Below are 55997 nucleotides of genomic sequence, written 5' to 3'. Positions count from 1 at the left end.
GGCGGCGAGACCTACTTCTCGGGCGCCCTCCCCACCGGCACGCTCAACTTCCACACCGTGCAGGTCGGCGTGAACTATCACTTCGGAGGCCCGGTGGTCGCGAAGTACTAAGCTTCGCCACCGACGTCACATCGTCACGAAAGGCCGGCCTCGCGCCGGCCTTTTTGTTTTAGCGGGTAACGTTCAGCGCAGTTCCGCACACCCTGCTGCTGCCAGATGCCGCCAGCACGCCAACAATCCGTTGACGATTCGCAACTCGCACTGGAAATCCGTCGCTGTTCTTCCTACGTTCGCTGACAACCCCATCGGCGCCGATCCCGGTTCCGGGCAAAGCGCGCCTTCACCCTTGGCGCGGTTGCGCGTCTTTGGGATTCCCTAGGGACCACCGGGATGGATGAAGTGATCAAGGCGAAGCGCCAACAACAGAACGCGGGCTCCAGCCTGCGCGCAATTACGATCCGTGGCGCGCGCGAGCACAACCTCAAGAACATCGACGTCGAGATTCCCCGCGACAAGCTCGTGGTGTTCACCGGCCTCTCCGGCTCCGGAAAATCCTCGCTCGCCTTCGACACCATCTATGCCGAGGGCCAGCGCCGCTACGTCGAATCGCTGTCGGCCTATGCACGCCAGTTCCTGGAGATGATGCAGAAGCCCGACGTGGACCAGATCGACGGCCTCTCGCCGGCGATCTCGATCGAGCAGAAGACGACCTCGAAGAATCCGCGCTCCACCGTCGGCACCGTCACCGAGATCTACGACTACATGCGCCTCTTGTGGGCGCGCGTCGGCGTGCCCTATTCGCCGGCCACCGGCCTGCCGATCGAGAGCCAGACCGTCTCGCAGATGGTCGACCGCGTGCTGGCGCTGCCCGAGGGCACGCGCCTGTACCTGCTCGCCCCCGTCGTGCGTGGCCGCAAGGGCGAGTACCGCAAGGAGCTCGCCGAATGGCTCAAGAAGGGCTTTCAGCGCGTCAAGATCGACGGCACCTTCCACGAGCTCGCGGAAGCGCCGACGCTGGACAAGAAGTTTCCGCACGACATCGACGTCGTCGTCGACCGCATCGTGGTGCGCGCCGACATCGGCCAGCGTCTCGCCGAAAGCTTTGAGACCGCGCTGAAGCTCGCCGAGGGCCTTGCCGTCGTCGAATTCGCCGATGCGCCCGCGGCGGCGCCGGCCGAGGAAAAGAAGAAGACCGCAAAGATCCACGACAAGAGCGGGCCCGAGCGCATGCTGTTCTCGGAAAAGTTCGCCTGCCCGGTGTCCGGCTTCACCATCCCCGAGATCGAGCCGCGCCTGTTCTCGTTCAACAATCCCTACGGCGCGTGTCCTGCCTGCGGCGGCCTTGGCGTCGAGCAGCATGTCGACGAGGATCTCGTCATCCCCGACAAGGAGCTCGCCATCGGCAAGGGCGCGATCGCGCCCTGGGCCAAATCGTCGTCACCCTATTACGTGCAGACGCTGACGGCGCTCGGCAAGCACTACAAGTTCACGCTGACCACCAAATGGAAGGATCTGCCCAAGAAGACGAGAGACGCGATCCTCCATGGCTCGGGCGAGGACGAGATCAAGTTCTCCTATGAGGACGGGGTGCGCTCCTACGACACCAAGAAGCCGTTCGAAGGGGTCATCACCAACATCAACCGCCGCTACCGCGAGACCGAGAGCGAGTGGGCGCGCGAGGAGCTGGCGAAATATTTCCACGACGTGCCCTGCGGCGCCTGCAACGGCTTTCGGCTCAAGCCCGAGGCGCTCTGCGTCAAGGTCGGCACCAAGCATATCGGCGAGATCTCCGAGCTGTCGGTCAAGAAGGCCGGCGAATGGTTCGAGACCGTGCCGGAGGCGCTGAACAAGCAGCAGAACGAGATCGCCGGCCGCATCCTCAAGGAGATCCGCGAGCGCCTCACCTTCCTGCTCGACGTCGGCCTCAACTACCTCACCCTCTCCCGCTCCTCCGGCACGCTGTCGGGCGGTGAGAGCCAGCGCATCCGCCTGGCCTCGCAGATCGGCTCGGGGCTGACCGGCGTGCTCTACGTGCTGGACGAGCCCTCGATCGGCCTGCACCAGCGCGACAACGCGCGCCTGCTCGACACCCTCAAGCGCCTGCGCGACCTCGGCAACACCGTGGTCGTGGTCGAGCATGACGAGGACGCCATTCGCCTCGCCGACTACGTGCTCGACATCGGCCCCGGCGCCGGCATGCATGGCGGCCACATCGTCGCCGAAGGCACGCCTGCCGAGATCATGCGCAATCCGAAATCGCTGACCGGAAAGTACCTGACCGGCGAGCTCGAGGTCGAGGTGCCGGAGCGGCGTCCGCCGAACCATCGCCGCACCATCAAGGTGGTCAACGCGCGCGGCAATAACCTCAAGAACGTCACCGCCGAGATTCCGCTCGGCCTGTTCACCTGCGTCACCGGCGTGTCAGGCGGCGGCAAGTCGACGCTGCTGATCGACACGCTCTACCGCGCCATCGCCCGCAAGCTGAACAATGCCAGCGAGGGCGCCGCGCCGCACGACCGCATCGAGGGCCTCGAGCACATCGACAAGATCATCGACATCGACCAGTCGCCGATCGGCCGTACCCCGCGCTCGAACCCCGCGACCTACACCGGTGCCTTCACGCCGATCCGCGAATGGTTTGCCGGCCTGCCGGAGGCGAAGGCGCGCGGCTACGAGCCCGGCCGCTTCTCCTTCAACGTCAAGGGCGGCCGCTGCGAGGCCTGCCAGGGCGACGGCGTCATCAAGATCGAGATGCACTTCCTGCCCGACGTCTACGTCACCTGCGACGTCTGCAAGGGCAAGCGCTACAACCGCGAGACGCTCGAAGTCCTGTTCAAGGGCAAGTCTATCGCCGACGTGCTCGACATGACCGTCGAGGAAGCCGCCGACTTCTTCAAGGCGGTGCCGCGCGTGCGCGAGACGTTCCAGACCCTGCACCGCGTCGGCCTCGACTACATCCATGTCGGCCAGCAGGCCACCACGCTCTCGGGCGGCGAAGCCCAGCGCGTCAAGCTCGCCAAGGAGCTGTCCAAGCGCGCCACCGGCCGCACGCTCTACATCCTGGACGAGCCCACCACCGGCCTACACTTCCACGACGTCAAGAAGCTGCTGGAAGTGCTGCACGAGCTGGTCGCGCAGGGCAACACGGTCGTCGTCATCGAGCACAATCTCGAAGTCATCAAGACCGCGGACTGGGTCATCGACCTCGGCCCCGAAGGCGGCGACGGCGGCGGCGAAATCGTCGCCTGGGGCCCGCCGGAAGACATCGCGAAGGCGCCGCGGAGCTACACGGGCAAGTTCCTGGAGCCGGTGCTGAAGAAGGCAAGGAAGCCGAAGCGCGGGAGGACGAGCGAGGCGGCGGAGTAGGTCTGGCAACCGCCTCTCGCGGTGGCGGACCGGCGCACGATCGGGATAAAGGCAGCCCTGCTTCAATCCCTTGGAAGCGATTGACGCGGCGCAACGGTGACCGCAGCTGGACGAACAACGTGCGGCTTTGGCTTTGGCTTCGGTAGCGGCTCCGCGGTCAATTTGGCGGCTGAGCTTGTGGTCGCAGCGCGAGTGGTCTGCACCGAGTTCGAAGTGCGTTCGGATCCCGACTGAGTGCGACGCGCCTTTGGTTCGGCGCGAGGCTGCGCGGGTATCACAATTGGCGCGACGGAAGGCCGGTCCTCTTGCTTGTATTGCTCCAGGCGACGACGCGTTTCGATCCGGTCCTGGGTTGTCTCAATGCGGCCCTCACGGTCCTGGCTATAAACTGTCCCAGGGCAAGTCCCGACGATGCAGCCGACTGCGACGACCAACAATGAAATTCGCCGGAGCACAATCATCGCTAATCTCCCATGCTAAGGAAGCGGCAACGGATACTTGAAGTCGACGCTAGGGCCAATGTCCAGCTTTTCGTAGTTGCGCACGTTGAAATTGGACCTTCGCGCCAGGAAGCCGACGCTCGTCGTCAACGTAACATCGTTGCCGAAATCATATTTGAGACCGACTGAAGCCGACGGGTAGTAATCAACCGGCCGCACCCCGACAATCGGGGTCTGGAACCAGTAGATGCGAAAACGGCCTCCCCCCAGCACCGACCAAGGGCCCACAATGCTCTTCTCCAACGAAAGCTGGAGATCGATTGAATATCGCTCGGACGCAGCAATCTCCGCCCAGCGATGTCCAAGGGTGAAGCGCGGAACAACCAGCAGGCCAGCCTCCTTGAACAAATGTGGCTGCGTGATGAAGGCGCTAAGGTCGTACGCGGTGTTCGAATGGCCGGCATAGAAGCCGTCAAAGAAGAACTTCGTGTCAAAGTTCGCGCCAACAGTTAGTTCGCCGCTGGTCTTGGATAGCGTCGTGCCGGCGGTGGTCAGAGCATTGTCGGCGATCCGATCCGTATAGCTTTCTGTCGTGTTCCGCGCATAGATGGTGTAAGCCCAGCCGTCGGCCGATTTCAGCCCGTAGGTTAGCCGCAGGAACGGCACGCCGTAACCGGCGTCAATTCTGCCGGTGCCTGTCGCCAGGGCGTTATCCGTGTAGAGAGCTCCGAACGAGCCATCAAGAACAAGGCTTTGCTGAAGCCCCGACATCATCGTCATCGGGACGGCCGCACTCGGTTCGGCGCCGTGAGCGGACAATCCGCTCCACGTGACGCAAACACCTACGATCGCACAAATGCGTTGCACTGACATCGGCGCCCCCCACACCAATTTTGTCAATTCAGCACATATTCAACCTCTTGTTGCAAGATCATTCGCCGTCGCAAGAAAAATCAGCCCGCAGCAGTTGCAGAATCGCGACACTCCCTCGGAGAGGCATTCGTCACTGACGACAGCAAGCAGGTACCGCTAACTTCGCCATCTGGGTTTCAGCCGCAACTCACTGTAAATCCGCAAACTGCAATCAGGTCAGACAAGTGCCCTACTCCCTCGCCATCTTCGACCTCGACGGCACCCTCGCCGACAGCTTCCCCTGGTTCCTGCGCACCATCAACGACGTCGCCGACCGCTTCGGCTTTCGCCGTGTGGCCGATGAGGACGTCGAGGGGCTGCGGCATGCCTCGTCGCGCGAGATCCTGAACCGGCTCGAGGTGCCGCTGTGGAAGCTGCCGGCGATCGCGCGGCATGCGCGGCGGCTGAAGGCGGAGGCAGCAGCCGAGATTTCGCTGTTTGCGGGCGTCGAGGCGATGCTGCGGACGCTGGCCGAGAACGGCGTGCAGCTCGCGCTGGTGACCTCCGACAGCGAAGCCAATGCGCGCGAGAAGCTCGGCGAGACCGCCGCCCTGTTCGCGCATTTCGACTGCTCGGCGTCGCTGTTCGGCAAGGCCGCGAAATTCCGCCGGGTCGTCCGCCGCGCCGGCGTGGAGCCCGGCCGCGTCATCGCAATCGGCGACGAGGTCCGCGACATCGACGCGGCGCGCGCCGCGGGGATTGCCTGCGGTGCGGTCAGCTGGGGCTATGCGGCCCCCGCGGCGCTGCAGGCGCTTGCGCCGGATCATATGTTCGAACACATGCGCGACATTGCCGAGACATTATGCGGAAACGTAGGGTGGATTAGCGAGGCGTAATCCACCACTGTGCGTATCCGCAGAGACAAAAGAAGTGGGTTACGCTGGCGGACTGCGCTTCGCGCAGCCGCAGGCTAACCCACCCTACGAACTGTTCGGGGAGACGGTGATGACACTCACTGACACAGCTCGCCTCAAGCTCCTGGAGCCGCCGGTCGAGCGGTTGCGGGTCGTGCTCGACACCGACACCTATAACGAGATCGACGACCAGTTCGCGCTCGTGCAGATGCTGCTGTCGAAGGACCGCTTCGATGTCGAGGCGATCTACGCCGCGCCGTTCTTCAATGCGCGCGCGGACAGCCCCGGCCATGGCATGGAGCTCAGCTATCAGGAAATCCTGCGCCTGCTGGACCGCCTGAACGTCGCGCCGGAAGGCCTGGTTCACCGCGGCGTCACCGACTATGTCGGCCCCTGCAAGACGGCGCGGACGGCCCCCGCCGTGGACGACCTCATCGCTCGGGCGCGCGCGGGCTCGCCGGACAATCCGCTCTACGTCGTCGCCATCGGCGCCATCAGCAACGTCGCCTCCGCCCTGCTCAAAGCCCCTGATATCATCGACCGTATCGTCGTTGTCTGGCTCGGCGGCCATGCGCTGGAATGGCCCCATACGGTCGAGTTCAACCTGAAGCAGGACGTCGGCGGCGCGCAGGTGCTGCTCGACAGCGGCGTGCCGCTCGTCCTCGTCCCGTGCCTGGGCGTCACCTCCCGCCTTCACTCGACGGTGCCGGAGATCGAACGATACGTCGAACCCCACGGCAGCATCGGCGCGTTTCTCGCCATGCGCTTCAAGGAATATTCGTCCGACCACATGGGCTGGGCCAAGGAGATCTGGGACATGGCGCCGGTCGGCTGGCTGCTGAACCCCGTGTGGGCACCGAGCGTGATCATCCCCGCTCCCGTCCTCACGGACCAGATGACGTGGAGCGTCGATCGCCGGCGCCATCCGATCCGCTACGTGACCTACGTGGATCGCAACCCGATCCTGAGGGATTTTTTCCTGAAGCTGAAGGCGTTTGCCGAAGCGAAATAGGGCTCAGTGCCGTAGCCCGGATGAGCGCAGCGATATCCGGGACCGTCAGCGCTGAAACGAGTCCCGCATGTCGCTTCGCTCATGCGGGCTACGGCCAGCGGGCAATTCCCCTACTCCGTCCGCCGCAGGAACGCCCCGAACGCACGCGGGCCGTCGCCGGTCTTGACTTCGCCGATCACCTTCAGCTCGGCAGCATCGATGATAACAAGCGTGTTGCTCTCCCAGCAGGCGACGATGACGCGCTTGCCGTCGGCGGTTGCATTGATGCCTTCGGGGTAGTCGCCGACGGTGATGCGCTTCACCGGTTTCAGTGTCGCAACATCGAACACGCTGACGGTGCCGCCATACTGGTCCGTGACGAAGCCGCGCCCCTGCGCCAGCGCCACCGCATAGGGACGCATCCCGACCGCCACGCGGCCGATCTCGGACCCGGCGGCGATGTCGATCACGGAGACGTCGTTGGAGCCGACATTGGCGGTGTAGGCGCGCTTGCCCTCGGCATCGATGGTGACGCCGAACGGACGCGTGCCGACCTTGATGGTCGCCTTGCGCGCGCGCGTCGCCGTGTCCACCACCGAGACGCTGTCGTCGTCGCGGTCCGCCGAGAGCAGCAGCTTGCCGTCTGGCGTCACCGCCAGGCCCGACGGCGAGGCGCCGACCGCGATGCTGGCCGTGACGCCGCGCGTCGCGGCGTCGATCACCCGCACCGCCGCGGCGTACCAATCGGCGACATAAACCGTCTTGCCGTCAGGCGCCACTGCAATGCCGAGCGGGCCGCCGCCGACCTCGATCCGCCCCTCGACCTGCCGCGTCGCTGCGTCCACCACCGTCACCGCCTTGGCATCCGGGCTCGTGACATAGGCAAAGCGGCCGTCGGCGCTGACGGCGACGCCGGCCGGCTTGCCGCCAATCGGAATGGTCGCCACCGCACGTGCGGTGGCGAGGTCCACGACCATCAGATCGTCGCTGAGCTGGTTGGTGACGAACGCCTCTTCGGCGAAGGCGTTGCCGAAGCAGGCAAGGCTGGCGGCCAGCGCCGCCAGGACCAGGGCCCGCACGGTCAGCTTCCGCTCTCGACCTTCTTCTTCAGCGCCTCGAGGCCGGCCCGATAGAGCCCCTTCACCGCCTTCACCGCGGCCTCGTCGCTCAGCTCCGGCGGCGGATCGTTGTTGGGAAAGCCGCGATAGAACGCGCCGGCCCATTCCAGCGTCGAGGCCTTGCCGTCGGCGCTCGGCGTTACCGTCAGCGTCGAGGAATAGTTGGTGACCGGCAGCACCTTCACGTCGACGGTGGTGATCCGGTAGGAATAGGTCATCGCGGCCGCGTCGAACTTGTAGAGCTCCTCGTCGACGGTGGCCCCGCCGGTCAGCGTCAGCCGCCGCGTCGCGCCGATCTCGTTGCCCTTCTCGCCCTCGGTCTTGGTGACGGGCGGAAGCCAGCTCATGTCCTGGAAATTGCCGATCACCGCCCACACCTTGGCCGGGGCTGCGTTGATCTCGATGGATTCGCGCACCTTCTGCCGGGTCGGCCCGTGCGCCCAAACCGGCTCAAACGCGGCCGCCAGAGCCATCCCCGCCACCGCCAGCGCCGCCACCCCGGCGACCGCCGTTCCGCTTCTCATCCTCATACCGTTTCCTCACTCCTGGATCTGCGCGACTTGAGGCGCGCTGCGATCATCGTAACGCATTTTCGGGCCGTGGGGAGACCGGTTCGTGGCACGGCTGTGGCGGGGATCGCGACCCACATCCACGCCATCCCTTGCGTTGCCCGACGGGCAAGACACACAAGGGAGGGGTCAATCCGTCCCCATCAAAACAATTCGCTTTACGCGAATTCGGAATTATCGCATGTTCCGGTCATCCCAGCCCGGCCGAGGGGCGTATCGCGATCGTCACGACATGCGGGATGGGACGTGGTGGACGCAGGCGGCGTCGGCGCGAAGGTGGTTTGCAGGGCGGCTCACGCCGTGAGCAACTGCCTGCGCGCACACGACCGGTGCAGCCTGCGTACGGCAAAATCGTGTGGTCCTGGCATCCGGGGTCTGTGTGCCAAGTCTTGCGGTGACGTGCGCTGCCCAACCGGGCGGGCGCGTCAGCCATCCGCAAGGTGACGGGGGCAATAGTGCATCGCTCCCCGGGGAGATCACGATATAAGCCGTAAAACCACTGCGCAGGGAAGGCCGGATGTTTGGCTTCACCTGTATGCCGCTGTGCATCTGTTTCCAGCGCATTTCGCGCACAGCGGACCGCGGGTGCCAGCCGGCACCCGGCCTTCCCTGCGCCCTCGGCACCTTTGAGGGCGGTGAATGCCGCAAAGCTCGGGCACGATGGGCCGCGAGGACGCGAAGTCGTGTCCCGTGTCGTCCGTAAGCGAATCTGATGAAACTCTGGACCAAAACTCCGTCAGGCCGCGTCGGCCGGCCTCACCCGCCGAGCGATCTCCGCGCCCTTCTCCCGCTCGACGACACCAATGTCGTACTGCCCTTGCAAGTCCAACCAGAATTGAGGGCTGTTGCCGAAGTAGCGCCCGAGACGCACCGCCGTGTCTGCGGAGATACCGCGACGTCCATTCAAGATATCGGTAATCCGGCCCGAGGGGACGCCGATGTCAATTGAAAGCCTGTTGGCGCTGAGACCACGCGCCGTCATTTCGCGTTTGAGCAAACGTCCGGGGTGCACAAGAGGAGGCATACTTCAGCCCTTATGATAGTCGACGATTTCAACCTCGTAGGCGTCGCCCTTGCTGAACTCGAAGCAGATGCGCCAGCGCTCGTTGACTATCATCGCCCATTGTCCTTTGCGATCGCCCTTCAGCTTATGCAACCCGACGCTCTTCAACGGACTCAGGTCACCAAGCGATTTTGCGACGTTCAACGCGAGCAGCAAATCAACGGCCGCCTCGAAGTCGAGCCCGCGAAACTGGTTCGGACGCTCGCCATCCCAGACCTTGCGGCTTGCCGCATTCCGCCAGGATCTGATCGTGGCAGAAACATACTACGGAGTTCGGTGAACGGCAATGGATACGGCATTCACTCCGCCAGCGTCGCCTCCACGAAGCCCCGCGGGTCGTCACAAAACTCCCGCATCAACCGGTAATGGTCGGTCTCCTCCACCGTCACCGGCTCCAGCCCGTATTTCCCGAGCCGCAGCAGCCGCGCGTTGGGATAGGCCATCAGCATCGGCGAATGGGTTGCCATGATGACCTGGCAGATGCGGGAGTCGTCCATGCGTCGCAAGAGCCTCAGGAATTCGATCTGACGTGCCGGCGACAGCGCCGATTCCGGCTCGTCGAAGATGAAGATGCCCTGGCGCTGGCAGCGCTCTTCGAAGAAGCGCAGAAAACCTTCGCCATGGGAATGCGACAGGAAATCGGGACCGACCTGGCCGGCATCGCGTGCGGCCTTGTCCAGGTATCGCGCCACCGAGAAAAAACTCTCGGCGCGGAAAAACCAGCCATTGGTGATCTTCGGCAGCCAGCTCGCGCGCAACGCCTTGGAAAGCTGGCCACCCATCTTCTCGCGCGCGTCGGAATGGTCGACCGGCATGTACCCCTTGCCGCCACCGGCATCGTCGTAGCCGGCCAGCGCCGCGATCCCCTCGAGGATCGTCGACTTCCCGGTGCCATTCTCCCCGACGATGACAGTGATGGCGGCGTCGAAGTTGAGCTCGAAATCATCCGGAAAGATCGGCAGGCAAAACGGATAAGCCTCCCGATCGTGAACCTGCGATGGATCGAGCCAGACTCGCTTCAGATACGGCGCCGGCAGGTTGATCGTTCGACCGCTTCTTCGGCTCATGCCCGGCTTCCAACCTATTTCAACCCATCCCTTGATCGGAACATATCAAGAACACAATCCTCACGAAAGCTGCATTTGAGAAACATACAGAAACAAATCGACACAAACTCGATCTGCGTCACTTGGAGATGATTCAAACCTCGGATTGTAAGCAGGAACGCTCAAAAGACGCAGCTCTGAGACGATGTGCTGGCATGAGGCCGGCCCCCCACCTCGCGACCCGGCAATGATTGACGGACGTCCGGGACCGTAACGCCGCGAGGAATGCGCGATGGTCACAACGTATTTCAGTTACAACTACATTGCGCACAATCTCAAGCAGTCGCTGACGCGGGTCGAACAGCAACCGGACGTGGCGCGGGAGGCCGCCTATTACAAGGCCAACATCGGCAAGGTGAAGACCGTCGACGATCTGATGAAGGATTATCGCCTTTATCACTATGCGACGAAGGCCTATGGCCTCGAAGACATGGCCTACGCCAAGGCCTTCATGAAAAAGGTACTGGAGAGCGACCTCTCCGATCCCACCAGCTTCGTCAACAAGCTGGTCGACAAACGGTACCGGGAGTTTGCGGCGGCCTTTTCCTTCACCGGCGGTGCGAAGCCCGTTGCGCAATCGGAGAACCAGACCGATGAGATGATCGGTCTGTACACGGCGACCAAGAAGAGCCAGGTCGATGCACTTGCCGACGACTCGACATACTACAGCGCCCAGATCGGCAGCATCAGCAGTGCAGACCAGCTTCTGAACAACGATCGTCTTCGCAACTACGTCTATTCGGCATTCGGGATGGATGAAAGCAAGTGGCCGCGTGACACCATCAGCCAGGTCCTGCGCAGCGATCCATCCGATCCAAACAGCTACGTCAACACCACCTTCGCGTCTCAGTTGCCCGGCCTCAACGCCCAGCTTGCGCAAGCACAATCCGATGTCAGCGCCACCAATCAGAAAATCGCCGACTACACGGCCCAACTGTCGCAACCGGGCGCCGACGTGCCGCAGTTGAACCTCCAGATCCTGGTCGAGAAGTATCATCTGGACTCGTATTCGAAGAACGTCTCCAGCCTCAACGACCAGATCGGGACGATTGGCCGGTTCGTGGACCTGGCCGGCGCGTTCGAGTTTTCGTCCGACGGGTCGCTTCCGTCAGGTGTGTCCGCACAAACTGCTGCAAACATTACGATCACGAAACAGAAGTTCGACGCCAGCAAGGCCGCCGTGTACGACGCGGCAACCCCGTTGAGCGAAGCATTGGCTATCACGCACTTCAGAGCGGCCGTCCTCAAGGTCAACTCAGTCCAGGCGTTCGTGTCGACACCGGACGTGTACAATTTTGCGCTGGGCGCAGTCGGCCTCGACCCGGCGACAGCCTCGCAGGCCACGATCAAGGCTGTTCTCGAAAGCGACCTCAACGATCCCAAGAGCTTCGTCTATACCCTCAAGGACGATCGGTACGTCAAGCTCGCACGCGACTTCAACTTCGACGCAAAAGGCAATCTGACGACTCCCTTGGTGGCCCAGGACCCGGCTGAGGTCCTGAAGATTGCGAAGAGCTACGTCATTGCAGCGCTGAGGGACGCAAGCCCCCAGCAGCAGAAGGCAGTTCGGGAGCAAGCCCAGAAGGACGCGACGTCTTATCAGGAAGCCGTCGCAGACATCGGAAGCGTTTCCGACCTGCTCGCAAACCGGAAGGTGATCGATTTCATTCTCGTCGCCAAGGGCCTGGATCCCAAGAAGGTCAGCACCGAATTCCTCAAGAAGATCTTCAGCTCCGACCTGAGCAATCCCAAGAGCTTCGCGAACACGCAGAGCGATCCTCGCTTTGCCGAAATCGCCGGGACGTTCAACTTCAACAGCAAGGGCGACGTCGCGCGCCTCCCGATGCTGGGTCCTCAGAAGGGCGATCATTTTCGGGAAACGCAGGCGAACTATCTCCAGCAAAGCCTGGAGCAACAGCAGGGAGATACCAATCCCGGCGTGCGCCTGGCGCTCTATTTCCAGCGCAAGGCGGGGGACATCACGTCGGCATACGACATCCTGGCCGACCGGGCGCTTTCGGAAGTATTCAGGACCACATTCGACCTGCCTGATTCGATGGCTGCGATGCCGATCGATCAGCAGGCCAAGTTCGTGGACAGATTCATGAAGATCAAGGATCTGTCCGATCCCGCGAAGGTTGAAAAGCTCCTGAACCGTTTCTCCGCCATGTATGACATCAGAAACAGCGAGAGTACCGGTCAGGCTCAGTCTCCCTTGCTCAGCCTCTTTCAAGGATCGGGCTCAGGGATAAGTGACTCCACCTTCCTCGCCATCGCCAAGTTACAGTCTCGCTGATGACCGCTCGCCGATGCTAGCCTAACGCCTCGAGCACCAGCTCCATGGTCATCAACACAGGGTTGTCGCCGCGGATCAGACGGCCCTCTGCAATGCCGCCGGTGTAGTCGATCAGGGCAATGTCGAGCGCAGCTTCCAACGCGCCGGAATCACCTGGCGCTATGCTTCCCGCCGTTATCGCGAGTTCCGTCGCAAACGGCTCGATCACGCCGCCATGGGTGAAGCGCGCACCGATGGTCGAGCCGACACCGCCATGGATTTTCGCGCGCGAAATGCCTCGCTCGCGGCAGAATGCTTCGAGACAGAACGAAAAATCCTGATTGGGCCGCAGGCGGAGCGCGAAGGCGCGGCTGGTCGTCCGCGTGCCGGTGCTCGCAGCTGCGACCGGCCCGAACAGCTTGAAATTCGTCTCCGGATCAGGTTCGGCGGTGAACATCGCACCATCAACGCCGAAGGCTTCGACCTCGAACGGCTCGGCGACGACAGTCTCGTCCGGCAGCATATGGCCGCCGCTTGGCTTGCCGTCCGCCTCGGTCCAAAGCCCGTGGCAATGAAAGAACGGCGCGCCGTCGCGTATGCCGAGCGTCATGCTGCCGAGCTTCGTGCGCGTCACGCCCTTGGGCCGGAACGTCTCGCTGTAGAACGCAGCATTCTCGCCGGTCTCGGACAGCGCCGGCATCACATAGGCGAACGGTCCGAGCGTGCCACGGCCAAAATTCAGCACGCCGCTCGCAAAACCTTCCGCCGCAAAGCCGCGGCGCGCGGCCTCCAGCAGCGGCAGGCCTGCCTGAAGCGTGAACGTGAAGGCGCGTCCCCTCGCCTCCACCCATTGGATCCGTTCTGCGCTGGCTGCGCCCGGCTGCCTGATGCTGCGCATGACCTTCGCTCAGCCTGTTTTCGTCTTGTCGAGGTCGAGCAATCCCCGCGCCTCGAGTTCGTCGCGCACCATCCGCTTCGGCACCTTGCCATAGCCGGACTTCGGCAGCGCTTCCCAGAAGAAGAACCGTTTTGGCATCTTGTAGCGCGGCACCTTCGGGCCGAGGAACGCCGCCATCTCCGCTTCGCTCACCGGCTTCGCTCCCTCGCGCGCAACACACACGGCCACGCCGACCTCGCCCCACGTCGCATCGGGCACGCCGAGCACGGCGACCTCGCCGACCGCAGGATGCGTCAGGATCTTCTCCTCGATCTCGCGCGGATAGATGTTGGAGCCGCCCGAGATGTACATGTCGGAGGCGCGGCCAGTAATGTAGACGAACCCCTCCTCGTCCATGTGGCCGAGATCGCCGGTGCGGAACCAGCCGTTGCGGAACGCCTTCGCATTGGCCTCGGGGTTGTCGTAATAGCCGGCGAGCACCGCAGGACCGATCACGCAGATCTCGCCGCTCTGGTTCGCCCCGAGCTCGCGGCCCTCGTCGTCCTGGATCGAGACCTGCATACCGGTGCGCTCGAAGCCGCAAGTGCCGATCTTCGCATGCGGGCCGTCCTCGGGGTCGTGCAGCGCCGCCGGCAGCACGGTGATGTTGCCGGTGACCTCGCCCAATCCAAAATACTGAACGATGACCTTGCCGAGCTTCTTCAGCGCGGCCTTCTGGTCCTCGCGATACATCGGCGCGCCGGCATAGATCACGTGACGCAGCGAGGAGTGATCGTATTTATCGGCGGCGGGATGCTCGACCATCATCTTCAGGATCGTCGGCACGGTGAAGAGATTGCTGACCCGATGCTTTTCGATCAGTCCGAACGCCTCGTCGATGTCGAACTTCTCGGTCGGCAGCAGCACGGTGCGTACACCACGCGCGGTCTGCACCAATTGATGCACACCGGCGCCATGCGAGAGCGGCGCCACCACCAGCGAGGCATCCTCCTCGGTGACGCCAGGTGTCAGATCTGCGAGATGGTTGGTGACGACAAAGCCCATCTGGCCGTGGGTCAGCACCGCGGCCTTGGAGCGGCCCGTGGTGCCGGAGGTGAAGAAGAACCAGCAGGGATCGTCGTGCTCGACAGCGACGTTCTCGACCACGCGCCCCGCCTGCGACGCAATGGCATCTGCAACCGACGTCTCGCCGAACGCGCCCCTGCCGTCAATGCTCCAGGTGAACGCGAGCGCGCCGCCCTTCACGGCCGCCGCATGCTCGGGAAAATCGACATGGCACAGAAACGCCTTCGCACCGGAGGCCTGCGCGAGATAGGAGACCTCGTCCGGCATCAGGCGGAAATTGGTGGGCACCCAGACCGCACCGAGCCGGAATGCCGCGAACATCGAGAAGAACATCTCGTCGCCATTCTTGGAATGGACCAGGATGCGGTCGCCCTTGGCGATGTCGCGCGCGGCGAGCGCCGCCGCCAGCGCCGAGACCTGCGCGTCGATCTCGCGCCAGGTCCAGGACTTGTCCCCCCAGACGAAGCCGGGACGCGATCCATGCCGCCGCGCATTCTGGGTCAGCATGTGAGCGAGATTCATGACGCGGCGGGACATGCGCAGGGGCTGCATGGGGCTTCCTCTTCGACGGCGGACAGCGCGCAAGCCGCCCGCTCCTTGCAGCCCATTTATCGCCAACGCCCGCACCGCCGCAAGGCCGCCGGCCGCACCCCTGCTCTACGGCTGCTTGAACGCGAACGGCGTCGCCGTGATCGCCTTCTCCTTGACGCAGGCCTGCGCGCCAAAACCGCCGCAATAGCTGCCATGCAGATCGAATCGGACGGTGCGCGCGGCGCCGCGCTTGATCGGCGGGGCCACGATCTTGTAGCTGCGGATATAGCCGTCGAACACAGGGCGCACGCTGCCGTCCGGCAGCGTCACCAGGATGTTCATGACGCAGCCGCCGGTTCCGCAATAGGTGGTCTCGCGGTCCCCGCATTTGGTGTCACGGAAATCGACGATGTAGTCGTCGCGGCCGTCACCTGTCAGGTCGATCCTGCGCACCGTGTCCGGCGCAAAGGTTACCGCGCCGCCGTCCTGGCTGTCGCATTCCTCATTGGCGTAGTGCAGCGCCTTCTGCACACCGGCTGGATAGTCGGCCGGGTTGAACGGTCTTGCGTCGTCGGCGCGCGCAGCGGTGACGAGCAGAGCGAGCAGGAGGATGAAACAGCGCATGCGCATTTGTCGCCGACGCAGCCGCAACCGTTCAGGGAATTTTAAACATGATCGGCGCAACCTCAGCCAGTTCTCGCGTACAGAGTGCCGCATCATGGTCAAAGCGCCCGCCTTCCTCCTGCTATCGCTGGCGCTTGCCGGATGTGCCGTGGCGCCGCAGGCGCATCTCGCTTCCGATCCCGCCTTCAAGCCTGCGCGCTATGCCTGGGATGGTGCCGGCGAGGATCCCAACCAGCCGCGATCCGCCCCGGGACCATCGCGCGCAACACGATCCGCCACAGCATCCGAACACCACAGATCGCAAGCAGGCCTTCAGCCCTATTCGAAGGAATGGTGGCAGGCGCAGGACGGCATCGAGGCCGAACAGGACGCCAGGGTCAACCGTTCCCTCGTCATCTGCCAGGGCTGCCTCCGCCAGCAGCCGCAGCCCGAGGACGCGCGGCTGGCCAAAGCGACCGATTGAACCGAACGGCCGCTCCATCAGTCTACAGCGATACGCGCCGACGCCGGCCGCTCAGGCCCGTCGCCGCGCGCCATCACCTCAGGGACATTTCATGCTCACCCGCCGGACCTTCGTCGTCGCCTCTCTGCTTGCCGGTACCTCTCCGGCATTTGCCGTCATGCCCGCTCCCAGCGATCCCGTCGCCATCCTGACCGCGATCTACACGCGCGCGGCCAAGGGCAAGGGCGATGGCGGTGGTGCCTTCGTCATCGAGAACAAGGCTGCCAAGGCGAAATATCTCTCGAAGGCGCTGGTTGCGCTGTGGGCCAAGGCGGATGCGCATACGCCCAAGGGCGACGTCGGACCGGTCGATTTCGATCCCGTCATCAATTCGCAGGAACCGGACGTGAAGTCGTTCAAGGTTGACGCCGAGAAGATGGAGGCCGACAAGGCGACACTTGCGGTGACCATCGCCGGCCACCGCAACGACCGCAAACCCGCCGACCTGATCGTGCGTTACGACTTCGTGCGCGAGGCGGGTAGCTGGCGGATCGACGACATCAAGGGCTCCTCCGGCGGCGAAGCCTGGTCGATCCGCAAGATGCTGACGGACTCGCTGAAGAGCTGACCGGAGACGACATGAGCGACGTCATCAACAACAAGGCCCATCACCGCTATGAACTGGAAGTGGAGGGCCATCTTGCGACCGAACATTACAAGCTCGACGGTAACGTCATCACGTTCGAGCACACGGATGTGCCGAAAGAGCTCGGCGGCAAGGGCATCGGCTCGAAGCTGGTGCAAGGCGCGCTCGACCAGGTCCGAGCAGCCGGCCTGAAGCTGATCCCGCAATGCCCGTTCGTCAAAGCGTGGATCGAGAAGCACCCGGACTATCAGGACCTCGTGAAAGGATGAGCAATCGCTGGCCCGCCGATCGCGCGGCGGGCCTGCCGAAATCCGCAGCCTATTGTCCGTGCTTCAGCATATCCTGGTCACTCATATCCCAGTCCTGCCACAGCTGGAGCACGCCGAGGAGCACCGCTGCCGCTCCGAGACCCGTGTGGTAGACCCGGAGAAAACCTTCGCCGGAATAGCCGAGCACGTAGGGCGAGACGATCAGCCACAGCCCCACCAGGATCGTCGCCACCTCCTGCCAGCGCTGCAAGGCGACATATTCGAGCTGGCTGAGGCCGAATACGACGAGGCCGATTGCCACCGTGTTCAGGACCATCGTCTCGTGTCCGGTGGTGATCCCCGCGCGGTCCTGGATGGGGAACCACGGCGACGCAGCAATCAACGCGCCGAGCAGCATCCCGCACCAGTCTTCCCATGTTCGATGAGTATTCAAGAAACCAAAGTCCGACATCGTAACCTCCTGCAAAAGAGGCATACGTCTGCGGCTGGCTATCACGACACTCCGAATGTCTGGCGACCGTGCCGGCCGCATTCGGGCGTATGTCCTTCTCAAGGACGTGGGAACCGCCGCGGAACTTGCAAGAGCAGGGTCAGGAAATATTAGGGTCCGGCAACTCCCTTGAACCTCCCCTTGGCCGCGCTTGCCAAGTGCGGGGTCGGGCTCCTAGATCGGCAAGCAATACGCACTTCGGAAGGAGCTTGCATGGCGGCATCGGTACGCGACAACAAGGACAGGAGCCGCTTCGAGCTCGATATCGGCAGCGAGGTCGCCTTCGCCAACTACCGGCTGACCCCGTCGGCGGTGATCATCACCCATACCGAGACGCCACGCGCGCTACGCGGCCGCGGCATCGCTTCCGAGCTGGTCAAGGGCGCGCTGGACCTGATCCGCCGCGACGGCAGGAAGGTGATCGCCGGCTGCGGCTTCGTCGCCGACTATCTCGACAAGCATCCGGAGGATGCGGACCTCGTTGCCTGAACGCAAAAGGGCCCGCGATCCCGCGGGCCCTTGGCTGCGTCCGAGCGATCGATCAGTGCTTGATCTCCGGCGGCAGCTTGCCGCCATTGGCGGCGAGCTTGGACATCACCTGCTTGTGCAGCCAGACGTTCATGCTCGCGGAGTCGTTCATGTCACCGGTGTAGCCGAGCTCCTTGGCGAGATCCTTGCGCGCGGCAAGGCTCGAATCGATGTCGAGCGCCTTCATGAGGTCGACGATCGAAGTGCGCCACTCGAGCTTCTCCTTCTGGGCTGCCACTAGCTTATCGACGATGGCTGCGACGTCCACCGTTGCCATCGGCGCTGCGGCCGGTGCCGATCCGGCCGGCGCGGCGCTTGCGGGCGCGCTGCCCGACGGTGCGCTGCCTGCGGGTGCGGCGGAAGCCGGATGGCTACCGAAGATCGCGCCCATAATTTTCCCGAAAATGCTCATGTCTGCTCCCCGAAAAGGATCCGTTGGAAGGCCTTGAGTGGCACTTATAGCCGAAGTTTCTGCGTTGCGCCCGCGGAGTTCTGCGAACCGACAACCAGCATCAGCTTATCTGCGGCGAAATGACGACCGAATGACATCGTCGAAGTTGCGGTGCGGCATCGAATCTCACCCAGGCGTGAGGGACAGGACTCGGAATTGGGAGTACGCTTCCCGTTCAGTTCGCGATGCCTTCCGGAATTCGCGTCTGGTCGGGATCGCGATCATCCAAGAATAGCGGCCGCTTGCGCCGTTTGCCGGCGCCGGATTCGGCTGCATGGCAAGGGAGCTAGCGACCATGGCCACACTCTACCAGGGCAATGTCCCTACAATGGCCCCGCCCGCTAATGCGGCGGGACCAACCATCCAGACCATCCAACTGTCCGACCTGCATGACGCGCTGAGGCGCGGCTGGGAGGATTTCAAGGCGGTTCCGAGCCACGCCATCGTCCTGTGCGTGATCTATCCGGTGCTGGGCCTCGTGCTCGCCCGCGTGGTGATGGGCTATTCGGTGCTGCCGCTGCTGTTTCCACTCGCCGCAGGCTTCGCCTTGATCGGGCCCTTCGCGGCCCTGGGTCTCTATGAGCTCTCGAGCCGGCGCGAACGCTATGAAGAGGCCAGCGCCTGGGATGCCATGGAGGTGCTGCGCTCGCCTTCGTTCGGTGCCATGCTCGGTCTCGGCACATTGCTGCTCGCGCTGTTCGTGACCTGGGTTGCAACCGCACAGGCGATCTATGTCGCAGCCTTCGGCTATGAGGGCGTGACCGGGATCTCGGATTTCATCACGCGTGTGCTGATGACCCGGCAGGGCTGGTGGCTGATCGTGGTCGGCTGCGGCACCGGATTCCTGTTCGCGCTCGCCGCGCTCTGTATCAGCGCCGTGTCGTTCCCCCTGATGCTCGACCGTCATGCCGGTGCGTTCGAGGCGATGGTCACCTCGCTGCGCGTTGTCGCCAGGAACCCGGTGCCGATGGCGGCCTGGGGCCTGATCGTGGCGGTGCTGCTGGCGCTCGGCACGATCCCGGCGTTCCTCGGCCTCGCCGTGGTGATCCCCCTGCTCGGGCATGCCACCTGGCATCTGTACCGCAAGGTGATCGCGTCCGATCCCGGTGCGCGGCCGGTGCCGCCCCCGCCGCATCGTCCGCGCAAGTCCGCCGCCGACTTCCCCGCCAACCTCTTCCCGTGGCGGAATCGGACGGACGCTTGACGATCTCGTGACATCCGGTCCTGCCCGGCTCCGGGCAGGGCCGGCCTAGTCATGCGCCTAGCTTTGGCCGCGGTTCCGACCGAGATTGCGCCCCGCCGGTCAGATCACATCACGGAATCCATTTCATCTGATGACCCCGACGATTTCTCGTCTTGCTCTCGCAGCCTTAGCCCTCTCCGCGTCAATCCTATCCGCCGAGCCCGTGCTCGCCGCCGTTGCCTGCGGTTCGGGCAATTTCGACGCATGGCTTGCAGACTTCAAAACCGACGCCGCGGCGAAAGGCATCTCGCAGCAGGCCATTGCCGCCGGGCTCGCCGGCGTGACGCTCGATCAGAGCGTGCTCAACCGCGATCGCTCGCAAAAGGTCTTCAGCCAGACCTTCGAGGAGTTTTCCGGCCGTATGGTGCCGCCGCGCATGACGCGCGGCTCCAACATGATGAAGCAATACGGCTCGGTGCTGTCCCGCATCGAACAGACCTACGGCGTCCCAGGCGAGGTGCTGGTCGCGATCTGGGGTCTCGAGACCGATTTCGGCGTCAACACCGGCAAGTTCGCAACCATCCGTTCACTGGCGACGCTGGCCTATGACTGCCGGCGCACCGAGCAGTTTCGCGGCGAACTGTTGGACGCGCTACGCATCGTCCAGCGCGGCGATCTCGCACCCGCCGACATGAAGGGCGCCTGGGCGGGCGAGCTCGGCCAGACCCAGTTCATGCCCTCGTCCTGGATGAAATACGCCGTCGATTTCGACGGCAATGGCAAGCGCGATCTCCTGCACAACGCGCCCGACGTGCTCGCCTCGACCGCCAATTATCTCGCCGGCTATGGCTGGCAGCGCGGCAAGGATTGGCAGCCGGGCAGTCCAAATTTCGCGGTGCTGCAGCAGTGGAACAAGAGCGAGGTCTATTCCAAGACCGTCGCCTATTTCGCCACCCAGCTCGCGCGCGCCCCTTAAGACCCTCTGCACAAAAGCGTAGGGCCGATCGCCTGGCGACCGGCCCTCTCTTGAAGCGTTTACTTACCCATGGTGGCGTGCATCGCCTTGTTCAGATGCGCGCCGCACGCACCCATTTTGCCGTTGAGCAGCGAGTCCTGAGCGGCCGCGATCTCCTTCTGCGCCACGAACTTGCCGTCGCCGTCGGGCATGTTCTCGATCGCGGTCTCCGCCTTCTCCAGATTGGCCGAGCTGCAGCCGCCCATGGCGTGCTTGGCGGCCTGGGCCGGCGCGACGGCGAACGCGACGGCGGCAATGGCGATAACCCCGAGTAACTTCGTCATGATGTTACTTTCCTTCTCTTGTTCTTGGGACAGACCCAGCGAGATTGCCGGAATCTGCGCCACGACTTTGCTGCCGACGCGGCAACTTGCCGCAATAAATTCCCCGCGAGAATTGCGTGATGTTGCGCGCTGCGCAGAGCCGCATGCGAAAATTCTGATTTTCATTACAACCTTGTAATCAAGCGCTCGCACCCTTGGCGTGTGTGCACCGCATCAACGACGAGCGCGTGCGACTCCCGGCGATCGATCGGCCCGCGAATCTGGCCTCGTCGCAAGCCGTTTCGGTGGCCTTTCCAAGGGAGCCAAGCGAATCGCCTCTTCCTCACACGCCCGCGGGTTCTCTTAGGGTCGGCGGCCCCCGGTCATATTATGAATAAATATTCACTTCTAAAGATTCCTGATTCATGCGATTCGCGCATGCGAGACTTGGGCTTACAAGCTGCCGCATCGTCTTGCAGGTCGCGAGAATGCAACTTATTTCCCATCCTATCGGAACCGCAGTTTCTTTCATAAATCCGTGATTTCACGGGATTTTATTGTGATCTGCAGCGGTGAACGCCCAGCGGTTGGGCGGGACTGCCAAGAGGTTAATCGCCCCTTACCGATGCCATGCGTTCTTCGCTTAGCTGCATCGCAACATCGGAACTTTCGCACTGCACCACTCTCACCTATATTCATTTCAACGATGAGGCCCGGGCAAGGGCTGAATCGAGCTACAGGAGACTACCAATGCTGCTCTCGCTCATCCGCATGATCCAGGCTTTCCGGGACTATCAGCGCAATGTTGCCGAGCTGTCCCAGCTCAGCGATCGCGAATTGGCCGACATCGGCCTCGATCGCTCGGACATCCCGCGCGTTGCCGCCGGTCAGTATCAGGGCTGATATCGTTCAGCCCTTCACCGGACGAACCGATAGCGCCCGCCTCGTGCGGGCGTTGTCGTTTCTGAAGGCAGAAAACTCGATCTCGGCGATTCCACTGACCGCCGAAAAGCGCTACCTGTCCGCCCCATGACAGGACCCCATTCCAACATTGTGCACGTGATCGGCGCGGGCCTTGCCGGCTCGGAAGCCGCCTGGCAGGTCGCCAGATCCGGCGTGCCCGTGGTGCTGCACGAGATGCGGCCCGACCGCATGACCGAGGCGCACCGCACCGACGGGCTCGCCGAACTCGTCTGCTCCAATTCGTTCCGCTCGGACGACGCCGCCAACAACGCCGTCGGCCTGCTGCATGCGGAGATGCGCCGCCTCGGCTCGCTGATCATGCGCGCGGCCGATGCCAACCAGGTGCCCGCCGGCGGCGCGCTGGCGGTCGATCGCGACGGTTTTTCGGCGGCCGTCACCAAGGCGCTGAACGAGCATCCCCTGATCGAGATCGCGCGTGGCGAGATCGCAGGCCTGCCGCCGGCCGACTGGAGCAACGTCATCGTTGCGACCGGCCCCCTCACCTCCGCGCCCCTTGCCGACGCCATCCGCGAACTGACCGACGAGAACGCGCTCGCCTTCTTCGACGCGATCGCGCCGATCGTGCATCGCGAGTCCATCGACATGTCGGTCGCCTGGTTCCAGTCGCGCTACGACAAGGTCGGCCCCGGCGGCAACGGCGCCGACTACATCAACTGCCCGATGACCAAGGAGCAGTATGACGGCTTCGTCGCCGCGCTGATCGCCGGCGAGAAGACCGAGTTCAAGGAGTGGGAGACCAACACGCCCTATTTCGACGGCTGCCTGCCGATCGAGGTGATGGCGGAGCGCGGCCCCGAGACGCTGCGCCATGGTCCGATGAAGCCGGTCGGCCTCACCAATCCACACGATCCCACGACGAAAGCCTACGCGATCGTGCAGCTGCGCCAGGACAACAAGCTCGGCACGCTCTACAACATCGTCGGCTTCCAGACGAAGCTGAAATACGGCGAGCAGCAGCGCATCTTCCGCACCATTCCCGGGCTGGAGAAGGCCGAATTCGCCCGCCTCGGCGGCCTGCATCGCAACACCTTCCTCAACTCGCCCAAACTGCTCGACGGCCAGCTGCGGCTGCGTGCGCAGCCGCGGCTGCGCTTTGCCGGCCAGATGACGGGCTGCGAGGGCTATGTGGAGTCCGCCAGCGTCGGCCTGATCGCCGGTCTCTACGCGGCGGCCGATGCCCGTGGCGAGACATTGGCGAGCCCGCCTCCTACGACCGCGCTGGGATCGCTGCTCGGCCACATCACCGGCGGCCATATCGAGACCATCGAGCCCGGCACCCGCTCGTTCCAGCCGATGAACATCAATTTCGGCCTATTCCCGCCGCTTGCAAGCGCACCGACGAAGAAGCCCGACGGCACGCGCCTGCGCGGCAACGAGAAGACGGTGGCCAAGAAGCAGGCGATGAGCGCACTGGCGCTCGCCGATCTCGATCGCTGGATCGCCGATCACCTGCGCATCGCCGCAGCCGCGTGAGTTGTCGATGAAGCTCCCCAAAGACGACGCCGCGACGCTCACGGCGCGCTGGACCGAGGGCGTCCTGCTCAAGCGCGACGTGTTCTCGACCGTCGAGCGCGGCCGCTTTCGTGCCGGCAACGGCGAGGTCGACGCGGTGCTGCGTCGGCTGGATGAGGTGCCGTGGTGGTCGTTCCTGCTGGCCCGCCACCTGTTCGCGCGCGAGAAGCATGCGCTCGCCCTCGCCAAGGGCCTGAATGTCGGTCCCGAGCTGCTTTGGGCCGGACGCCGGGCTCTGGTGCGCGGCTTCGTCGACGGCGTCGCGCTGCACCTGGCCAAACCGCATGGCGACCTCGCCTATTTCCGCTCGGCCAAGGCGGCACTGCGCCGGCTCCGCCGCGCCGGCATCTGCCACAACGACCTTGCCAAGGAGCAGAACTGGCTGGTCGGCCGCGACGGCCACGCCTATGTGACCGACTTCCAGCTCGCCGCCTGCTTTGCACGCCGCGGCCGGCTCTATCGCATCCTCGCCTATGAGGACCTGCGGCACCTGCTCAAGCACAAGCGTTCCTACGCGCCCGAGGCGCTGACGCCGCGCGAGCGCAAGATCCTGGCGAAGAAATCATTTGCCGCGAGCCTGTGGCTCGCCACCGGCAAGAAGGTCTACCGGGCGATCACGCGCGGCCTGTTCAACTTCACCGACCGTGAGGGTGGCGGCCGCAGGCTCGTCAACGACGCGCCTGTGCTGGCGGAGCTGATCCGCAAGAATCCCGCCGTGCGCGACACCGCCATCGTTGCCTTTGCCGACCGCCGCTCCGGCGTCGGGCTCTATGCCTTCGTCGAAGCTGATCAGGCCATGCTGGAAGGCCAGCTCCGCAACGAACTTGCGGCCGCCAAGGGTCCGAAACCGCCGGAACACATCCAGGTGGTGCATGCACTGCCGCGCGACACCAGCGGCAAGCCGCGCACCGAGATCCTGCAACTGGTCGCCATGAACCAGCTCGACCTGATCGAGCCGATGATGAAGAACGACCAGGACCGCGCTTTCCTCAAGGACATCCTGGAGCAGCGCAAGAACCTGCGCGACCGCTTCAATTTCGAGGCGGACCTGCCCGCGGGCTGACGGACGCAATGCGCCTTGAAGCGTCCACATTGGCGATAGAGAAGCGATCGGATCATTCGGGCGGCAGGTCATGGGCATTCGGGGGATGATGATGCATCGTGCGGTTGGCGGCGTGATCGCTGGCCTTCTCCTGTTCGCAGCCGTGCCCGCGATGGCCGAATCCCCGGCCGAGCTGATCTCCAGCTTTCGCCTCAAGAACGGTGAAGTCCGCGTCGTCCGCGATTCAACCCTCGACCGCATCGCCATGGACCAGGCGCGCGCGATGGCGGCGAAGGACGACCTCAGCCACGACGCTCTCGGACCGTTCAACCGCCGCGTCGCACCGGCCGGCGCGGGGCGCGCCGCCGAGAACATCGCCTATGGCTACGACAATTTCGAGAAGACGCTCGGCCAGTGGATCGACTCGTCCGGGCATCGCAAGAACCTCTTGCTGCACAACGCCTCCCGCGTCGGCATTGCAAGCGCCAAAACTTCCAGCGGCAAGCGCACCTATTGGGCCATGGTGATCGCGGGCGACTACGAGCCGAAGGGCAAGAGCAAAGGCAAGAAGGACAAGGAGCCGCTGGTTGCCGTGAAGCGCGAGGCCGCGCCCGCGAAGAAGCCAAAATCCAGCGAGTGCCACATCAAGCTGCTCAGCCTCTGCATCTGAGACGAGACGCTGCGCGGCAAGCACTGTTGCGCGCGCTTCTCCGGCCAGCCAATATGGCCCCGCCCTTGGACCAATTCGAGGCGATCAATGGCCAAAAAATACACCGCTCAATGCGCCTGTGGCGCCATCAAGTTCGAATTCGACACCGATCCGTCCTTCATCGCCAATTGTCATTGCAACGACTGCAAGCGCGCCTCAGGTGGCGAGATGGCAACTTTCTTTGCCGTCCCGGAGGATGACTTCACGCTTCTCAGCGGCAAGCCGAAGGCCTTTCACTACGTCGCAAATTCCGGCAAAGGCCTCGACCGAAACTTCTGCCCCGAATGCGGCTCGCGGGTGTTCAGCTCGAACCTCGACAGTTTCCCCAAAACGGTCTTCGTTCAGTTGGGAAGCCTCGATCGGCCCGACCTGGTTGCGCCGAAGCTCGAGATGTTCACCAAGCGTCGCCTGCCGTGGAATACGCCGCTCCACCTGCCGCAGTTCGAAGAGATGCCGCATTGACGCGGCCAAAGCACGAGAGCCCCATTTGATCGACATCGACCGAATACGCGCCGACACACCGGCCGCTGCGCGGCTCGCGTATCTCCACAACGCGGGCGCGGCTCTCATGCCGGCCGCCGTCGTCGCGGCAATGAAGGGGCATATCGACCTCGAGAGCGAGATCGGAGGCTATGCCGCCGCCGACCGCGAGGCGCGCCGGCTTGATTCAGTCTACGGCTCGGTAGGCCGCCTGCTGAATGCCGCGCCCGATGAGATCGCGCTTCTGGAGAACGCGACAATTGCCTGGCAGATGGCATTCTATGCGCTTTCATTCCGCAAAGGCGATCGCATCCTGACCGCCGAGGCGGAGTACGCCGCCAACTATGTCGCGTTTCTTCAGGTCGCCAGGCGCACAGGCGCGGTCATCGAGGTCGTGCCGAGCGATCCCGGCGGGGAGCTCGACATCCACGCGCTCGAACGGATGATCGACGAGCGCGTGAAGCTGATCGCCATCACCTGGGTTCCGACCAATGGCGGGCTGGTCAACCCCGCAGCGGCCGTCGGCAAGATCGCGCGGGCGCACGGCATTCCCTATCTGCTCGACGCCTGCCAGGCGGTCGGCCAGATGGCGGTCGACATCGAAGCCATCGGCTGTGACATGCTGTCGGCGACGGGGCGCAAATTCCTGCGCGGCCCGCGCGGCACCGGCTTTCTCTATGTTCGCCGCGAGTTGCTGCAACGGCTCGAGCCGCCGATGATCGACCACTTTGCGGCGCCCTGGGTCTCGCGCGATGAATATCGGCTCCGTGACGATGCGCGCCGTTTCGAGACCTGGGAGAACAACTACGCAGCGCGGCTCGGGCTCGGCGCTGCCGTCGATTACGCGCTCGATATCGGCATGGGTGCTATCGAGCAGCGCTGCCGCCTGCTGGCGGACCGCCTTCGGGGCGGCCTCGCTTCCGTTCGCGGCATCACAATTCGCGACCTCGGACGCACACCGGGCGCCATCGTCAGCTTCACGATGGACGGATATGAGGCGGACGCGATTGTCGGCAGTGCCGCTGCCGCCGGCATCACCATCGGTGCTTCACATCCGTCGAGCACCCGCATCGACGCAGAGATCCGGGCACTGCCGCCGCTCGTGCGCGCCTCCCCGCACTACTACAACACCGAAGCCGAGATCGACCGGCTGATCGGCCACCTCGCGGGCCTGACGCCGCGATAGCGGGACGGCCGCGCCACTCAGGTGCAGCGCGCGCTCAATCCGGATGCACTGAGCCTCGCCATGACCTCGTCGAGATGGGCGCTGTCGCGGGTCTCGATCACGAGTTGCAGCAGCGTCGCCTTGGCCGGCAAGTCGGAGAAGGTCCGCTGATGCGAGACCTCGATGATGTTGGCGCCAGCCTCGGCCAGTAATGCGGCCACTGCGGCCAATTGGCCGGGCCGGTCGGGGATATCGAGCGACAACTGGGTCAGCCGCCCCTCGCGCGCCAGTTCGCGGGTGAGAACGGAGGCGATCAGCCGCGTGTCGATATTGCCGCCGCTCAGCACCAGGCCGACCTTCTGGCCGGCAAAGCGGGCGGGATCGGACATCAGCGCGGCGAGGCCGGCGGCGCCGGCGCCCTCGACGACCGTCTTCTCGATCGAGATCAGGGTCGCGAGCGCGCGCTCGAGCTCGGCCTCGTTGACGAGCGCGATGTCGTCGACGAGGCGCCGGACGATTTCAGTCGTGATCTTGCCCGGCGACTTCACCGCGATGCCCTCGGCGAGCGTATCGCCGCGCACGGGCAGATTGCCGTCATGGATGGCATTGTACATCGAGGGATAGAGCCAGGCTTCGACGCCCAGAATCCGCAGCGATGGCTTGATCGATTTCGCGGCGATGGAAATGCCGCTGATCAGGCCGCCGCCGCCGATCGGGACGACCAGCGTGTCGAGCTCCGGCACCGCCTTCAACATCTCCAGCCCGACGGTGCCCTGCCCCGCGATGACAAGCGGATCGTCGTAAGGGTGGACGAAGATCATGCCGCGAGCTTCGCCGTGGCTCCGCGCGAACGCGGCCGCCTCCTCCAGCGTCGCGCCCGTCACCACCACCTCCGCGCCGTGGTGCTTCGTGTTCTCGACCTTCACCATGGGCGTGCCGACCGGCATCACGATGGTGGCGGGAATGCCGAGCCGCCTGGCGTGATAGGCGACGCCCTGCGCATGGTTGCCCGCCGACATGGCGATGACGCCGCGCGCACGCTCCTCCGGAGTCAGTGCCGTGAGGCGGTTGAGCGCGCCGCGCTCCTTGAACGAGGAGGTGAACTGGAGGTTCTCGAATTTCAGCCAGATGTCACAGCCGCAGATATTGCTCAGCGTGCGGCTGTAGCTACAGGGCGTCTCGACGACGGCCCCCCGGATGGTCTCGGCGGCCGCGTGAATGTCGCCCGGTGCGACCGGAAGGCCGCTGAGATCGGAGGACGTGGTTTGGGACAAGTCAGCCATGGGACAGCATAGAGCATTTGCCCGGCTCGGGCGACAAGCCAACCGCTATTTGGTAAATTCCCGGGAACGTGAAGCCCGCCACAGCGTCCACAGTGTGCGCAGCCGCGACGAAGGCTGCGGCGTGAACGGATTGCGTCCTGGACGCGACAGGCGCTTCAGATCGGCCTGCGCCTGGCTCAGCAGCAGGAACGCTGGCCGCACTGACGACGGCAGCTGCGCGAGCAGCGAGGAGGCCGTCGTCACATGCTGCCGGGCTTCACCCGCAAGCTGTTCGAGCACCGCATGGAGATCGGGCGTCTCCTTGCTGGCGAACACATCCTCCATGTTGCAATTGTGGCTCGCCAGCACCTGCTGCGGCAGGAACAGCTGCCGGTGCGCGGCATCGCGCGGCAGATTGGCGATGACCTGCACGATGCCCTGCGCCAGCCCGGCATGACGGGCAAGATGCTCGACCGCATCCGAAGGCGGTCCCATGATCCGGGCTGCGAGGGCGAACAACGCCGAACAGGTCGCAGCGAGATAGCCTTCCAGCGCCGCCATGGTCGGCATCGGATCGTTGTAGAGATCGAACTGGTGCTCGTCGGCGAGCAGCGACAGCGGCTCGACCGGCAGGTCGAAATCGCGGATCGCGCGCAGAAGCTCGGCCGCCACCGGATTGCCCTCGGCGCTGCCATGGACATGGCCGGAGAGCATGTCGGTCCACCATTGCAGGCGGATTTCGCCGGGCAAGGGCTGGCTCACCTGGTCGCGGACCCGGACGATCTCGACATTGAAGGCGTAGAGCGCGAGCAGCGCACGGCGCTCGGCGGCGGGCGCGAACAGGGTCGCGACATAGCGCGGAAAGTCGTGGCTGCGCACGAGATCGGCGCAGAAGGCAACGGAATCGGGCGGAGGTGCAGCGCTGCTCATGGCACGGCGATCAGCGCGGCCGCAACGCGGCGTCGTTCGCCGATCATGATGTTGTAGGTACGCACGGCCGGGCCGGTCTGCATCGTGTCCAGCACCACCCTCACCGCCTTCAGGGCCTGCCGCAGCGCCGGCGGCGGCAACCAGACCCCGGTTCCGGTGCCGATCAGGAGCGTGTCGATGCTGTTGGCGGCCGCGAAGACCCGATCCAGCGAATAGCGGTCGATCTTCGCGGGGTCCGTCACATCCCAGGCCCAGATCGCATCGGGCAGGCAGAGCAGCGATCCCCGGTGCGACATGCCGGCAAAGGCGAAGCCGCCCTTGCCATAGGCCTCGATCGGCGCCGAGCGCGGGAAATGCGGTGCGTTGGGATCGCCGGTCATGAGCTTGGTCCGAATGGGCTTACTGCCCTCGCAAACGCGTGCGAGGGCGGGCGGTTCGGATCATGCCTTGTTTTTCTTCGCCGGCGTAGCCGTATCGGGCGCATCTTCGCGATGCTCGCCGACGCCGAGATAGATCAGGATCGGCGCCGCGATGAAGATCGAGGTGTAGGTGCCGACCAGCACCACGCCGAACATCATCACCGCGGTGAAGCTGTGGATGGCGTGACCGCCAAACAGGAGCAGGGCCAGCAGCGCCAGCGTCACCGTGACGTGGGTGATGATCGAGCGCGACAGCGTCGAGTTGATGGACTCGTTGAGCAGCTGCGGCATCGGCATCTTCTTGTAACGCCGCAGCATTTCTCGGATACGGTCGTAGATGACGACGGTGTCGTTGAGCGAATAGCCGAGAATGGTGAGCAGCGCGGCGATGCTGGTCAGGTCGAAATCGACCTGGCTGATCGACATGAAGCCGATCGTGAGCACGATGTCGTGCACGTTGGCGATCATGGCGCCGAGCGCGAACTGCCATTCGAAGCGGAACCAGAGATAGATCAGGATCGCGACGATCGCGAGCATCAGGCCGAGCATGCCGTAGGCCAAGAGCTCACCGGCGACGCGCGGACCGAGCACCTCGACGCGGCGGTACTCGATGGAATCGCCGAGCGCGGTACGGACCTTCTGCACGGCCGCCTGCTGGGCGGTATCGCCGCCCGGCTGCTCCGCGACGCGGATCAGGACGTTCTCGGGCCCGCCGAATTGCTGGAGCTGGACCTCGCCCAGACGCAAGCCATCCAGCGTCGTGCGCATCGCCGCGATGTCGGCGGCGCCGGACTTGGCCCGCACCTCCAGCAACGTGCCGCCCTTGAAGTCGATACCGAGGTTCAGGCCGTGGGTGAAGAACAGCGTGATGGCGACGATCGACAGCGCCGCCGAGATCGGGAAGCTGATGCGGCGGAATCGCGTGAAGTCGAAATGAGTGTTGTCCGGGACGATGCGCAGCGACGGCAGCAAGCCGAGGGCCGCGACCACGGTGAGAATGGCGATGAGGACGCCGAGCCCGATGAGAACGGTGTGATTCACAATCAGGCTCCTAGATCGGCACGCTCTGCGGCCGCTTCCACCGCACCCACCCGGCGACGATCAGCCGCGTCAGGGTGAAGGCGGTGAACACCGTGGTGATGATGCCGATACCGAGCGTCACGGCGAAGCCGCGCACCGGGCCGGTGCCGATGTAGAACAGCACCGCGGCGGCAATGAAGGTGGTGATGTTGGAATCGAGGATGGTCGCGAGCGCCCGCTTGAAGCCGGCATCGATCGCCGAGATCGCGTTACGGCCGCCGCGCAGCTCCTCGCGGATGCGCTCGTAGATCAGCACGTTGGAGTCCACAGCGATGCCGACGGTGAGCACGATACCGGCGATGCCGGGCAGCGTCAGCGTGGCGTTGAGCAGCGACAACAGGCCGAAGATCATGGCGACGTTGATGGCCACCGCGATGTTGGCGAACACCCCGAACAGGCGATAGGTCACCAGCATGAAGATGATGACCAGGATCGAGCCGACGTAAGCCGCGAGCTCGCCCTTCTCGATCGAGTCCTGGCCGAGGCCCGGACCGACGGTGCGCTCCTCGACCACGGTGAGCGGCGCCGGCAGCGCGCCGGCGCGCAGGAGGATCGCGAGATCGTTGGCCGATTGCACGGTGAAATTGCCGGAGATCTGGCCCTGGCCGCCGGTGATCGGCTCGCGGATGACGGGCGCCGAGATGACCTTGTTGTCGAGCACGATCGCGAAGGGCAGCCCCACGTTCTCTTGCGTCGCCTGCGAGAACTTGCGCGCGCCCGATGTGTTGAACTTGAAGCTGACGACCGGCTCACCCGTGCGCTGGTCGAAGCTCGCCTGGGCGTCGGTCAGATCGCCGCCGGCGACCAGCACCTGCTTCTTGACCACGTAAGGCGTGGGCGGTGGCGAGGCGCTCATCAGCAGATCGGATTCCGGCGGCAACCTGCCCTGCTGCGCCTGATCCGGCGGCACAGAGGTATCGACCATGCGGAATTCCATCTTCGCGGTCTTGCCCAGCAGTTCCTTCAGGCGGGTCGGGTCCTGGAGACCGGGGACCTGCACCAGGATGCGGTCGTTGCCCTGGCGCTGGATAACGGGCTCGACGGTGCCGAGCTCGTTGACGCGGCGCTCGACGATCTGGATCGATTGCTCGATGGTCTTGCGCATGCGGTCGAGCATCGCGGCCTGCGGGATGCTCAGGCGGATAACGCCGCCACCGGCGTCGGTCACTTCAAGGTCGCGCTGACCGCTGGAGCCCATCAGACCGCCGAGCGGCTGGGCCAATTCGCGCAGCTTGGCGAGCGCCGGCTGGACGTCGGTTTCCTTGGTGATGCGTACCTCGGCCGCGTCGTTGCGCACGGTGACGCCGCCGGTGAAGCCGATCTTCGCATCGCGCAGCGTCCGGCGAACGTCGTCGCGGACCTGGTCCAGCCTTTCCTTCTTCACATAGCTGGAATCGACCTCGAGCAGCAGATAGGAGCCGCCCTGGAGGTCGAGGCCGAGCACGAGCCGGCGCTGCGCCCAGGCCGGCCAGGTCTTGACCTGCGCCTCGGGGAAGAAGTTCGGGACCGCGCAGAGGCACACGATCAGCGCCGTCAGGATAATCCCCAGCGCCTTCCACCGCGTGAAATACAACATCGACTGGACCTGTCAGATCAGGAGACTTGAGATGCTCGCGGAAGCGCTCACTTCGACGCGGCGTCGTCCTTGGCGCTTTCCTTCGCGCTATCCTTGGATTCCTTCGCCGGCTCGCCCTTGGCGCGCACGCCCGAGATCATCTGGCGCATCTGCCGCACGCGGACGCCATCGGAAATCTCGAACTCGATCTGGTCGTCGTCGACGACCTTGGTGACCTTGCCGACGAGGCCGCCCGAGGTCACGACGGTGTCGCCGCGACGGATGTTCTTCACGAGGTCGGCGTGGTCACGGACCTTCTTCTGCTGCGGACGCAGAATCAGGAAGTACATGATCACGAAGATCAGGGCGAACGGCAGCAGCGACATCAACATGCTGTTGGTGTCGCCGGCGCCCGCGGCCTGGGCATACGCAGGGGTAATCAGCATTCGGACGATCCTCGTGACAACGGGGGAAAGCCGGTCAGGCCCTCAAAGGCGACCGGCTCGGTCAAATTCGCGCGGACTATAGCGGCCACCGCCCCAATTGCAACGCTGCCAGACCGCCCTTTTGGCCACCTTGCGGCGCGCCGTCAGGCCCGATAAGGCTGCATTCTCAGGAACTTCGGACATGCCCAAAAAACCAAGCAAAAGCCCGGCCGGCAAAGGCCCCCGTACCCCTGCCAGGAAGCCTGCCAGCGTCGCGGCAAAACGCCCCACGGCAGCCTCCAAGGCAATCAGCAAGGCAGCCCCAGACCTCGCCCAGGAGCGGATCGTCCGCGCCCTCGAGACCATCGCGGCGCACCTTTCCGCCCAGGGCAATCCGGCCGCCGAACCCGAATCGTTCGAGCGAGCGGACGCCTATGTCTGGCACCCCGACGGCCGCCTCTCGGCGGTGCCGCGGGTCAGCCGCGTCGAGCTGTTCCTGCTCAAGGGCGTCGACCGGATGCGCGACATCCTGATGGAAAACACCGAGCGCTTCGCAGGCGGCCTGCCCGCCAACAACGCCCTGCTCTGGGGCGCGCGCGGCATGGGCAAGTCGTCGCTGGTGAAGGCCGCGCATGCCAGCATCAATGCGGACCGCAAGCCGGCCGACAAATTGAAGCTGATCGAGATCCACCGCGAGGACATCGAGACTTTGCCCGCGCTGATGGAGCAGCTGCGGGCCTCGTCCTTCCGCTTCATCGTGTTCTGCGACGACCTCTCCTTCGACGGCAATGACGCCTCGTACAAATCGCTCAAGGCCGTGCTCGAAGGCGGCATCGAGGGCCGGCCCGAGAACGTCATCCTCTACGCCACCTCCAACCGCCGCCACCTGTTGGCGCGCGAGATGATCGAGAACGAGCGCTCGACCGCGATCAATCCCGGCGAAGCGGTCGAGGAGAAGGTGTCGCTGTCGGATCGTTTCGGCCTCTGGCTCGGCTTCCACCGTTGCAGCCAGGACGAATATCTCGCCATGGTGCGCGGCTATTGCGGCCATTTCGGCATCAAGGTCGATGATGAGGCGCTGGAGCGCGAGGCGCTGGAATGGTCGACCACGCGCGGTTCGCGCTCGGGCCGCGTCGCCTGGCAGTTCGTGCAGGAGCTTGCGGGACGCCTCGGCGTGAAGCTGACGGCGAAGTAGCGGGCAGTCTCGCCTCACCCACAACCGTCATTCCCCGCGCAGGCGGGGAATCCAGTACGCCGCGGCTTATCGGCTCAACAACTGATGTCTCTGGAATACTGGATCGCCCGCCCCAGTGCGCAACTGCGCACAAGGCGGGCGATGACAGTTTCCTTGTGGCGATGGCCTGCCCTACGCCTCACGCCCCGTTGAGGAATTGAAGCGGGTCAACCGGACTCGATCCCTTACGGATCTCGAAGTGGAGCTGCGGCGACGCCACCTCCCCGGATTGACCCGACTTGGCAATGACCTGACCGCGCTTGATGGTATCGCCGCGCTTCACCAACAGCTCACTCGCATGGGCATATGCGGTGACGTAGCCGTTGGAGTGCCGAACCAGGACCAGATTGCCGTAACCTTTCAGCTCGTTGCCGGAATAGGCGACGACGCCGTCTTCGGCCGCCTTGACCGGCGTACCCTCGGGCACCGCGAGATTGATGCCGTCATTGGACTTGCCGTTGGTCTTGGCTCCGTAAGTCGTGACCACCTTGCCGCGCACCGGCCAGCGGAAGGTCGGCAGCGCGCCGGTGGCTTCCGCAGCCTTCGCCGGCGTCTCGGCGGCCTTCTCTTCGACATTGGCCGTCGCCTGGGCCAGGCGCGCACTCTGCACCGGCGCGGCGGCGGCCATCTTCATCGCGGGCGCGGGAGCGGCCGCGACGGGCTGCAACGTACCTGCGACCGGGGCAGCCGCGACCGGCGCCGCAGCAACGGGTGCTGCGACAGCGGCGGTCTTTGCACCCGGCACGGTCAGCCTGGTTCCGAGCTTGAGCTTGGCGGACGGATCGAGGCCGTTGGCGCGGGCCAGCTCAGCCGCCGAGATATGGTTCTTGCGGGCGATGCTGGCGAGCGTGTCGCCGTGGTTGACGAAGTGCGTGCTCGGCGGCGCGGCAATGGCCGCAACCGGCTTGGCTGCCGGCGCCATCGCGGGAGCCGCTGCGACGGGAGCCATCGCCGGCGCAGGTGCAGCCGCGCCCGGATGCGGGATGATCAGCTGCTGGCCGGGCGAGAGCGCGCGCGGACCTTTGTAGCCGTTGGCGGCGAGGATCGCCTGCGGCGTGACGCGGTAGCGCTTGGCGAGCACGTCGAGCGTGTCGCTGGTGCCGACGATGATCTTGGTTCCACCGGCCGGTTGGGCGGCCGCGACCGAGCGCGACGGCACGGTGGCCGTGGTCTCCAGACGCGGCTGCGCCGGGGGCGCGTAGGAGCCGACGCCACGCCCGCCACCGGACACCCCGCCACCTGCCGCAACGGGATAGGATTGCGGCGCGGACACCGCGGGCGGCGGCAAGGGCTGCGACTGATAATAACCGGGCTGCGTCTGCGGCCGCGAATATTGCGGCAGCTCGCGCTGCGGCGGCGGCGCCTGCTGCACCGAACCGGTCGATTCAGTCGAGAAGGGATTGGAGAAGTTCGACTGGGACAGCCGCGACGACATGTCGGCGCTGCATCCTGCGAAACTGACGGAGATCAGCGCCAGCACCGCGACCTGCGGTACGCGGCGCGAGTAAAGCAACTCGGCGACGACAGACATGGTTACTCACTCGTACGCAACAGAACTGGTCTTTTAAGTAAACACGCGCCGAGTAAATAACGGCTTAACCCTCCCAATAAGATGTTGGCAGCACAGCCAATCCGGAAATCTACAGCTCCCGCGCCACGCCGGGCAGCGCCGGCACGAAACGGACCTCCACGAGTTCCTTGCGGTCGATCCCGTTCGGACTGCGGGTCAGACGGATCAGCGTCTGCACCCCCTGATGCGGCCCGACGGGCGCGATCAGGATGCCGCCGACCTCGAGCCGCTCGACCAGGTTCTCCGGAATCTGCTCCATCGCGGCGGTGACGATGATGCGGTCGAACGGGCCGATGTTGGCAGGCAGGTTGAGACCGTCGCCCAGCATCACCTCGACATTGTGATAGTCGAGCTTCTCAAGCCTGGCGCGTGCGGCGTCCGCAAGCTTGCGATAGCGCTCGACCGTCAGCACCTGGCCTGCGAGCCGCGACAGCACGGCGGCCTGATAGCCAGAGCCCGCGCCGATCTCGAGCACGCGGTGCCGCTTCTGGAGCTGGAGCTGCTCGGTCATGTAGGCGACGACGAAGGGCTGGCTGATGGTCTGCCCGCACGCGATCGGCAGCGCGCTGTCACGATAGGCCCCCTCGCGATCGGCCTCGTCGACGAACAGCTCGCGCGGCACCTCCTCCATGGTTCGCAGCACCGCCTGATCGCTGATGCCCCGACGCCTCAGCGTGAGCTGAAACATCATCTTTTCGTGCGGGTGCTGGTGGGACGTCATTGCTGCCTGTGTTGTCTCGTCAGGTCCGGATCGTCGCTTGCGGAGCTCAAGGCTGCGGCAGGAATCCTGTTCCTGCTCAGGAACTCATGATAGCCTTTCGCTGAGGTATTTGACCACAAATTGGCTTGCAGCGGAGTGGCCGCGAACGCCATTTTCAGGTGTCCGTTCGCCGAAACGCGCATTGCGTCGATTCACGTTATCTGCGAACGTTTTCTGGAATGGGCAAGGACTCACCGACAATGACCGCGACAGGGCTTTCCGGCCGCTCTGTATTCCTCGTCGAAGACGAGGTGATGATCAGGATGATGGTCGCGGACATGCTGGAAGAGCTCGGCTACAAGATCGCAGCTGAAGCCGGCGATATCCCCGAAGCGATGCGGCTCGCCGAAGCAACCCAGTTCGACATCGCCATCCTCGACGTCAACGTCAACGGCAAGGTGATCTCCCCGGTCGCCGACTTGATCAAGGCCAAGGGCTGCCCGTTCATCTTCGCCACCGGCTACGGCTCCTCCGGCCTGCCCGAGCAGTATCGCGACCGGCCGGCGCTCCAGAAGCCATTCCAGCTCGACGCGCTCGGCAAGACCATCGAGGCCGCCCTTCGCGGCGGCTAGCCGCTACTTCAGGGCCGCACCCAGCGCTTCGGAAAACGCTTCGTTGGTGCGGTCGAGCCTGAGCGGCGTGACCGAGACGTACCGCTCGCGCAGCGCCGCCAGATCCGTGCCCTCGGCGGGGGTATCCATCATCGCGGCGCGCTCGAAGCCGATCCAGAAATAGGGATTGTTGCGGCCGTCCCTGCGCTCGTCGATCCTGAGAAAGCCGAGATTGCGCTTGCCCTGGCGGGTGACGCGAATGCCGAGCACGTCCTCCGGCGCGCAGGACGGGAAGTTGACGTTGATGACGGTGTCCTTCGGGATGCCGGCGGCCATCACCTTGCGCAGGATGTCGGGGCCGAACTTGAGCGCGGTATCCCACGGCGGCCGCTCGCGGGTCTCGACGCTGAACTCCTGCGACAGCGCGAACGACGGAAGGCCCAGGATGGTGCCCTCCAGCGCGCCGGCGATGGTGCCGGAATAGACCACGTCCTCGGCGACGTTGCGGCCCTTGTTGACGCCCGACAGCACGAGATCTGGCGGCTTGGTGCCGAGGATATGGCGCGCCCCCATGATGACGCAGTCGGTCGGGGTGCCGCGCACGGCGAAGTGCCGCGGCCCGACCTCGCGCAGGCGCAAGGGATCGTTCAGCGACAGCGAATGTGACACGCCGGACTGGTCGAGCTCGGGCGCCACCACCCAGACGTCGTCGGACAACGCCCGTGCGATCTCCTCCACGACCTTGAGGCCGGGAGCGTGAATGCCGTCGTCATTGGTGCAGAGAATGCGCATGCGAAAGGTCGATTCCTGAAGGGGTCTGAGCCGTCTTATCCGGCTGCGACCGATCAGGCAAACCGGTCGCCGCGCAGGTCTCGTCTGTGATCCCGCTCGTTGCCGCGGCGCAGCAACCGGCCGAAATCGGTTCCCGGGGCTTGCTTCCGGATGACGCCGACCTATTCGAGCCCGACGCCGTATTCGACTAGCTACGGATGCGCCATTGCGGCAGGAAGCGTGCGAGCCTGCCTTCGGCACGCAGCTTCATCGCCGGTACGGCCGGACTGACGACAGGAGTCTCGACCACGCCGAGCGCCTCCAGCTCTGCAACGATCGGATCTGACGCTGGCGTCTGCGGAAAACGCTCGCGTGCCACCGTCAACGCCTTGTCGAAATCCGCAGCATTTACGCCGGGCTTGGCTCGCCGGCTCTGCACGAGATCCTCGTCCCAGAGCCGCGCGATCTCGATGTCGAGCACGCCGCGCAGGCGCTGGTCGACGGCCTGGATGCCGGTACCTGTCACCGCCCATTGTCTGCCGATCCAGAAGATATCGCGGTGCAAGGCCATGAACGGTGAGTTCGCATTGACGGGTGGCAGTCAGGATAACCGGCCGCCTGATCTTCGCAACCAAACGTTTCTGCGTTTCAGCGAGCAATACGCCTCAGTCGCGCGAGATCACCTTCAGGCCACCCATGTAAGGCTGGAGCACGCTGGGGACGGCGATCGAGCCGTCCTCCTGCTGATAGGTCTCCATCACGGCGATCAGCGCGCGGCCGAGCGCGGTGCCGGAGCCGTTCAGCGTGTGCACGAATCTTGGCTTGCCGTCCGGGCCGCGCGAGCGGGCGTCCATGCGGCGGGCCTGGAAGTCACCGCAAACCGAGCAGCTCGAGATCTCGCGGAACGCGCCGCCCTCGCCCTGCCCGGGCATCCAGACCTCGATGTCATAGGTTTTTTGCGACGAGAAGCCCATGTCTCCGGTGCACAGCGTCATTACGCGGTAATGCAGATCGAGCCGGCGCAGCACTTCCTCGGCGCATGCCAGCATCCGCTCGTGCTCGTCCTTGCTGGTCTCCGGCGTCGTGATCGACACCAGCTCGACTTTGGTGAACTGGTGCTGACGGATCATGCCTCGGGTATCACGCCCTGCGGCGCCCGCCTCCGCGCGAAAACACGGCGTCAGCGCAGTCAACCGCATCGGCAGCTGCTTCTCATCGAGGATGGATTCTCGGACGAGGTTGGTGAGCGCCACCTCCGCTGTCGGAATGATGCCGAGACGCTCGGTCCGCAGCCGCTCCAGATCGGGTGCGGCGAGCAATTCGCCCTTGATCGCCCAGAACTGGTCGTCCTCGAATTTCGGCAATTGTCCCGTGCCGAACATGATCTCGTTGCGGACCAGCAGCGGCGGATTGATCTCGGTATAGCCGTGCTCGTCGATGTGCAGATTCAGCATGAACTGGCCGAGCGCGCGTTCGAGCCGCGCCAGCCCCTTCTTCAACACGACGAAGCGCGCGCCGGAGAGCTTTGCCGCCGTCTCGAAATCCATGTCACCGAGCGCGCCGCCGAGATCATCATGGGGTTTGGGCGCAAACGCGTAGTTGCGCCGGTTGCCGAAGACATGGCGTTGCACATTGCCGTGCTCGTCGACGCCGTCGGGCACTTCGCCGAGCGGCAGATTGGGGATCGCCGACAGCGCCGTGGCAAGCTCCTCGTCTGCGGCTTTCGCAACGGCTTCGAGCTCAGGCATCGTGGTCTTGAGCTCGGCGACCTCGGCCATCAGCTTGGCCGCGCGCGCCTCGTCCTTGGCCTTCTTGGCGTCGCCGATTTCCTTGGAGGCCGCGTTGCGCCGCGCCTGCGCCTGCTCCGAGGCCAGGATCGCCGCGCGCCGCTTCTCGTCGATCGCGAGCAGCGACGCCGACAACGGCTTCAGGCCACGCCGGGCGAGACCGGCGTCGAAGGCTTGCGGATTGTCGCGGATCGATTTGATGTCGTGCATGGCCGTGGTCCTGGATCAGCGTGTAAACCTACAACAGCGAACGTTGTAGGTTTGCAATAGCGCGTCTCCTAGCACGGCTGTCATCATCCGCGAAGGCGGATGATCCAGTATTCCAGGGACGGCAGCGATTCCCCGATGGGCTGCAGCGTACTGGATTCCCCGCCTTCGCGGGGAATGACGCCGAGTCCCTATTCGGCCGGGTTCGCCGGCGTCGATACGTCGGTGCCGGTTGCGGCCTGCGCGGCCGCCGCCTTCTTCTCCACCATCGCCACCGCGATGATCGAGCCCTCGTAGAGCGCCAGCAAGGGGATCGCGAGCGAGCACTGGCTGAGCACATCAGGCGGGGTCAGCACGGCCGCGATCACGAAGGCGATCACGATGAAATAGCGGCGCTTCTCGCGCAGCATCTTCGAGGTGACGATGCCGATGCGACCGAGCAGCGTCAGGATCACCGGAAGCTGGAAGGCGATGCCGAAGGCGAAGATCAGCGACATCATCAGCGACAGATATTCGCCGACCTTGGGCAGGAGCTGGATCTGGGCGGTCTCGTCGCTGCCGGCCTGCTGCATGCCGAGCGAGAAGCGGACCAACATCGGCAGCACGACGAAATAGACCAGCGCCGCGCCCAGCACGAAGAAGAACGGGGTCGCGACCAGATACGGCAGGAAGGCCTGCTTCTCGTGCTTGTAGAGGCCGGGCGCGACGAACTTGTAGATCTGCGTCGCGACGATCGGGAACGAGATGAAGCCGGCGCCGAACAGCGCGAGCTTGAGCTGCGTGATGAAATACTCCAGCAGCGCCGTATAGATGAATTTCGAGTTCTCGGGACCTGCGACCCACACGAACGGCCAGACCAGCACGTTGTAGATCTGCTTGGCGAAGAAGAAGCAGAAGATGAAAGCCACGCCAAAGCCGAGCAGCGCCTTGATCAGCCGCGAGCGCAGCTCGATCAAATGGTCCATCAGCGGGGCTTTGCTGGCCTCGATATCGGCGTCGCTCATGACGCTTTGGCGTCCTTGATCGCTTCGGATGGCGCGGTGTCCTGCGCAACGACCGGCGCCTGCTCGACCTCACGGGTGATGGCGAGCGGCTCGTTCACCGCTGCATGGGCTTCGGCTTCCACGAAGGTTTCCGGTGTCGGGGGTTCCGGGGTTATTGGAGTCGTCGGCGCCTCACTTGAGATCGCCAGCGCTTCGCTTGAAGTCGTCGGCGCTTCACTTGAAGTCGCTGGCGCTTCGACGGCGGTCGTTGAGGACGCCTCGGCCGGCTTGTCGAGTGCATCGACGCGGAGCGCGTCGCTGACGTCCTTCTGGAGCGAGCTCAGCGGATTGAAGCCTGTGGCGGCTTCCTTGACCTCGTCGAAGCTCTTCTTGAGGTCGGCCATCTCGGCCTCGCGCATCGCTTCCTGGAACTGGCCCTGGAATTCGGCGGCCATCTTGCGGGCCTTGCCCATCCACTGTCCGACCATGCGCAGCACGCCCGGCAGCTCTTTCGGGCCGATGGCGATCAGGGCTACGACCCCGATCAGGACCAGTTCACTCCACCCGATGTCGAACATGAGGTCTTCCGTTCACGCCAGCCGCAACCGGCCCAATCCCTCGCGCGCAGGATCGGGGGCCGCTACCCGCGTCTCGCGTGCTCTCTGGTTCAGACGGCCTTGCTGCCGACGTCGGAGCGTGCCGCGGTCGGCGCGGCATTGTGCTCGATGGACTTGGCCGGCTCAGGCTTGTCAGCAGGCTTGTCGTCGTCCTGCATGCCCTTCTTGAACGCCTTGATGCCCTGCGCCACGTCGCCCATCAGATCCGAAATCTTGCCGCGGCCGAACAGCAGCAGGACCACTGCGATCACCAAGATCCAGTGCCAAATGCTGAGTGAACCCATCCTGCAACCCTCCAAACGCGCATGGCCGGGGACCCGGCCGATCTTCACCGGAACGTAGGCTTCGCAGGCCTCAAAAACAAGGACCAAGGCAGCGCCAATTCGCTGTTGGCGCTACGCAATCTTGCTAGTGTTAACCGGTCGCAGGGGCCCGCAGCAGGACGGGGCGTCAGTCCTCGCTGCCGCCCTCGCCGCCACCCTCATTGCCGCCTTCCGGCGCCTCGGGCTCGACCGCAGGTGCCAGCGCGAGATCGAGGTCCTCGCCCGGTTCCAGCGGATCCTCGTCCTCGCGCAATTGCGGGTCATCGGACGGCGTCGGCACGCTGAATCCGGTCGGCAGGCGCGAATCCAGCAGGCCCGTGCCCTTCAGCTCCTCCAGGCCCGGCAGATCACCCAGCTGTTCCAGGGTGAATTGCGACAGGAAGTCCTCGGTGGTTCCGAACGTCAAGGGACGGCCGGGCGTCTTGCGCCGGCCACGCGGCTTGATCCAGCCGGTCTCCAGCAGCACGTCGAGCGTGCCCTTCGAGGTGACGACGCCGCGGATCTCCTCGATCTCGGCGCGCGTCACCGGCTGGTGATAGGCGATGATCGCCAGCACCTCGATCGCCGCGCGCGACAGGCGGCGGGTCTCGGTGCTCTCCCGCGTCATCAGCCAGGCGAGATCGCCGGCGGTGCGGAAGGTCCATTTGTTGGCGACGCGCACGAGGTTCACGCCGCGCAAGGCATAATCGGCCTGCAGCTGCTCGAGCGCGGCCTTGACGTCCACGCCATCAGGCATGCGCTTGGCCAGCGTCGCGGTATCCAGCGGCTCACTCGAGGCAAACAGCAGCGCTTCCAGCAGCCGCAATTCTTCAGGACGTGCCTGGGATTCGTTCTCCATCGGCTCGGCCTCGTCTACCCGCACTTCAGCCAGGCTTGCCATGGCAGATTCTCCTTCTTGCACTTAAGCGACCGGCGCATCGGGCGCAGGAGCTCCGTCAGGGACCGGTTTGGGGCGCCCCTTCCGGAAATAGATGGGCGCGAACGCCTCTTTCTGGTTCAGCTCGAGCTGACCTTCCCGCACCAGCTCAAGCGCGGCGGCGAAGCTCGAGGCGAACACCGTCGCCCGCTGCGTCGGATCGGCGACGTGCCGGATCAGGAAGTCGTCGAGCACGCCCCAGTCATCTTGCTCGCTGATGCTGCCGACCAGCCGTTCCAGCGTGGCGCGCGCCTCGGCGAGCGACCACACCGTACGCTTGGCCAGATGCACGCTCGCCAGCACACGCGACTGGCGCTGTGCGGCATAGGCGGTGAGCAGGTCGTACAGCGTCGCGGTGTATTTCGGATGCTTGATCTCGGCGATCTGTTCGGGCTCGCCGCGCGGGAAGATATCGCGCTGCAATTGCGGCCGGTTCATCAACCGGTTGGCGGCTTCGCGAATGGCTTCCAGCCGGCGCAGGCGGTTGGCAAGCGCGGTCGCCATCTCTTCGGCGCTCGGGCCTTCCGCGCTCGGCGGTTCCGGCAGCAGCAGGCGCGACTTCAGGAAGGCGAGCCACGCCGCCATCACGAGATAATCGGCAGCAAGCTCCAGCCGGATCTTTCGCGCGGCTTCGATGAAGTGGAGATACTGGTCGGCCAGCGCCAGGATCGAGATCTTGGCGAGATCGACCTTCTGCTGCCGCGCCAACGCGAGCAGGAGGTCGAGCGGGCCTTCATAGCCCTCGACGTCCACCACCAACGCCGGCTCACCCTCGGCGAGCTCTGCAGGCCGCCCGGTTTCAAACGATAGGATTTCTGCGGTCATGCGGATGCCGTGCTTGTCCGTGCGATCAATGCGTCCAGCTCAGTGCGTGCGGCCGCCCGGTCGAATGGCTGCGGCGCGTTGCGCGCCGCGAGCGCGGCTGTCGCCCGCTCCAGCGCCTTGCCGGACAGTTCAGGCGTCTGGCCGGCGACCTCGCGCATCTCCTCGATGTTGCCGTTGCAATGCAGAGCAATGTCGCAGCCGGCCGCGAAGAGGGCGCGCGTCCGATCGGCGATGCTTCCAGCCAGCGCGTTCATCGACACGTCATCACTCATTAACAAACCCTGGAACCCGATTGCGCCGCGAATCACCTGAGCAATCATTGTCGCAGATGTCGTCGCCGGATGGGCGGGGTCGACCGCGCTAAACACAACATGTGCAGTCATGGCCATCGGCAGGTCCGCCAGCGGCTTGAACGCCGCGAAATCAGTCCGCTCCAGTTCATCTCTGGGCGTGTCGACGGTCGGCAGTTTGAAATGGGTATCGGCGGTAGCGCGGCCATGGCCGGGAATGTGCTTCAGGACCGGCAGCACGCCGCCCTGCTCCAGGCCCTCGGTCACCGCGCGCGCGATCGCTGCGACCTTGCCGGGTTCGGTGCCATAGGCCCGGTTCCCGATGACGGCATCGGCGCCCGGCACCGGCACGTCAGCCAGCGGCAAGCAATCCACGTTAATGCCGAGGTCGGCGAGATCGGCCGCGATCAGCCGCGCGCTGAGGCGCGCCGCGGTCAGCCCGAGCGCCGAATCACTGTCGTACAGATTCGCGAATACGGCGCCCGGCGGATAGACCGGCCAGTGCGGCGGGCCCAGTCGCTGCACCCGTCCGCCCTCCTGATCGATCAGCACGGGAGCGTCGGGCGCGTTCGCAACCGCGCGCAATTCTGCAACCAATGCAGCAACTTGAGCCGGCGTCGCGATGTTGCGCTTGAAGAGGATGAAGCCCCATGGGCGCTCAGCACGGATAAACTCCCGCTCGGCGGCGGTCAGTTCCGTTCCGGATACGCCGGTAATGAAGGCCCGCGTGCTCATAAGGGCCGATTAACCCTGCCCCGCGAGGGGGTCAAGGAATCGGCCGTTAATTCCTCTGGACGAAGCAGGCCGACAGGCCAGCGGACTTGAGGCTGTTGCAAGCCTGCGTCGCTTCTTCGGCCGAGCCATAGGGCCCGGCGAAGGCGCGATAGACGATTCCCTTGCCCTTGTCGGTGAGATCGACCCGCTTGATCACCGGCGAGCGCGATCCGAGCACGCTGCCATATTTGCTCTGAAGCACCCGGTACGACGCGGCGGCACTGTCCTCGGTCTGCTGCGAGGAGACCTGCACAACGTAGCCGCCACCACCACTGCTGGCGGGCGCGGGCTGCGTCGGGTTGGTCGCCGCCATCCGCTGCGGCGGCTCGGCTGCGGGCGCCGATTGCGGAGCCAGCGAGAGCGGCTGGTTGGCGCTGGCATTGGCCGAGGTCGGCGGCGTGCGCGGCGCGGCCGGTGCAGCCGGAGCGGCGACCGGCTTCGGCGGAGTTGCAGTTGCCGGCCTGGCGGCAGCGGCCGATTGCGGCGCGGCGCTATCGGTCTGATCGCCCCTTACGGCCACAGTCCGGATCGCGCGCGGCGAATTGTTCGGCAGCGTGCCGTTGCTCGGAATCGGACCCGCGCTCGACGGTGGGATCGTGGACGGCGAGACGCTCGCCACCGGCGGCGGATTCGCATTCGGGTTCAGCGGCGGGAACACCACGCGGGGACCGCCCGCCTTGGCGTTGACGTCGACAGGCGCTTCCTCGCGCGGCACGATCTTCTCGGTGCCATCGCCGACGACCATGCGATCCGGCACCTTGGCCGAGGAATCCGTCGGTGCGGGCACGATCTTGGTCGGCGTGTTGTCGGCCTTGATGATCGGCGGCTCGCCGCTGCGGGGCGAGCCGACATAGGTCTTGTAGGCGAAGGCCGCGCCGGTCCCGACCACGGCAAGCGCCAGGATCGCCGCAACCGTCATCATGCCGCCGCGCTGCTTCTTCGGCTCGTCGAGATCGGCCTCGGGATAGTCGCTCTGGAACGCGTAGGGATCGTCCGGATAGGCCGGATCACGCTGATAGTCCTGCTCGCCCGCCTCCAGCTTGCCGTAGAGCGCATCGTCGTAGCGCGACGGATCGGGCTGCGTGTATGGCTCCTGATAGGCCTGATCCTGCTGATAAGCCTGAGCTTGATAAGGCTGATCTTGATAGGCGTGATCCTGATAGGCCTGCGGCTGATGGAAGTCAGGCTCGGGCGCGGTCGGCTGAGCTGAATAGCGATGCAACGGATGAACCGCGTTTACGGAGACGGGATAGTCGGGCTCCGGCGCGGGTGCCGGCTGCGGCTGCACGTTGGCGCGCCGCATCCATGAGGGCGGCCCGGGCGGAGCCGACGGGGCCTGCTCGGCATAGTCCTGCTGGTACTCGTCCTGGCGATAATCGTCTTCCTGATAGCCTTGCTGATGGCCTTGGGCGGGCGCCGGCGCTGCCGGCGGGCGCGCAGTCGGCCGCCCCTGCGCTGCAAACGGATCGGTCTGCCCGATCAGACGGGCGAGCTCGGCCAAGGGATCATTTTCCGCCTTCCCATGCTGATCGCCGCCGCGACCATAGTCATCGGAAGGAAACGGTCTGTCCTGATATCGTTCGGCCATCGTGATGATGCGTCCCTTCGGGAAAGCCGCGCGCCCCTCGACCAAGGCACGGCTTTCGACCCACAAGGCTGTAAACCAAGTCTCAGCGGTCCGGCTTCTGCCGGTTACCCCCACAATCCCCTTAAGTAGTTCGCCCCAAACTACCGCATCTCGTCCGGGGCATGGACGCCGAGGATGGCGAGGCCCGATGCCAGGACCGAGACGACGCCCTGGACCATGGCCAGTCGCGCCTTTGTTAGATCTGCATCATTATTGATAATGAAGCGTAAATAGGGCAAATCGCGCCCCTTCGTCCAAAGTGCGTGAAATTCGCTCGCTAAGTCATAGAGATAAAAGGCAATCCGGTGCGGCTCATGGGCCGCGGCGGCGGCCTCCAGGATGCGCGGAAAAATTGCGAGGCGCTTGAGCAGTTCGAGCTCGACCGGGTCCGACAGTCGTTCTACCGCCGACTCGCCGAGCCAGGCGATGCGCTTGGCGGTATCATCCGGCAGGTCTGGGAACACCTCGGCCCGCGCGTTGCGGAAGATCGAGTGGCCGCGGGCATGGCCGTACTGGACGTAGAATACCGGGTTGTCGCGCGACTGTTCCATGACCTTGGCGAGGTCGAAGTCGAGCACCGCGTCGTTCTTGCGGTAGAGCATCATGAAGCGGACGGCGTCCTGGCCGACTTCATCCACCACCTCACGCAAGGTGACGAAGTCCCCGCTCCGCTTCGACATTTTCACCGGCTCGCCGTTGCGCAGCAGCTTCACGAGCTGGACGATCTTGACGTCGAGCGCGCCCTTGCCGGAGGTCGTCGCCCTCACCGCCGCCTGCATGCGCTTGATGTAGCCGCCATGGTCGGCGCCCCAGACGTCGATCATCTCCGCAAAACCACGGTCGAACTTGTTCTTGTGGTAGGCGATGTCGGAGGCGAAGTAGGTGTAGGAATTGTCCGACTTGATCAGCGGACGATCGACGTCGTCGCCATAGGCGGTCGCCTTGAACAGCAGTTGCTCACGGTCTTCCCAGTCCTCGACCGGCGCACCCTTCGGCGGCGGCAGGCGGCCTTCGTAGATGTCGCCCTTGGCGCGCAGGAAGTCGATGGTCTCGGCGACCTTGTTGTTGCCGTTCTCGATCAGCGAGCGTTCCGAGAAGAACACGTCGTGGCGGATATTGAGGGCGGCGAGATCGTCCTTGATCTCGTCCATCATCATCGCGATCGCCTTGGCACGCACGGTCGGAAGCCATTCAGCTTCCCTCATCGTGCGCAACTTGTCGCCATGCTCCTTCGCCAGCGCCTGTCCGACCGGCTTCAGGTAGTCGCCCGGATAGAGGCCTTCCGGAATCGCGCCGATATCCTCGCCCAGCGCCTCGCGGTACCTCAGGAAGGCGGAACGCGCGAGCACGTCGACCTGGGCGCCTGCATCGTTGATGTAGTATTCGCGGGTGACGTCGTGGCCGCCGAACTGGAGCAGGCTCGCCAGCGCGTCGCCGAACACGGCACCGCGGCAATGGCCGACATGCATCGGCCCGGTCGGATTGGCCGAGACGTATTCGACGTTGACCTTGGAGCCACCGCGGACGCGACCGTAATCGGCGCCCTCGCGCAGCACCGTCCGCAGCGCCTCGGCCCAGGCGGCGGGCTTCAGCGTCAGGTTGATGAAGCCGGGGCCGGCGACGTCGACCTTGGCGATCAGCGCGTCGGCCCGCAGCCGCTCGGCGATCTGCTCGGCGAGATCGCGGGGCTTTGCCTTTGCCTCTTTCGCAAGCACCATGGCGGCGTTGGTCGCCATGTCGCCATGGGAGGCATCGCGCGGCGGCTCGACCACCACGCGCGAGAAATCGATGCCCTCGGGCCAGTTGGCATCCGCCGCGAGCGCGCGGCAGGCGGCGTGCACGCGTGCGAGCACGTCAGCGAACAGGTGCAGGGATGAGGATGTGTCGGGCATGGCCGCCGCCTAACGCAAATCCGGGGTCGAGTCAAAGAGCCGCTGATGCTCGGTCAGGGCGAAACGGTCGGTCATTCCGGCAATGAAATTGCCGATCCGCCGGGCCCGGTCGCCCTCATTATCCGCCTCCGCTCCCAGCAGCCATTCCGGCGGCAGCTCGGCCGGCGATTTCAAATATTTCGCGAACAGGTCGAACAGGATCTGCTCGGCCTCCCCCATCACCCGCATCACCCGCTTGTGACGGTACATGTGCTGGTAGAGGAAGCGCTTGATGGCGGCCTCCTCCTCGGCGACGTCAGCGGGAAACGCGATCAGCGCCCGGTTCTGCTGGCGCACGTCCTGGGCCGATTGCGGCTTGATGGCGGCGAGGTTCTTCTGCGCCTCCGCGAACACCGCGCCGATCAGGTGCGAGATCAGCTCGCGCACCAGCTCGGCGCCGCGCCTGACGTCTTCGAGATCGGGATAATGCGCCGAGGTTTCGGCAATGATCTCGGCCGTGAGCGGCATTACCTTGAGATCGTCGAGATCGAACAGGCCGGCACGCAGGCCGTCGTCGATGTCATGGGCGTCATAGGCGATGTCGTCGGCGATCGCCGCGACCTGTGCTTCGAGCGAGGCGAAGCTCCACAATTCGAGATCGTAGACCTTGATGTAGTCGGCGATGCCGACGGGAATGCCATGCTCGCGATAGTGCCCGACCGGTGCGCCGCTGCGATCGGTCAGCGGGCCGTTGTGCTTGACGATGCCCTCCAGCGACTCCCAGGTCAGGTTCAGGCCGTCGAATTCGGGATAGCGGTGCTCCAGCGCCGCGACGACGCGCAAGGCCTGGGCATTGTGATCGAAGCCGCCAAATTCCTTCAGGCAGGCATCCAGCGCCCGCTCGCCGGCATGCCCGAACGGCGGATGGCCGAGATCGTGCGCCAGCGCCAGGGTTTCCGTGAGGTCCTCGTCGAGCCCGAGCTGCCGGGCCAGCGCCCGGGCGATCTGAGCCACCTCGAGCGAATGGGTCAGCCGGGTCCGATAATGGTCGCCCTCGTGGAACACGAACACCTGGGTCTTGTACTTCAGGCGGCGGAACGCGGTGGAGTGGATCACCCGGTCGCAATCCCGGCGGAACGGGCTGCGGGTCCGGCTCGGCGGCTCGGCGACCAGCCGGCCGCGGCTGCGATCGGGGTCGCAGGCATAGGGCGCGTGGGGGGCTGCCATTCCGACGGACACGGCGAATTTAGTCCCTATCCATTTGATTCTGCGTATGGTGGCACTTAACTATGCCGGATGCGGGATACCAAATGAATTGGGCAAGTAACCTTGGTATGACGCCGCCGACGATCGGAGACCAGAAATGATGACTGCCGTGACCATCAGTGACCGGGCCGCACGCCGGATTGGGGAGATCCTCAAGGGCGAAGGGTCAGGCGCGATGCTGCGCATCTCGGTCGAGGGCGGCGGCTGTTCCGGCTTTCAGTACAAGTTCGATATCGACCGCGACCGCACCGACGACGATCTCGTGATCGAGCAGGACAGTGCGGTGGTGCTGGTCGATTCCGCCTCCCAGCCGTTCCTGGCGGGGTCGCAGGTCGATTTCGTCGATGACCTGATCGGCGCCTCGTTCCGCGTCAACAATCCCAACGCGACGGCGTCCTGCGGCTGCGGGACCAGCTTCTCGATCTGAGCGCTTACGCGCCGGTGATCTGCCGTTTTTCCTCGCTCCACTCAACCTCGACCGGCATCAGCTCCGGCTGAAGGAGCGCGTCGTCCGACGCCACGTGGTTTAGCGCCCGCAGCAATGCCGCGACCAGCGCGGGCTTGCGCAGCGGCTTTGCCAGAAAGTCCGACATGCCCGCCTCGCGGCAGATCCTGACGTCTTCGGGGAAGGCGTTGGCGGTGAGCGCGATGATCGGCAGGGCCTCGAAGCGGCCGCCCTGCGCGCGGATCGCCCGGGTTGCGGCAAGACCGTCCATGTCGGGCATGCGCACGTCCATCAGCACGACATCGTAATCGCCCTCCGAGGCCGCCGCGACGGCCTCGACGCCGTCGGTGACGACGCGCAGCTCGACATCGAAGGCACCGAGCATCTTGCTCACGACCATGCGGTTGACGGCATCGTCCTCGGCGACCAGCACCTTCAACGGCCGGTCGAGTTCGGCGATACGCACCTTGAGCTCGTCGACCTCGTCGCGGACGGCCGCCTGGTCTGATACCGGCGCCTGGCTCCAGGGCAGCACCAGCGTGAAGCGGAAAGTCGAGCCCTCGCCCGGCGTCGAGGTGACGCCGATCGTGCCGCCCATCTGCTCGATGATGCGCCGGGAGATCGCAAGCCCAAGCCCGGTGCCGCCGAAGCGCCGGCTGATCGAGGCGTCGGCCTGGGCGAAATCGCTGAACAGCTGGCCGAGTTTTTCGGGGGCGATGCCGATGCCGCTGTCCGTGACGGTCCATTCGACGGTCGCCAGCAGGTCGCGCCGCGCCTGGCAGGTGGCCGAGATCGTCACCTCGCCTTCGTCGGTGAACTTCACCGCGTTGGACGCGGAGGTTGAGCAGCACCTGCCGGATGCGCGCGACGTCGCCGCGCAGCGTCGGCGGCAGGTTGGGATCGAGCTCGACCTTGACCGTGAGCCCCTTGCTCTTGGCGCTCGCGCGCACGACGGTCGCGACCGTCTCGACCAGCGCCTGCGGTGCGAAGTCGATCGCCTCGAATGCGAAGCGGCCGGCCTCGAGCTTGGACAGATCGAGGATGTCGTTGAGGATGCGCTGCAGATTGTCGCCGGACTCGCGGATCGTGGTGACGGCCTCGCGCTGCTCCGGATCGAGCTTGGTTTCGAGCAGCATGCTGGCAAGCCCGAGCACGCCGTTCATGGGCGTCCGGATCTCGTGGCTCATCACGGCGAGGAAGTCGGACTTGGCGCGGCTCTCGGCCTCGGCCTTTTCCGCGCGCCAGCGCTCGGTCACGTCGCGGCCGAAGCCGCGATAGCCGAGGAACTGGCCGTCGCGGTCGTAGGCCGGCTTCGCGGTGAGCGACCACAGCCGCGCCTCGCCGCCGGCAACGACCTTGAGGTTCATCTCGTGCAGCGGCTCGGCATGTTCCATCAGGCCGACGATGTTGTAGGCCGCGCCCTTGTCCTCGGGGCAGAGCATGTCGAGCACGTCGGCGAAATGCGAGCCCTTTAGCAGCGGAAGCGGCAGCTGCGCGACATCGGCGAAGCGCTCGGGCACGTCGACCAGGTGTCCCTCGGCGTCGGTCTGCCACAGCCAGTCGCTGGCGTTCTCCTGGAAATCCTTCAATAGCAGCGAGATGATCTCGGTCTGCCGCTCGAGTTCGAGCTGGGACTTGAGATTGCCGAGGAACAAATTGCCTTGCGAGACGATGTTGCGCGCCATGAAGAACGCGAACAGCAGCAGGAACCCCGAGGTCACCAGATACGGCCCGGCGCCGCACAATAGCAGCGCGCCGGCGCAGCCAACCGTCATCGTGGCGAGATAGACAAGGCCGGCGCGCGGGAAGGTCGAGAGCGTGAAGGCGCCGCCGGACATCACGCCGACCATCAGGCAGGCCAGGATCAGCTGGCTGGTCGGCTCGATGTGGCTGAACAGCGCGAGTGGCAGCGTGGCCCAGATCGCGGCGAGGAAGAACGCCTGCCGCAGCATATGCCGTGCGGCGCGGGGCGAAGCCTCCTGCGGCGGGTTCCGGTACGAGCGCCGCCACGAACGGACCGCGAGCGAGGCGGTGGCAGCGAGCGTCAGACCCCAGATTGCGAGGAAGCCGTTCCAGCCCCTGCCCCAGAACAGGATCAGCACGATGGGGACGTTGAGCATGGTGACGGCCATCGTCACCGGGATCAGCCGCGTCACCGCGTCGATCTGCTTGGCGCGGATCCGGCTGAGCTCGCGCTCGCTGAGATCGGCGGTCAGGCCGTCCTCGATCTCGAAGCCGCCGAGCCAATACAGGAACGCGCCGACGAGTCCGTCGCGCGGCTCATCTCGTTGTGAAGTTTCGACCCGCCAACCCATCCATGGAACCTTTTCCGTATCAATGGCCTGCGGCCCGCTTAAGCCGGGTTAATTTTGTGGGAGATTTTGCGGCGTCCTTGACGGGGGCGTTTGCATTTTGTTCTAACGGGTGCCCCTGCCCGGAGCCGTCGAAATGCCCATCAGAGTAGCCACCTGGAACGTCAACTCGGTCCGGCAGCGGATCGACCTGCTCCTGACCTGGCTGAAGGAGTGCCAGCCGGACATCGTCTGCCTCCAGGAGATCAAATGCGTCGACGAGGCGTTCCCGCGCCTGGAGATCGAGGCGCTCGGCTACAACGTGGTCACGCACGGGCAGAAGACGTTCAACGGCGTCGCCCTGCTCTCGAAGCTCCGCTTCGACGAGACCAAGTCGGGGCTGGCCGGCGACGACGAGGATGCGCATGCCCGCTTCCTCGAGGGCGTGGTGACGCTCAAGTCCGGCGTGCTGCGCATCGCCTGCCTCTATCTGCCCAATGGCAATCCGGTCGGGACCGAGAAATATCCCTACAAGCTCAAATGGATGTCGCGGCTTCTTGAGTATTCGAAGGAGCGCCTCAAGACCGAGGAGCCACTGATCCTCGCCGGCGACTTCAACGTCATTCCGCATGCCCGCGACGTCTCCAATCCTGCCGCCTGGACTGAGGACGCCCTGTTCAAGGCCGAGACGCGGGAGAGCTTTCAGTCCCTGCTCGGCCTCGGCCTGACCGATGCCTTGCGGGCCGTGACCGACGAGCCGGGGCTCTACACTTTCTGGGATTACCAGGCCGGCGCCTGGCAGAAGAACCAAGGGCTGCGCATCGACCATCTGCTGCTGTCGCCGCAGGCCAGCGATAAGCTCGCCAATGTCGGGATCGACAGCTATGTGCGCGGCTGGGAGAAGCCGTCGGACCACGTTCCGGTATGGGCGGATCTGGATCTCGAGGCGGCGTAAGCCATCCGCGTCGTCGTTCCGGGGCGGCTCGAAAAGCCGAACCTCAGGTGCGCAATTGCGCACCGGGGAATCTCGAGATTCCGGGTTCGATGCTTCGCATCGCCCCGGAATGACTGCGTATAGTGATCACTCCCGGCGGCCCTGCACCCATTGTTCCAGCATTTGCAGGCACATGGCGCGGTCGTCGTCGGAGGCCTTGGCGAAGGCGCGGTTGTAGCTTTCCTTGATCCAGGTCTCCTCGGCACCGGCACTGTCGCGCGCCAGCGTCAGCCACATCAGGCCGCGCGCGGCCTGCCGCGGCAGACGGTCGCCGTTGAACAGCATCTGGCCGAGCAGCGCCTGGGCCTCGTGCTGGCCCTTCTGGGCGGCGAGCCCGAGCCAGCGCGCGCCATAGCGGAAATCCTCGCGCGAGGCGTCCGGCGTCTTCAGGTACAGCCGGGCGAGATCGTACTGGGCATCCGCATTGCCGAAATAGGAGGCCGCATAGGAGAACATCTCCCGCGCCCGGTCCTGGTCCGGCTTGATCTTGGAATTCGGGATGCCGCTGAGATAGTAGCGGCCGAGCGCGACGAAGGCATTGGCCACGATCTGCGCCTGCGGCGCCGAGGGGCTGTCCTCGGCATGCGCGTTGGCGATCCGGCTGAAATATTCGAAGGCGCGCACGTCGTCCTGGGCCACGCCGTCGCCATTGGCGTACATGCGGCCGAGCTTCCACTGCGCGATCGGATGGCCGCCCTCGGCGGCATATTGCAGGGCGCTGAGCGAGGTTTCCTGGGTCGCCGGCGGCACCTTGCTGCGCACCGCACCCGCGGCGCCCGGCAAGGTGGTCACCACAGGGATGGTCGCGTCCTTCTGGTTGACCGGCGCGCCGTCGAAGGCGAGCGCCGGCGCGGCCAGAGCACCGGCCCCCAACACAAACGCAACAATGGCACGCCTAGATGTCCGCATAACACTGTTTCTCGTGCGCACCGCCGGGATGGGTGACTGCCCCCCCGACCGCTGGTCCAACCTGCTGAGCATATTTCCAGAGCGCGCCCGTCGTGTGGTTAGTCGCGCGAGCGCTCCATTTGGTCTTGCGCTGGGCAAGCTCCTGGTCGCTCAATTTTACGTTAAGGGTACCGGCGTCCGCATCGATCTCGATGATGTCGCCATCCTCGAGCAGCCCGATCGGGCCGCCGATGGCGGCTTCCGGCCCGACATGACCGATGCAGAAGCCGCGGGTGGCACCGGAGAAGCGGCCGTCGGTGATGAGCGCGATCTTGCCGCCCATGCCCTGTCCGGTCAGCGCCGCGGTGGTCTGGAGCATTTCCCGCATGCCCGGGCCGCCCCTGGGGCCCTCGTAGCGGATCACGATGACTTCGCCTTCGCGGTAGGTGCGCTTCTGGACCGCCTCGAAAGCATCCTCCTCCCGGTCGAAGCACCTGGCCGGACCGGTAAACTTGAGGTTGGACATTCCCGCGACTTTCACGATCGCACCTTCTGGCGCCAAATTGCCCTTCAGACCCACCACACCACCAGTGACGGTGATCGGCTTGTCTGCCGGGTGCACCACATCCTGGTGCGGATTCCACTTCACGCTCTTGAGGTTTTCGGCGATCGTTCGACCGGTGACCGTAATGCAGTCGCCGTGGAGAAATCCGTTGTCGAGCAGCGTCTTCATCAGAAGCGGGATGCCACCTACTTCAAACATGTCTTTGGCGACATAACGGCCGCCCGGCTTCAAATCCGCGACATAAGGTGTCTTTTTGAAGATTTCGGCGACGTCGAACAGGTCGAACTTGATGCCGCACTCGTGCGCGATCGCCGGCAGGTGCAGCGCAGCATTGGTCGAGCCGCCGGAGGCCGCGACAACGGCGGCGGCGTTCTCCAAAGCCTTGCGGGTGACGATGTCGCGCGGCCGGAGGTTTTGGGCGATCAGCTCCATCACCTTCTCGCCTGCGGTCATGCAGAAGGCGTCGCGGATTTCATACGGTGCCGGAGCGCCGGCCGAGTAAGGCAGCGCCAGGCCGATGGCTTCCGAAACAGTCGCCATGGTGTTGGCGGTGAACTGCGCGCCGCAGGCACCCGCCGAGGGGCACGCCACGCGCTCGATCTCGTCGAGATCCTCGTCCGACATGGCGCCGACCGAATGCTTGCCGACGGCCTCGAACATGTCCTGCACGGTAACCTGCTGCCCGCGGAAATTGCCGGGCAGGATCGAGCCGCCATAGATGAAGATCGAGGGCACGTTGAGGCGCACCATCGCCATCATCATGCCCGGCAGCGACTTGTCGCAGCCGGCAAGGCCGACGAGGGCGTCATAGGCATGGCCGCGGACGGTCAGCTCGACGGAGTCGGCGATGCATTCGCGCGACGGCAGCGAGGAGCGCATGCCGTCATGGCCCATGGCGATGCCGTCGGTGACGGTGATGGTGCAGAATTCGCGGGGGGTGCCGCCGGCATGCGCGACGCCCTTCTTCACCGCCTGCGCCTGGCGCATCAGGGAGATGTTGCAGGGGGCGGCTTCATTCCAGCAGGAGGCGACGCCGACGAAGGGCTGATGGATCTGCTCGGTGGTCAGCCCCATGGCGTAGAAGTAGGACCGATGGGGCGCGCGCGAAGGGCCTTCCGTCACGTGACGGCTCGGCAGCCTCTGCTTGATGTTGCTCTTCGCGTCCATCGCAAACCAGTTTCCCCGGCCAACCCTTTCAGACCCGAAAAATCAGAGCCAAGATTTGAATCGACCTTGGGATTTCCCGTTCGCCTCGAGGACCGCCGCTGTCCCTAAAACATTAGAGTGATTTTATTCATGTTCGGGTGTGGCTAAAAAGCGGCGGTGATGCGAACGGCTGGCGATGAGGGCTTAATCCGGAAGGAGTGTTGCGTGAACAGCACAATCGTTACCGGGAAGACACGGGTCGGCTTACTGAGATACCCTCACGAAGATGACAATCCACAACTTCAGATTTTGCGGCGGGTGCAGCGCGCCCCGGCGCTGCCTCACGGAGGGAGCACGCCTCAACTGAGTCGCGCCCTCAGATTGCCAGCCCCGTCACGCTGAGGTGCGAGCGATGGCGTGGCGCACGCTCTTCGCACACCGTCATTGCGAGCGCAGCGAAGCAATCCAGACTCTTTCCGCGGTGGCAGTCTGGATTGCTTCGCTACGCTCGCAATTGTGCATGTTCACTAATTCGCTGATTGGATCGCTCCGCTGGAGGACGGATCCGATGCGCGACAATAGCTACGACCGGACGATTGAGCGCAACTATCTGCAGAAGTGGCGTTTTCTGATT

At 64.7% G+C, this 55997-nt stretch carries 56 protein-coding genes and 1 pseudogene (1 of these 57 running past the window's edge); 22 read left to right on the top strand and 35 right to left on the bottom strand.

The window, feature by feature from the left end; genetic code table 11:
- Both A3M7_RS0126485 and uvrA read left to right on the top strand, forming a co-directional pair.
- Window positions 1–111, top strand: partial view of an outer membrane protein gene (locus A3M7_RS0126485; RefSeq protein ID WP_027546636.1) — the final stretch only. 579 nt of this gene lie to the left of the window's left edge; only the last 111 of its 690 coding nucleotides appear in the window; its start codon lies beyond the left edge, outside the window; the stop codon is at window positions 109–111.
- A 279-nt stretch (window positions 112–390) separates the two neighbouring features.
- The gene (uvrA, locus tag A3M7_RS0126480; protein ID WP_027546635.1) at window positions 391–3366 is read left to right on the top strand and encodes an excinuclease ABC subunit UvrA; all 2976 of its coding nucleotides are present in this window, start codon (window positions 391–393) and stop codon (window positions 3364–3366) included.
- Window positions 3367–3842: 476 nt separating this feature from the next.
- Here the strand turns inward: uvrA and A3M7_RS0126475 are convergent, their stop codons facing one another.
- Window positions 3843–4586, bottom strand: a complete 744-nt coding sequence (locus A3M7_RS0126475; protein WP_049823694.1) for a hypothetical protein — start codon at window positions 4584–4586, stop codon at window positions 3843–3845.
- A gap of 317 nt (window positions 4587–4903) precedes the next feature.
- On the opposite strand from A3M7_RS0126475, the gene A3M7_RS0126470 reads away from it, so the two are divergent.
- Together A3M7_RS0126470 and A3M7_RS0126465 are read left to right on the top strand one after the other, a co-directional pair.
- A complete protein-coding gene (locus tag A3M7_RS0126470) occupies window positions 4904–5554 on the top strand; it encodes an HAD-IA family hydrolase (RefSeq protein WP_027546633.1) in 651 nt (216 codons plus the stop codon).
- A gap of 109 nt (window positions 5555–5663) precedes the next feature.
- Window positions 5664–6584 (top strand): nucleoside hydrolase, encoded by a 921-nt coding sequence (locus A3M7_RS0126465; protein WP_027546632.1) that lies wholly within the window; start codon window positions 5664–5666, stop codon window positions 6582–6584.
- A 110-nt stretch (window positions 6585–6694) separates the two neighbouring features.
- On the opposite strand, the gene A3M7_RS0126460 is transcribed toward A3M7_RS0126465, so the two are convergent.
- From A3M7_RS0126460 to A3M7_RS0126440, 5 genes are all read right to left on the bottom strand, one after another.
- On the bottom strand, window positions 6695–7642 hold the full coding sequence (locus A3M7_RS0126460) for a cytochrome D1 domain-containing protein (RefSeq protein WP_027546631.1): 948 nt from the start codon (window positions 7640–7642) through the stop codon (window positions 6695–6697).
- 2 nt (window positions 7643–7644) lie between these two features.
- Window positions 7645–8211 carry an SRPBCC family protein gene (locus tag A3M7_RS0126455; protein ID WP_027546630.1) on the bottom strand — a complete coding sequence of 189 codons (567 nt, stop codon included), beginning with the start codon at window positions 8209–8211 and terminating at the stop codon, window positions 7645–7647.
- A 775-nt stretch (window positions 8212–8986) separates the two neighbouring features.
- Window positions 8987–9274 (bottom strand): HigA family addiction module antitoxin, encoded by a 288-nt coding sequence (locus tag A3M7_RS0126450; protein WP_027546629.1) that lies wholly within the window; start codon window positions 9272–9274, stop codon window positions 8987–8989.
- Between the two features lie 3 nt (window positions 9275–9277).
- Window positions 9278–9469 (bottom strand): type II toxin-antitoxin system RelE/ParE family toxin, encoded by a 192-nt coding sequence (locus A3M7_RS0126445; RefSeq protein ID WP_245284324.1) that lies wholly within the window; start codon window positions 9467–9469, stop codon window positions 9278–9280.
- Window positions 9470–9612: 143 nt separating this feature from the next.
- Window positions 9613–10380 (bottom strand): AAA family ATPase, encoded by a 768-nt coding sequence (locus tag A3M7_RS0126440; protein WP_027546627.1) that lies wholly within the window; start codon window positions 10378–10380, stop codon window positions 9613–9615.
- Between the two features lie 271 nt (window positions 10381–10651).
- Between A3M7_RS0126440 and A3M7_RS0126435 the strand changes: the two genes are divergently transcribed.
- Entirely contained in the window at window positions 10652–12715 is a 2064-nt protein-coding gene (locus tag A3M7_RS0126435) for a DUF1217 domain-containing protein (RefSeq protein WP_027546626.1), read from the top strand.
- Window positions 12716–12731: 16 nt separating this feature from the next.
- Here A3M7_RS0126435 and A3M7_RS0126430 read toward each other — a convergent pair whose 3' ends face one another.
- The 3 genes from A3M7_RS0126430 to A3M7_RS0126420 form a co-directional block, all read right to left on the bottom strand.
- On the bottom strand, window positions 12732–13592 hold the full coding sequence (locus tag A3M7_RS0126430) for a PCC domain-containing protein (RefSeq protein WP_027546625.1): 861 nt from the start codon (window positions 13590–13592) through the stop codon (window positions 12732–12734).
- A gap of 9 nt (window positions 13593–13601) precedes the next feature.
- The gene (locus A3M7_RS0126425) at window positions 13602–15209 is read right to left on the bottom strand and encodes an acyl-CoA synthetase (protein WP_027546624.1); all 1608 of its coding nucleotides are present in this window, start codon (window positions 15207–15209) and stop codon (window positions 13602–13604) included.
- Between the two features lie 105 nt (window positions 15210–15314).
- The gene (locus A3M7_RS0126420) at window positions 15315–15812 is read right to left on the bottom strand and encodes a hypothetical protein (RefSeq protein ID WP_027546623.1); all 498 of its coding nucleotides are present in this window, start codon (window positions 15810–15812) and stop codon (window positions 15315–15317) included.
- A gap of 94 nt (window positions 15813–15906) precedes the next feature.
- Between A3M7_RS0126420 and A3M7_RS49880 the strand changes: the two genes are divergently transcribed.
- From A3M7_RS49880 to A3M7_RS0126405, 3 genes are all read left to right on the top strand, one after another.
- The gene (locus tag A3M7_RS49880) at window positions 15907–16275 is read left to right on the top strand and encodes a hypothetical protein (protein WP_027546622.1); all 369 of its coding nucleotides are present in this window, start codon (window positions 15907–15909) and stop codon (window positions 16273–16275) included.
- A gap of 91 nt (window positions 16276–16366) precedes the next feature.
- A complete protein-coding gene (locus A3M7_RS0126410) occupies window positions 16367–16882 on the top strand; it encodes a DUF3828 domain-containing protein (RefSeq protein ID WP_027546621.1) in 516 nt (171 codons plus the stop codon).
- Window positions 16883–16893: 11 nt separating this feature from the next.
- The gene (locus A3M7_RS0126405; RefSeq protein ID WP_027546620.1) at window positions 16894–17169 is read left to right on the top strand and encodes a GNAT family N-acetyltransferase; all 276 of its coding nucleotides are present in this window, start codon (window positions 16894–16896) and stop codon (window positions 17167–17169) included.
- Between the two features lie 49 nt (window positions 17170–17218).
- Here A3M7_RS0126405 and A3M7_RS0126400 read toward each other — a convergent pair whose 3' ends face one another.
- Window positions 17219–17620 (bottom strand): SPW repeat protein, encoded by a 402-nt coding sequence (locus A3M7_RS0126400; protein WP_027546619.1) that lies wholly within the window; start codon window positions 17618–17620, stop codon window positions 17219–17221.
- A 252-nt stretch (window positions 17621–17872) separates the two neighbouring features.
- On the opposite strand from A3M7_RS0126400, the gene A3M7_RS0126395 reads away from it, so the two are divergent.
- Complete coding sequence (locus A3M7_RS0126395) at window positions 17873–18148, top strand: GNAT family N-acetyltransferase (protein WP_027546618.1); 276 nt, start codon at window positions 17873–17875, stop codon at window positions 18146–18148.
- Window positions 18149–18200: 52 nt separating this feature from the next.
- Here the strand turns inward: A3M7_RS0126395 and A3M7_RS0126390 are convergent, their stop codons facing one another.
- Window positions 18201–18599: a DUF3597 domain-containing protein gene (locus A3M7_RS0126390; RefSeq protein WP_027546617.1), complete on the bottom strand. Its 399-nt coding sequence runs from the start codon at window positions 18597–18599 to the stop codon at window positions 18201–18203.
- A gap of 334 nt (window positions 18600–18933) precedes the next feature.
- Between A3M7_RS0126390 and A3M7_RS0126385 the strand changes: the two genes are divergently transcribed.
- Both A3M7_RS0126385 and A3M7_RS0126380 read left to right on the top strand, forming a co-directional pair.
- Window positions 18934–19842 (top strand): DUF2189 domain-containing protein, encoded by a 909-nt coding sequence (locus tag A3M7_RS0126385; protein ID WP_027546616.1) that lies wholly within the window; start codon window positions 18934–18936, stop codon window positions 19840–19842.
- A gap of 130 nt (window positions 19843–19972) precedes the next feature.
- Window positions 19973–20797 (top strand): lytic murein transglycosylase, encoded by an 825-nt coding sequence (locus A3M7_RS0126380; RefSeq protein ID WP_027546615.1) that lies wholly within the window; start codon window positions 19973–19975, stop codon window positions 20795–20797.
- Between the two features lie 59 nt (window positions 20798–20856).
- On the opposite strand, the gene A3M7_RS0126375 is transcribed toward A3M7_RS0126380, so the two are convergent.
- Window positions 20857–21183 (bottom strand): hypothetical protein, encoded by a 327-nt coding sequence (locus A3M7_RS0126375; protein WP_027546614.1) that lies wholly within the window; start codon window positions 21181–21183, stop codon window positions 20857–20859.
- Window positions 21184–21849: 666 nt separating this feature from the next.
- On the opposite strand from A3M7_RS0126375, the gene A3M7_RS47195 reads away from it, so the two are divergent.
- From A3M7_RS47195 to A3M7_RS0126345, 6 genes are all read left to right on the top strand, one after another.
- A complete protein-coding gene (locus A3M7_RS47195) occupies window positions 21850–22002 on the top strand; it encodes a DUF1127 domain-containing protein (RefSeq protein ID WP_007590701.1) in 153 nt (50 codons plus the stop codon).
- A 126-nt stretch (window positions 22003–22128) separates the two neighbouring features.
- Window positions 22129–23556, top strand: coding sequence for a methylenetetrahydrofolate--tRNA-(uracil(54)-C(5))-methyltransferase (FADH(2)-oxidizing) TrmFO (trmFO, locus tag A3M7_RS0126365; RefSeq protein ID WP_027546613.1), 1428 nt, complete (start codon window positions 22129–22131; stop codon window positions 23554–23556).
- Between the two features lie 7 nt (window positions 23557–23563).
- Window positions 23564–24658 carry a serine/threonine protein kinase gene (locus A3M7_RS0126360; RefSeq protein ID WP_027546612.1) on the top strand — a complete coding sequence of 365 codons (1095 nt, stop codon included), beginning with the start codon at window positions 23564–23566 and terminating at the stop codon, window positions 24656–24658.
- Window positions 24659–24749: 91 nt separating this feature from the next.
- On the top strand, window positions 24750–25307 hold the full coding sequence (locus A3M7_RS0126355; protein WP_049823698.1) for a CAP domain-containing protein: 558 nt from the start codon (window positions 24750–24752) through the stop codon (window positions 25305–25307).
- 87 nt (window positions 25308–25394) lie between these two features.
- On the top strand, window positions 25395–25808 hold the full coding sequence (locus A3M7_RS0126350) for a GFA family protein (RefSeq protein WP_027546610.1): 414 nt from the start codon (window positions 25395–25397) through the stop codon (window positions 25806–25808).
- Between the two features lie 25 nt (window positions 25809–25833).
- On the top strand, window positions 25834–27012 hold the full coding sequence (locus tag A3M7_RS0126345) for an aminotransferase class V-fold PLP-dependent enzyme (protein ID WP_027546609.1): 1179 nt from the start codon (window positions 25834–25836) through the stop codon (window positions 27010–27012).
- Between the two features lie 17 nt (window positions 27013–27029).
- Here the strand turns inward: A3M7_RS0126345 and A3M7_RS0126340 are convergent, their stop codons facing one another.
- From A3M7_RS0126340 to yajC, 6 genes are read right to left on the bottom strand one after another with little or no spacing between them, the layout of a single operon-like run.
- A complete protein-coding gene (locus A3M7_RS0126340) occupies window positions 27030–28274 on the bottom strand; it encodes a threonine ammonia-lyase (RefSeq protein WP_027546608.1) in 1245 nt (414 codons plus the stop codon).
- Window positions 28275–28319: 45 nt separating this feature from the next.
- Entirely contained in the window at window positions 28320–29183 is an 864-nt protein-coding gene (locus A3M7_RS0126335) for a phytoene/squalene synthase family protein (protein ID WP_027546607.1), read from the bottom strand.
- Complete coding sequence (locus A3M7_RS0126330; protein WP_027546606.1) at window positions 29180–29563, bottom strand: Mth938-like domain-containing protein; 384 nt, start codon at window positions 29561–29563, stop codon at window positions 29180–29182. Before A3M7_RS0126330 ends, A3M7_RS0126335 begins: the two co-directional genes overlap by 4 nt.
- 60 nt (window positions 29564–29623) lie before the next feature.
- Window positions 29624–30643 (bottom strand): protein translocase subunit SecF, encoded by a 1020-nt coding sequence (gene secF / locus A3M7_RS0126325; RefSeq protein ID WP_027546605.1) that lies wholly within the window; start codon window positions 30641–30643, stop codon window positions 29624–29626.
- A 10-nt stretch (window positions 30644–30653) separates the two neighbouring features.
- On the bottom strand, window positions 30654–32258 hold the full coding sequence (gene secD / locus A3M7_RS0126320) for a protein translocase subunit SecD (protein WP_027546604.1): 1605 nt from the start codon (window positions 32256–32258) through the stop codon (window positions 30654–30656).
- Between the two features lie 47 nt (window positions 32259–32305).
- Entirely contained in the window at window positions 32306–32683 is a 378-nt protein-coding gene (gene yajC, locus A3M7_RS0126315; RefSeq protein WP_027546603.1) for a preprotein translocase subunit YajC, read from the bottom strand.
- Window positions 32684–32864: 181 nt separating this feature from the next.
- Here yajC and A3M7_RS0126310 point away from each other — a divergent pair, with 181 nt between their 5' ends.
- On the top strand, window positions 32865–33857 hold the full coding sequence (locus A3M7_RS0126310; RefSeq protein ID WP_027546602.1) for an ATP-binding protein: 993 nt from the start codon (window positions 32865–32867) through the stop codon (window positions 33855–33857).
- 178 nt (window positions 33858–34035) lie between these two features.
- Here the strand turns inward: A3M7_RS0126310 and A3M7_RS0126305 are convergent, their stop codons facing one another.
- Window positions 34036–35427, bottom strand: coding sequence for a LysM peptidoglycan-binding domain-containing M23 family metallopeptidase (locus A3M7_RS0126305; RefSeq protein WP_027546601.1), 1392 nt, complete (start codon window positions 35425–35427; stop codon window positions 34036–34038).
- Between the two features lie 109 nt (window positions 35428–35536).
- Complete coding sequence (locus A3M7_RS0126300; RefSeq protein ID WP_027546600.1) at window positions 35537–36187, bottom strand: protein-L-isoaspartate(D-aspartate) O-methyltransferase; 651 nt, start codon at window positions 36185–36187, stop codon at window positions 35537–35539.
- A 239-nt stretch (window positions 36188–36426) separates the two neighbouring features.
- Here A3M7_RS0126300 and A3M7_RS0126295 point away from each other — a divergent pair, with 239 nt between their 5' ends.
- A complete protein-coding gene (locus A3M7_RS0126295) occupies window positions 36427–36798 on the top strand; it encodes a response regulator (RefSeq protein ID WP_027546599.1) in 372 nt (123 codons plus the stop codon).
- A gap of 3 nt (window positions 36799–36801) precedes the next feature.
- Here the strand turns inward: A3M7_RS0126295 and surE are convergent, their stop codons facing one another.
- The 12 genes from surE to A3M7_RS0126230 all read right to left on the bottom strand — a co-directional run bounded on the left by surE (window position 36802) and on the right by A3M7_RS0126230 (window position 49007).
- Complete coding sequence (gene surE / locus A3M7_RS0126290) at window positions 36802–37569, bottom strand: 5'/3'-nucleotidase SurE (RefSeq protein ID WP_027546598.1); 768 nt, start codon at window positions 37567–37569, stop codon at window positions 36802–36804.
- Window positions 37570–37756: 187 nt separating this feature from the next.
- Window positions 37757–38119 (bottom strand): hypothetical protein, encoded by a 363-nt coding sequence (locus A3M7_RS0126280; protein WP_027546597.1) that lies wholly within the window; start codon window positions 38117–38119, stop codon window positions 37757–37759.
- A 94-nt stretch (window positions 38120–38213) separates the two neighbouring features.
- Window positions 38214–39545: a serine--tRNA ligase gene (gene serS, locus A3M7_RS0126275; RefSeq protein ID WP_027546596.1), complete on the bottom strand. Its 1332-nt coding sequence runs from the start codon at window positions 39543–39545 to the stop codon at window positions 38214–38216.
- A gap of 188 nt (window positions 39546–39733) precedes the next feature.
- Window positions 39734–40546, bottom strand: coding sequence for a twin-arginine translocase subunit TatC (gene tatC / locus A3M7_RS0126270; protein ID WP_027546595.1), 813 nt, complete (start codon window positions 40544–40546; stop codon window positions 39734–39736).
- Complete coding sequence (tatB, locus tag A3M7_RS0126265) at window positions 40543–41103, bottom strand: Sec-independent protein translocase protein TatB (protein WP_027546594.1); 561 nt, start codon at window positions 41101–41103, stop codon at window positions 40543–40545. The genes tatC and tatB overlap by 4 nt, the downstream gene beginning before the upstream one ends.
- 89 nt (window positions 41104–41192) lie before the next feature.
- Window positions 41193–41426 (bottom strand): twin-arginine translocase TatA/TatE family subunit, encoded by a 234-nt coding sequence (locus tag A3M7_RS0126260; RefSeq protein ID WP_011087519.1) that lies wholly within the window; start codon window positions 41424–41426, stop codon window positions 41193–41195.
- A 166-nt stretch (window positions 41427–41592) separates the two neighbouring features.
- Window positions 41593–42345 (bottom strand): SMC-Scp complex subunit ScpB, encoded by a 753-nt coding sequence (gene scpB, locus A3M7_RS0126255; protein ID WP_027546593.1) that lies wholly within the window; start codon window positions 42343–42345, stop codon window positions 41593–41595.
- A 21-nt stretch (window positions 42346–42366) separates the two neighbouring features.
- Complete coding sequence (locus A3M7_RS0126250; protein ID WP_027546592.1) at window positions 42367–43206, bottom strand: ScpA family protein; 840 nt, start codon at window positions 43204–43206, stop codon at window positions 42367–42369.
- Window positions 43203–44231: a beta-N-acetylhexosaminidase gene (nagZ, locus tag A3M7_RS0126245; RefSeq protein ID WP_027546591.1), complete on the bottom strand. Its 1029-nt coding sequence runs from the start codon at window positions 44229–44231 to the stop codon at window positions 43203–43205. Before nagZ ends, A3M7_RS0126250 begins: the two co-directional genes overlap by 4 nt.
- Window positions 44232–44277: 46 nt before the next feature.
- Window positions 44278–45858 carry an SPOR domain-containing protein gene (locus A3M7_RS0126240; RefSeq protein ID WP_027546590.1) on the bottom strand — a complete coding sequence of 527 codons (1581 nt, stop codon included), beginning with the start codon at window positions 45856–45858 and terminating at the stop codon, window positions 44278–44280.
- Between the two features lie 140 nt (window positions 45859–45998).
- Window positions 45999–47789, bottom strand: coding sequence for an arginine--tRNA ligase (gene argS, locus A3M7_RS0126235; RefSeq protein ID WP_027546589.1), 1791 nt, complete (start codon window positions 47787–47789; stop codon window positions 45999–46001).
- A gap of 9 nt (window positions 47790–47798) precedes the next feature.
- Window positions 47799–49007: a deoxyguanosinetriphosphate triphosphohydrolase gene (locus A3M7_RS0126230; RefSeq protein WP_027546588.1), complete on the bottom strand. Its 1209-nt coding sequence runs from the start codon at window positions 49005–49007 to the stop codon at window positions 47799–47801.
- A 124-nt stretch (window positions 49008–49131) separates the two neighbouring features.
- Between A3M7_RS0126230 and erpA the strand changes: the two genes are divergently transcribed.
- Window positions 49132–49461: an iron-sulfur cluster insertion protein ErpA gene (gene erpA / locus A3M7_RS0126225; RefSeq protein WP_027546587.1), complete on the top strand. Its 330-nt coding sequence runs from the start codon at window positions 49132–49134 to the stop codon at window positions 49459–49461.
- 4 nt (window positions 49462–49465) lie between these two features.
- On the opposite strand, the pseudogene A3M7_RS0126220 reads toward erpA, so the two are convergent.
- A pseudogene (locus A3M7_RS0126220) lies at window positions 49466–51794 on the bottom strand (ATP-binding protein).
- A 133-nt stretch (window positions 51795–51927) separates the two neighbouring features.
- Between A3M7_RS0126220 and xth the strand changes: the two are divergent.
- A complete protein-coding gene (gene xth, locus A3M7_RS0126215) occupies window positions 51928–52725 on the top strand; it encodes an exodeoxyribonuclease III (RefSeq protein ID WP_049823691.1) in 798 nt (265 codons plus the stop codon).
- A 126-nt stretch (window positions 52726–52851) separates the two neighbouring features.
- Here xth and A3M7_RS0126210 read toward each other — a convergent pair whose 3' ends face one another.
- A complete protein-coding gene (locus A3M7_RS0126210; protein WP_027546585.1) occupies window positions 52852–53673 on the bottom strand; it encodes a tetratricopeptide repeat protein in 822 nt (273 codons plus the stop codon).
- Entirely contained in the window at window positions 53660–55384 is a 1725-nt protein-coding gene (ilvD, locus tag A3M7_RS0126205; RefSeq protein WP_027546584.1) for a dihydroxy-acid dehydratase, read from the bottom strand. Before ilvD ends, A3M7_RS0126210 begins: the two co-directional genes overlap by 14 nt.
- Window positions 55385–55775: 391 nt before the next feature.
- On the opposite strand from ilvD, the gene A3M7_RS50295 reads away from it, so the two are divergent.
- Window positions 55776–55997: hypothetical protein (locus A3M7_RS50295; protein WP_210164300.1), on the top strand; the 222-nt coding region annotated here is incomplete at its 3' end.

This window comes from Bradyrhizobium sp. WSM2254 (assembly GCF_000472645.1).
GTDB classification, from domain to species: Bacteria; Pseudomonadota; Alphaproteobacteria; order Rhizobiales; family Xanthobacteraceae; genus Bradyrhizobium; species Bradyrhizobium niftali.
The sequence above is the reverse complement of the archived record's forward strand: the minus strand, read 5'-3'. Positions and strand labels throughout refer to the sequence as shown.

Coding starts and splice junctions, on each gene's coding strand:
- uvrA (WP_027546635.1), top strand. CDS start 391: ATGGATGAAGTGATCAAGGCGAAGCGCCAACAACAGAACGCGGGCTCC.
- A3M7_RS0126475 (WP_049823694.1), bottom strand. CDS start 4,586: ATGACGATGATGTCGGGGCTTCAGCAAAGCCTTGTTCTTGATGGCTCG.
- A3M7_RS0126465 (WP_027546632.1), top strand. CDS start 5,664: ATGACACTCACTGACACAGCTCGCCTCAAGCTCCTGGAGCCGCCGGTC.
- A3M7_RS0126455 (WP_027546630.1), bottom strand. CDS start 8,211: ATGAGGATGAGAAGCGGAACGGCGGTCGCCGGGGTGGCGGCGCTGGCG.
- A3M7_RS0126450 (WP_027546629.1), bottom strand. CDS start 9,274: ATGCCTCCTCTTGTGCACCCCGGACGTTTGCTCAAACGCGAAATGACG.
- A3M7_RS0126440 (WP_027546627.1), bottom strand. CDS start 10,380: ATGAGCCGAAGAAGCGGTCGAACGATCAACCTGCCGGCGCCGTATCTG.
- A3M7_RS0126435 (WP_027546626.1), top strand. CDS start 10,652: ATGGTCACAACGTATTTCAGTTACAACTACATTGCGCACAATCTCAAG.
- A3M7_RS0126430 (WP_027546625.1), bottom strand. CDS start 13,592: ATGCGCAGCATCAGGCAGCCGGGCGCAGCCAGCGCAGAACGGATCCAA.
- A3M7_RS0126425 (WP_027546624.1), bottom strand. CDS start 15,209: ATGCAGCCCCTGCGCATGTCCCGCCGCGTCATGAATCTCGCTCACATG.
- A3M7_RS0126420 (WP_027546623.1), bottom strand. CDS start 15,812: ATGCGCTGTTTCATCCTCCTGCTCGCTCTGCTCGTCACCGCTGCGCGC.
- A3M7_RS49880 (WP_027546622.1), top strand. CDS start 15,907: ATGGTCAAAGCGCCCGCCTTCCTCCTGCTATCGCTGGCGCTTGCCGGA.
- A3M7_RS0126410 (WP_027546621.1), top strand. CDS start 16,367: ATGCTCACCCGCCGGACCTTCGTCGTCGCCTCTCTGCTTGCCGGTACC.
- A3M7_RS0126405 (WP_027546620.1), top strand. CDS start 16,894: ATGAGCGACGTCATCAACAACAAGGCCCATCACCGCTATGAACTGGAA.
- A3M7_RS0126400 (WP_027546619.1), bottom strand. CDS start 17,620: ATGTCGGACTTTGGTTTCTTGAATACTCATCGAACATGGGAAGACTGG.
- A3M7_RS0126395 (WP_027546618.1), top strand. CDS start 17,873: ATGGCGGCATCGGTACGCGACAACAAGGACAGGAGCCGCTTCGAGCTC.
- A3M7_RS0126390 (WP_027546617.1), bottom strand. CDS start 18,599: ATGAGCATTTTCGGGAAAATTATGGGCGCGATCTTCGGTAGCCATCCG.
- A3M7_RS0126385 (WP_027546616.1), top strand. CDS start 18,934: ATGGCCACACTCTACCAGGGCAATGTCCCTACAATGGCCCCGCCCGCT.
- A3M7_RS0126380 (WP_027546615.1), top strand. CDS start 19,973: ATGACCCCGACGATTTCTCGTCTTGCTCTCGCAGCCTTAGCCCTCTCC.
- A3M7_RS47195 (WP_007590701.1), top strand. CDS start 21,850: ATGCTGCTCTCGCTCATCCGCATGATCCAGGCTTTCCGGGACTATCAG.
- trmFO (WP_027546613.1), top strand. CDS start 22,129: ATGACAGGACCCCATTCCAACATTGTGCACGTGATCGGCGCGGGCCTT.
- A3M7_RS0126360 (WP_027546612.1), top strand. CDS start 23,564: ATGAAGCTCCCCAAAGACGACGCCGCGACGCTCACGGCGCGCTGGACC.
- A3M7_RS0126355 (WP_049823698.1), top strand. CDS start 24,750: ATGCATCGTGCGGTTGGCGGCGTGATCGCTGGCCTTCTCCTGTTCGCA.
- A3M7_RS0126350 (WP_027546610.1), top strand. CDS start 25,395: ATGGCCAAAAAATACACCGCTCAATGCGCCTGTGGCGCCATCAAGTTC.
- A3M7_RS0126340 (WP_027546608.1), bottom strand. CDS start 28,274: ATGGCTGACTTGTCCCAAACCACGTCCTCCGATCTCAGCGGCCTTCCG.
- A3M7_RS0126335 (WP_027546607.1), bottom strand. CDS start 29,183: ATGAGCAGCGCTGCACCTCCGCCCGATTCCGTTGCCTTCTGCGCCGAT.
- A3M7_RS0126330 (WP_027546606.1), bottom strand. CDS start 29,563: ATGACCGGCGATCCCAACGCACCGCATTTCCCGCGCTCGGCGCCGATC.
- secD (WP_027546604.1), bottom strand. CDS start 32,258: ATGTTGTATTTCACGCGGTGGAAGGCGCTGGGGATTATCCTGACGGCG.
- yajC (WP_027546603.1), bottom strand. CDS start 32,683: ATGCTGATTACCCCTGCGTATGCCCAGGCCGCGGGCGCCGGCGACACC.
- A3M7_RS0126310 (WP_027546602.1), top strand. CDS start 32,865: ATGCCCAAAAAACCAAGCAAAAGCCCGGCCGGCAAAGGCCCCCGTACC.
- A3M7_RS0126305 (WP_027546601.1), bottom strand. CDS start 35,427: ATGTCTGTCGTCGCCGAGTTGCTTTACTCGCGCCGCGTACCGCAGGTC.
- A3M7_RS0126300 (WP_027546600.1), bottom strand. CDS start 36,187: ATGACGTCCCACCAGCACCCGCACGAAAAGATGATGTTTCAGCTCACG.
- A3M7_RS0126295 (WP_027546599.1), top strand. CDS start 36,427: ATGACCGCGACAGGGCTTTCCGGCCGCTCTGTATTCCTCGTCGAAGAC.
- surE (WP_027546598.1), bottom strand. CDS start 37,569: ATGCGCATTCTCTGCACCAATGACGACGGCATTCACGCTCCCGGCCTC.
- A3M7_RS0126280 (WP_027546597.1), bottom strand. CDS start 38,119: ATGGCCTTGCACCGCGATATCTTCTGGATCGGCAGACAATGGGCGGTG.
- serS (WP_027546596.1), bottom strand. CDS start 39,545: ATGCACGACATCAAATCGATCCGCGACAATCCGCAAGCCTTCGACGCC.
- tatC (WP_027546595.1), bottom strand. CDS start 40,546: ATGAGCGACGCCGATATCGAGGCCAGCAAAGCCCCGCTGATGGACCAT.
- tatB (WP_027546594.1), bottom strand. CDS start 41,103: ATGTTCGACATCGGGTGGAGTGAACTGGTCCTGATCGGGGTCGTAGCC.
- A3M7_RS0126260 (WP_011087519.1), bottom strand. CDS start 41,426: ATGGGTTCACTCAGCATTTGGCACTGGATCTTGGTGATCGCAGTGGTC.
- scpB (WP_027546593.1), bottom strand. CDS start 42,345: ATGGCAAGCCTGGCTGAAGTGCGGGTAGACGAGGCCGAGCCGATGGAG.
- A3M7_RS0126250 (WP_027546592.1), bottom strand. CDS start 43,206: ATGACCGCAGAAATCCTATCGTTTGAAACCGGGCGGCCTGCAGAGCTC.
- nagZ (WP_027546591.1), bottom strand. CDS start 44,231: ATGAGCACGCGGGCCTTCATTACCGGCGTATCCGGAACGGAACTGACC.
- A3M7_RS0126240 (WP_027546590.1), bottom strand. CDS start 45,858: ATGGCCGAACGATATCAGGACAGACCGTTTCCTTCCGATGACTATGGT.
- argS (WP_027546589.1), bottom strand. CDS start 47,789: ATGCCCGACACATCCTCATCCCTGCACCTGTTCGCTGACGTGCTCGCA.
- erpA (WP_027546587.1), top strand. CDS start 49,132: ATGATGACTGCCGTGACCATCAGTGACCGGGCCGCACGCCGGATTGGG.
- xth (WP_049823691.1), top strand. CDS start 51,928: ATGCCCATCAGAGTAGCCACCTGGAACGTCAACTCGGTCCGGCAGCGG.
- A3M7_RS0126210 (WP_027546585.1), bottom strand. CDS start 53,673: ATGCGGACATCTAGGCGTGCCATTGTTGCGTTTGTGTTGGGGGCCGGT.
- ilvD (WP_027546584.1), bottom strand. CDS start 55,384: ATGGACGCGAAGAGCAACATCAAGCAGAGGCTGCCGAGCCGTCACGTG.